Annotated in this window: 53 protein-coding genes and 1 pseudogene; 16 read left to right on the top strand and 38 right to left on the bottom strand. The window is 53.1% G+C overall.

Going from position 1 to position 57671, the window contains the following annotated elements; all coding sequences use genetic code 11:
- The first annotated feature begins 1381 nt into the window (after positions 1–1381).
- On the top strand, positions 1382–1714 hold the full coding sequence (locus tag AB4Z32_RS17085; protein WP_442123053.1) for a hypothetical protein: 333 nt from the start codon (positions 1382–1384) through the stop codon (positions 1712–1714).
- Between the two features lie 306 nt (positions 1715–2020).
- Here AB4Z32_RS17085 and AB4Z32_RS17080 read toward each other — a convergent pair whose 3' ends face one another.
- The 4 genes from AB4Z32_RS17080 to AB4Z32_RS17065 form a co-directional block, all read right to left on the bottom strand.
- Positions 2021–2314, bottom strand: a complete 294-nt coding sequence (locus AB4Z32_RS17080; protein ID WP_442123052.1) for an H-NS histone family protein — start codon at positions 2312–2314, stop codon at positions 2021–2023.
- Positions 2315–2448: 134 nt separating this feature from the next.
- A complete protein-coding gene (locus AB4Z32_RS17075; RefSeq protein ID WP_442123051.1) occupies positions 2449–2919 on the bottom strand; it encodes a hypothetical protein in 471 nt (156 codons plus the stop codon).
- 53 nt (positions 2920–2972) lie between these two features.
- A complete protein-coding gene (locus tag AB4Z32_RS17070; protein ID WP_442123050.1) occupies positions 2973–4106 on the bottom strand; it encodes a GGDEF domain-containing protein in 1134 nt (377 codons plus the stop codon).
- A gap of 139 nt (positions 4107–4245) precedes the next feature.
- Complete coding sequence (locus tag AB4Z32_RS17065) at positions 4246–4461, bottom strand: hypothetical protein (RefSeq protein WP_442123049.1); 216 nt, start codon at positions 4459–4461, stop codon at positions 4246–4248.
- Between the two features lie 243 nt (positions 4462–4704).
- On the opposite strand from AB4Z32_RS17065, the gene AB4Z32_RS17060 reads away from it, so the two are divergent.
- A complete protein-coding gene (locus AB4Z32_RS17060; RefSeq protein WP_442123048.1) occupies positions 4705–6210 on the top strand; it encodes a sensor domain-containing diguanylate cyclase in 1506 nt (501 codons plus the stop codon).
- Between the two features lie 258 nt (positions 6211–6468).
- Positions 6469–6978: a hypothetical protein gene (locus AB4Z32_RS17055; RefSeq protein WP_442123047.1), complete on the top strand. Its 510-nt coding sequence runs from the start codon at positions 6469–6471 to the stop codon at positions 6976–6978.
- A gap of 102 nt (positions 6979–7080) precedes the next feature.
- On the opposite strand, the gene AB4Z32_RS17050 is transcribed toward AB4Z32_RS17055, so the two are convergent.
- From AB4Z32_RS17050 to AB4Z32_RS16930, 25 genes are all read right to left on the bottom strand, one after another.
- On the bottom strand, positions 7081–7497 hold the full coding sequence (locus AB4Z32_RS17050) for a hemerythrin domain-containing protein (RefSeq protein ID WP_442123046.1): 417 nt from the start codon (positions 7495–7497) through the stop codon (positions 7081–7083).
- 48 nt (positions 7498–7545) lie between these two features.
- Positions 7546–8580: a dicarboxylate transporter/tellurite-resistance protein TehA gene (locus AB4Z32_RS17045; RefSeq protein ID WP_442123045.1), complete on the bottom strand. Its 1035-nt coding sequence runs from the start codon at positions 8578–8580 to the stop codon at positions 7546–7548.
- A gap of 195 nt (positions 8581–8775) precedes the next feature.
- On the bottom strand, positions 8776–9051 hold the full coding sequence (locus tag AB4Z32_RS17040) for a DUF1971 domain-containing protein (protein WP_442123044.1): 276 nt from the start codon (positions 9049–9051) through the stop codon (positions 8776–8778).
- Positions 9052–9097: 46 nt separating this feature from the next.
- Positions 9098–9664: a hypothetical protein gene (locus AB4Z32_RS17035; protein ID WP_442123043.1), complete on the bottom strand. Its 567-nt coding sequence runs from the start codon at positions 9662–9664 to the stop codon at positions 9098–9100.
- Complete coding sequence (locus AB4Z32_RS17030; RefSeq protein WP_442123042.1) at positions 9654–10304, bottom strand: SCO family protein; 651 nt, start codon at positions 10302–10304, stop codon at positions 9654–9656. Before AB4Z32_RS17030 ends, AB4Z32_RS17035 begins: the two co-directional genes overlap by 11 nt.
- A complete protein-coding gene (locus AB4Z32_RS17025) occupies positions 10276–10872 on the bottom strand; it encodes a c-type cytochrome (RefSeq protein ID WP_442123041.1) in 597 nt (198 codons plus the stop codon). The genes AB4Z32_RS17030 and AB4Z32_RS17025 overlap by 29 nt, the downstream gene beginning before the upstream one ends.
- Positions 10873–10882: 10 nt before the next feature.
- Positions 10883–11470 (bottom strand): cbb3-type cytochrome c oxidase subunit II, encoded by a 588-nt coding sequence (locus tag AB4Z32_RS17020; RefSeq protein WP_442123040.1) that lies wholly within the window; start codon positions 11468–11470, stop codon positions 10883–10885.
- 2 nt (positions 11471–11472) lie between these two features.
- Positions 11473–13146, bottom strand: a complete 1674-nt coding sequence (locus AB4Z32_RS17015) for a cbb3-type cytochrome c oxidase subunit I (RefSeq protein ID WP_442123039.1) — start codon at positions 13144–13146, stop codon at positions 11473–11475.
- Between the two features lie 131 nt (positions 13147–13277).
- The gene (locus AB4Z32_RS17010; RefSeq protein ID WP_442123038.1) at positions 13278–14228 is read right to left on the bottom strand and encodes a catalase family peroxidase; all 951 of its coding nucleotides are present in this window, start codon (positions 14226–14228) and stop codon (positions 13278–13280) included.
- Entirely contained in the window at positions 14212–15369 is a 1158-nt protein-coding gene (gene hemE / locus AB4Z32_RS17005; protein ID WP_442123037.1) for a uroporphyrinogen decarboxylase, read from the bottom strand. Before hemE ends, AB4Z32_RS17010 begins: the two co-directional genes overlap by 17 nt.
- A gap of 243 nt (positions 15370–15612) precedes the next feature.
- Positions 15613–15993 (bottom strand): group III truncated hemoglobin, encoded by a 381-nt coding sequence (locus AB4Z32_RS17000; RefSeq protein ID WP_442123036.1) that lies wholly within the window; start codon positions 15991–15993, stop codon positions 15613–15615.
- Positions 15990–16406, bottom strand: coding sequence for a hypothetical protein (locus AB4Z32_RS16995; RefSeq protein ID WP_442123035.1), 417 nt, complete (start codon positions 16404–16406; stop codon positions 15990–15992). Before AB4Z32_RS16995 ends, AB4Z32_RS17000 begins: the two co-directional genes overlap by 4 nt.
- A gap of 9 nt (positions 16407–16415) precedes the next feature.
- A complete protein-coding gene (locus AB4Z32_RS16990) occupies positions 16416–17594 on the bottom strand; it encodes an NnrS family protein (protein ID WP_442123034.1) in 1179 nt (392 codons plus the stop codon).
- 188 nt (positions 17595–17782) lie between these two features.
- The gene (locus tag AB4Z32_RS16985) at positions 17783–20068 is read right to left on the bottom strand and encodes a TonB-dependent receptor (RefSeq protein WP_442123033.1); all 2286 of its coding nucleotides are present in this window, start codon (positions 20066–20068) and stop codon (positions 17783–17785) included.
- A gap of 185 nt (positions 20069–20253) precedes the next feature.
- Positions 20254–20517 (bottom strand): hypothetical protein, encoded by a 264-nt coding sequence (locus AB4Z32_RS16980; RefSeq protein ID WP_442123032.1) that lies wholly within the window; start codon positions 20515–20517, stop codon positions 20254–20256.
- The gene (gene ccsB / locus AB4Z32_RS16975; protein WP_442123031.1) at positions 20514–21647 is read right to left on the bottom strand and encodes a c-type cytochrome biogenesis protein CcsB; all 1134 of its coding nucleotides are present in this window, start codon (positions 21645–21647) and stop codon (positions 20514–20516) included. The genes AB4Z32_RS16980 and ccsB overlap by 4 nt, the downstream gene beginning before the upstream one ends.
- A gap of 2 nt (positions 21648–21649) precedes the next feature.
- Complete coding sequence (locus AB4Z32_RS16970; RefSeq protein WP_442123030.1) at positions 21650–23563, bottom strand: cytochrome c biogenesis protein ResB; 1914 nt, start codon at positions 23561–23563, stop codon at positions 21650–21652.
- Entirely contained in the window at positions 23560–26646 is a 3087-nt protein-coding gene (locus tag AB4Z32_RS16965) for an efflux RND transporter permease subunit (RefSeq protein WP_442123029.1), read from the bottom strand. Before AB4Z32_RS16965 ends, AB4Z32_RS16970 begins: the two co-directional genes overlap by 4 nt.
- A complete protein-coding gene (locus AB4Z32_RS16960; protein WP_442123028.1) occupies positions 26643–27767 on the bottom strand; it encodes an efflux RND transporter periplasmic adaptor subunit in 1125 nt (374 codons plus the stop codon). Before AB4Z32_RS16960 ends, AB4Z32_RS16965 begins: the two co-directional genes overlap by 4 nt.
- 205 nt (positions 27768–27972) lie before the next feature.
- Positions 27973–28896, bottom strand: a complete 924-nt coding sequence (locus AB4Z32_RS16955) for a multicopper oxidase domain-containing protein (protein WP_442123027.1) — start codon at positions 28894–28896, stop codon at positions 27973–27975.
- A 20-nt stretch (positions 28897–28916) separates the two neighbouring features.
- A complete protein-coding gene (locus AB4Z32_RS16950) occupies positions 28917–29291 on the bottom strand; it encodes a c-type cytochrome (RefSeq protein WP_442123026.1) in 375 nt (124 codons plus the stop codon).
- A complete protein-coding gene (locus AB4Z32_RS16945) occupies positions 29291–29974 on the bottom strand; it encodes a c-type cytochrome (protein WP_442123025.1) in 684 nt (227 codons plus the stop codon). Before AB4Z32_RS16945 ends, AB4Z32_RS16950 begins: the two co-directional genes overlap by 1 nt.
- 12 nt (positions 29975–29986) lie before the next feature.
- Complete coding sequence (locus AB4Z32_RS16940; RefSeq protein WP_442123024.1) at positions 29987–31030, bottom strand: multicopper oxidase domain-containing protein; 1044 nt, start codon at positions 31028–31030, stop codon at positions 29987–29989.
- A gap of 262 nt (positions 31031–31292) precedes the next feature.
- On the bottom strand, positions 31293–33809 hold the full coding sequence (locus tag AB4Z32_RS16935) for a bifunctional diguanylate cyclase/phosphodiesterase (protein ID WP_442123023.1): 2517 nt from the start codon (positions 33807–33809) through the stop codon (positions 31293–31295).
- Between the two features lie 143 nt (positions 33810–33952).
- Entirely contained in the window at positions 33953–35563 is a 1611-nt protein-coding gene (locus tag AB4Z32_RS16930) for a methyl-accepting chemotaxis protein (RefSeq protein WP_442123022.1), read from the bottom strand.
- A gap of 318 nt (positions 35564–35881) precedes the next feature.
- Between AB4Z32_RS16930 and AB4Z32_RS16925 the strand changes: the two are divergent.
- Together AB4Z32_RS16925 and AB4Z32_RS16920 are read left to right on the top strand one after the other, a co-directional pair.
- Positions 35882–36085: pseudogene (locus AB4Z32_RS16925) on the top strand (TetR/AcrR family transcriptional regulator); the annotation flags it as partial.
- A gap of 24 nt (positions 36086–36109) precedes the next feature.
- Positions 36110–36535: a hypothetical protein gene (locus AB4Z32_RS16920; protein ID WP_442123122.1), complete on the top strand. Its 426-nt coding sequence runs from the start codon at positions 36110–36112 to the stop codon at positions 36533–36535.
- 116 nt (positions 36536–36651) lie between these two features.
- Here the strand turns inward: AB4Z32_RS16920 and AB4Z32_RS16915 are convergent, their stop codons facing one another.
- The gene (locus AB4Z32_RS16915) at positions 36652–37110 is read right to left on the bottom strand and encodes an RrF2 family transcriptional regulator (RefSeq protein ID WP_442123021.1); all 459 of its coding nucleotides are present in this window, start codon (positions 37108–37110) and stop codon (positions 36652–36654) included.
- A 214-nt stretch (positions 37111–37324) separates the two neighbouring features.
- On the opposite strand from AB4Z32_RS16915, the gene pdxR reads away from it, so the two are divergent.
- Complete coding sequence (pdxR, locus tag AB4Z32_RS16910) at positions 37325–38758, top strand: MocR-like pyridoxine biosynthesis transcription factor PdxR (protein WP_442123020.1); 1434 nt, start codon at positions 37325–37327, stop codon at positions 38756–38758.
- Here the strand turns inward: pdxR and AB4Z32_RS16905 are convergent.
- Positions 38755–39162 (bottom strand): cupin domain-containing protein, encoded by a 408-nt coding sequence (locus AB4Z32_RS16905; protein ID WP_442123019.1) that lies wholly within the window; start codon positions 39160–39162, stop codon positions 38755–38757. The genes pdxR and AB4Z32_RS16905 overlap by 4 nt on opposite strands.
- Before the next feature lie 5 nt (positions 39163–39167).
- Positions 39168–39608: a carboxymuconolactone decarboxylase family protein gene (locus AB4Z32_RS16900; protein WP_442123018.1), complete on the bottom strand. Its 441-nt coding sequence runs from the start codon at positions 39606–39608 to the stop codon at positions 39168–39170.
- 1270 nt (positions 39609–40878) lie between these two features.
- Here AB4Z32_RS16900 and AB4Z32_RS16895 point away from each other — a divergent pair.
- Complete coding sequence (locus AB4Z32_RS16895; RefSeq protein ID WP_442123017.1) at positions 40879–41520, top strand: hypothetical protein; 642 nt, start codon at positions 40879–40881, stop codon at positions 41518–41520.
- 129 nt (positions 41521–41649) lie between these two features.
- Here the strand turns inward: AB4Z32_RS16895 and AB4Z32_RS16890 are convergent, their stop codons facing one another.
- Positions 41650–43224 carry a putative bifunctional diguanylate cyclase/phosphodiesterase gene (locus tag AB4Z32_RS16890; RefSeq protein ID WP_442123016.1) on the bottom strand — a complete coding sequence of 525 codons (1575 nt, stop codon included), beginning with the start codon at positions 43222–43224 and terminating at the stop codon, positions 41650–41652.
- A gap of 618 nt (positions 43225–43842) precedes the next feature.
- On the opposite strand from AB4Z32_RS16890, the gene AB4Z32_RS16885 reads away from it, so the two are divergent.
- From AB4Z32_RS16885 to AB4Z32_RS16860, 6 genes are all read left to right on the top strand, one after another.
- Positions 43843–44226, top strand: coding sequence for a thioredoxin family protein (locus AB4Z32_RS16885; RefSeq protein WP_442123015.1), 384 nt, complete (start codon positions 43843–43845; stop codon positions 44224–44226).
- Between the two features lie 257 nt (positions 44227–44483).
- Positions 44484–44936: a MarR family winged helix-turn-helix transcriptional regulator gene (locus tag AB4Z32_RS16880; protein ID WP_442123014.1), complete on the top strand. Its 453-nt coding sequence runs from the start codon at positions 44484–44486 to the stop codon at positions 44934–44936.
- Positions 44937–44981: 45 nt separating this feature from the next.
- Positions 44982–46430 (top strand): efflux transporter outer membrane subunit, encoded by a 1449-nt coding sequence (locus AB4Z32_RS16875; protein ID WP_442123013.1) that lies wholly within the window; start codon positions 44982–44984, stop codon positions 46428–46430.
- Between the two features lie 17 nt (positions 46431–46447).
- Positions 46448–47641, top strand: a complete 1194-nt coding sequence (locus AB4Z32_RS16870) for an HlyD family secretion protein (RefSeq protein WP_442123012.1) — start codon at positions 46448–46450, stop codon at positions 47639–47641.
- A 1-nt stretch (position 47642) separates the two neighbouring features.
- Complete coding sequence (locus tag AB4Z32_RS16865; RefSeq protein ID WP_442123011.1) at positions 47643–49151, top strand: MFS transporter; 1509 nt, start codon at positions 47643–47645, stop codon at positions 49149–49151.
- A gap of 69 nt (positions 49152–49220) precedes the next feature.
- Positions 49221–49799: a TetR/AcrR family transcriptional regulator gene (locus tag AB4Z32_RS16860; RefSeq protein ID WP_442123010.1), complete on the top strand. Its 579-nt coding sequence runs from the start codon at positions 49221–49223 to the stop codon at positions 49797–49799.
- A 102-nt stretch (positions 49800–49901) separates the two neighbouring features.
- Here the strand turns inward: AB4Z32_RS16860 and AB4Z32_RS16855 are convergent, their stop codons facing one another.
- From AB4Z32_RS16855 to AB4Z32_RS16835, 5 genes are all read right to left on the bottom strand, one after another.
- Positions 49902–50711, bottom strand: coding sequence for a c-type cytochrome (locus AB4Z32_RS16855; RefSeq protein ID WP_442123119.1), 810 nt, complete (start codon positions 50709–50711; stop codon positions 49902–49904).
- Positions 50711–52330, bottom strand: coding sequence for a cbb3-type cytochrome c oxidase subunit I (locus tag AB4Z32_RS16850; protein ID WP_442123009.1), 1620 nt, complete (start codon positions 52328–52330; stop codon positions 50711–50713). Before AB4Z32_RS16850 ends, AB4Z32_RS16855 begins: the two co-directional genes overlap by 1 nt.
- Positions 52317–52904, bottom strand: coding sequence for a cytochrome C oxidase subunit II (locus AB4Z32_RS16845; RefSeq protein ID WP_442123008.1), 588 nt, complete (start codon positions 52902–52904; stop codon positions 52317–52319). The genes AB4Z32_RS16850 and AB4Z32_RS16845 overlap by 14 nt, the downstream gene beginning before the upstream one ends.
- Before the next feature lie 173 nt (positions 52905–53077).
- On the bottom strand, positions 53078–54361 hold the full coding sequence (locus AB4Z32_RS16840; RefSeq protein WP_442123007.1) for a c-type cytochrome: 1284 nt from the start codon (positions 54359–54361) through the stop codon (positions 53078–53080).
- 5 nt (positions 54362–54366) lie between these two features.
- Positions 54367–55128 carry a c-type cytochrome gene (locus AB4Z32_RS16835; RefSeq protein ID WP_442123006.1) on the bottom strand — a complete coding sequence of 254 codons (762 nt, stop codon included), beginning with the start codon at positions 55126–55128 and terminating at the stop codon, positions 54367–54369.
- Between the two features lie 375 nt (positions 55129–55503).
- On the opposite strand from AB4Z32_RS16835, the gene AB4Z32_RS16830 reads away from it, so the two are divergent.
- From AB4Z32_RS16830 to AB4Z32_RS16820, 3 genes are all read left to right on the top strand, one after another.
- A complete protein-coding gene (locus AB4Z32_RS16830) occupies positions 55504–56541 on the top strand; it encodes a hypothetical protein (RefSeq protein WP_442123005.1) in 1038 nt (345 codons plus the stop codon).
- Positions 56542–56658: 117 nt separating this feature from the next.
- Positions 56659–57081, top strand: a complete 423-nt coding sequence (locus tag AB4Z32_RS16825; protein ID WP_442123004.1) for a hemerythrin domain-containing protein — start codon at positions 56659–56661, stop codon at positions 57079–57081.
- 189 nt (positions 57082–57270) lie between these two features.
- Positions 57271–57525, top strand: coding sequence for a toxin-antitoxin system YwqK family antitoxin (locus AB4Z32_RS16820; RefSeq protein ID WP_442123118.1), 255 nt, complete (start codon positions 57271–57273; stop codon positions 57523–57525).
- Positions 57526–57671 lie beyond the last annotated feature (146 nt).

Below are 57671 nucleotides of genomic sequence, written 5' to 3'. Positions count from 1 at the left end.
GCCAAGGACACACGTTAGGTTGGTGGCACCGCAGCTCCTCGAGCCAGGCGTCGATACAAACCTAGCTGCTGCGCACTCGAGCGTTTGTATTCGCCCGCCCCTACAGCAAGTCTCGAAATTTCTTTGAAAAACATATAAATCCGTTGCTTACACTGGTTTTCAGCCAACCATGGAGCACAAAATGCGAACTTTAGTAGACCTTCCACTCGTGACCTGCCAACTCAAGTTTTTGGACGGACTCGCAGACGTAGCGTCATTCCGAGCTGGGGCGGCGAATGCCAGGTGGACAAACGACGAAATTACCGTTGCGGTTGCCAAGGCGTTTGGCGAGAGCAGTGGCTTCGACGACGTTGGGAGGAGACTTCAGCAATACTGCACCGGCACGGCTGACGCCTGAACTTAGGAGCAGCAATTGCCCATAGGGCAGGTGGGCGCCAGGTGTATTAGCGTGGCGCCTCTTTCCTCACTGTATAGCCGTCCTGCGCGCTCGTAAAAACTGTAGGAAAGTCCGCGAGTTTTCTTGTCACTTGCGGGCGGCACCTCGAGGTTGCGAGGCTGATTGAAGCCTGAAGCGCTTGTTACATTAATTGTGCAACAGCTTGCTGCACAATTGTGCAGCCAAGTTTCGATGCGTTTTGCGGCTCCTGCACTGAGGCAATGCGCCGCGGTCTCGATTCAATAGTGCCATGGTCGCGAACGCCGGGTCTCTCGTTAGTTGTAAATTTGGCTACTTCGATATATTGTTGCAGGGTGTTTTCCCTGATAACAATACAACGCTGTTCATCTCCCCAACATGAGCGCAAGCTTTCTTATGCGAAGAGTCCAAAACTTCCTTTTGTTTGGCATCGGCCTGTTCTTGCTCCTGCCTGCCTTGGCCTATGGACACGGACCACGAGGCGGTGGGGCTGTTTCCGTCCGCGGGTACGTGAAAAGCGATGGGACGTATGTCCAGCCACATATGCGCTCCGCTCCTGACGGAAACTTCTCCAACAACTGGAGCACTGTCGGAAACGTTAATCCATACACAGGCGCTCCAGGTACGAAGACGCAGCCGTCAAGTGGGTCTGGTTACGTCCCAGCTGATGGCAATACGAGCTCTTCGACTGCAGGGTATACCGGCTCCGTAGAGGGCAACAACGCGGCACGAAGCGACGTTGTCGATGGCTCATCGACCGAAAGAGAGTCCAGCCACGAGCGCAACGTAAAGGTGCCACTTCACGCGAAGCTTAACTATCTGCGGAACGGCTGGGTGTGCGAACGAGGCTATCGACAGGCTGGACAGGAGTGCGTCGCTGTACAAATCCCAGACAATGCAAAGCTGAACTACCTCGGCAATGGCTGGGACTGCCAGCGCGGATACCGCCAGGCAGGGCAGGGATGCGTGGCTGTTCAGATTCCAGAGAATGCGAAGCTGAACTACCTGGGCAATGGCTGGGACTGCCAGCGGGGATACCGCCAGGCCGGGCAAGGATGCATTGCAGTGGCCATGCCAGAGAACGCAAAGCTCAACTACCTTGGTACTGGATGGGACTGCCAACGCGGATACCGGCAAGCTGGGCAGGAATGCATAGCCGTGCAAATTCCGGAGAACGCCAAACTGAACTACCTCGGAAATGGATGGGAATGCCAGCGCGGATATCGACAAGCCGGGCAAGCATGCGCAGCGGTGCAGATTCCTGAGAATGGCAAGCTAAACTACCTCGGTAATGGATGAGAGTGCCAGCGAGGATACCGTCAAGCTGGGCAGGAGTGTTTATCTGTCCAAGTCCCCGAGAATGCTAAGTTGAATTACCTGGGCAACGGGTGGGACTGCCAACGAGGATACCGGCAAACAGGGCAAGAGTGTATTGCTGCGCATTGAACAACCAAGGCGAATGGGCTTCTTAGTCTTGTACCAAGGGCTTATTGACTAGTGAGCGGTCGACGTCGACTGGTCGGCTTCACGTTTCGGAATATCGACTCACTCGAATTTATTAGGATACCGAGTGGAAACGAGGGGCCGGCTGACCCCTCATAGTGTTTACTTGATTAAGAACTCTTCTTTGTTACGCCCGTTCAGCCACTTCGGCGCCCGTCCACGCCCGGTCCAAGTGCCGCCCGAATCCGGGTCGCGATACTTCGCCTCGACCGACTTCGTCTTCTTTGAGCCACCGGTCTTCTTTTTTTCGTTCAACAGGTCGTTGATATCAATATTGTTATCTTGGATTAGCTTACGAATCTGCTTGCGAGCTTCAGTGATTTCATCCTGGCGTGCTTTCTCCGCGAGGGCTTTCAGTTCCTCGATTTGTGCTTGAAGTTCTTGATAGGTCGGCATGGTAGTTTGTGTGGGTAGAAAACCCAAATCTAACATAGTTCCTGGCAGGCACGGTTCGTTTCATGTTGTGCGTGATTAAAGTGGCGGACAAAAGTGCCCACTTGTAGTGCGCTTTTAAGCGCAACCTTTTCAGCTCAACGCGAACCTGATGACGCGATTTGCTGGGCCAACACATCATTTCGTCGCTCTTCTAATGACGCGAGCTCGCTTTCCGCACGAAGGTAGAGTTCACCCTTCGGGCCGCCTGTAGAGATTGGGGAGGCTAGAATGAGCTCTTGTTTCCTTGCCTTGATGTCCTTATCGATTGAGCGAAGTAGGGACGCTAGCTCCTGCTTACGCGACTCCTTGTCTTGCTCCGCTTTGAGAGTGACCGCGACGGCCGTAGCGCTGTCTTTTGCTTTCTCCAAAGACAGCTGGGCTGCCGCTAGTTGTCCTTGGGTATCTGCCAGTTTGAGTTTTGATTCTCGAAGTGCAGTTTCGAGTATGTCGACCTTCTGCGCATGTAAGTTGCCGGCGACAGCCCACACGGCGCTCCCAGAGAGCAGTGCGCCAGCACCGAAAGCCAGCAAGTTGTTCTTGTATTTTTCAGGAATCGTGAAGTCCATTGTTCCCTTAAGGGCGTCAAAAATTGAAAAGCTATCGCGGACTAAGGGCCGTGTTAACCAGCTGCAAGGGATGGTTCCAGGTCGTCTGCCGTGTGGTCTGATGAGCTGGTAGGGGTGGCCAAGCTTCCGTTCTCGGAAAAGGTACAACCCACTGAGGTAACGAACTGATTCTTGCCTTGGCGCTTCGCTTTATACATCAGCTGGTCAGCGGTTTTGTACATGAAGCTCGCCTTGGGTTTTGAACCTGGCTCGAAGTAGCTTACGCCGATACTCGCTCCAAGCGGACTTTCAAAAAGCTTACCGACCTCTGCTGTTCGTTCGAGAAACTTCGTCAGTGCCGCCTCAAGTTGCGCACGGTCTTCGAGGTTTTCGACTACGACTGCAAATTCGTCCCCGCCAAAGCGAGCGGCGGTACCAAAAGGGCTTAGCTCTGTGCCTAACCAGTACCCTACGTGCTTCAGTACGGCGTCGCCGCCATCGTGTCCTTGCTCATCATTCACCTTCTTAAAACCGTCTAGGTCTAAGAGAATGACTGCGCTCTCCAACGTCGCCGTTTCCAGCTTTTCACAGGCTTTATTCAATAGTTCGTCGAAACCTGTTCGGTTCCACAACGTTGTTAGTGAGTCTGTACGCAGTGCTAAAGCGACGGCATCGGTCAGACGGAAGACGTACACGGGAAGGTAGATGCTTGCAATTACCAGTCCCGCGCGAAGGGCCGAGTACTGTTCCCAATACTGCGAGAACAGAAGCACCGCGCAGGTGAGACCCGAGCTCAGTGTTGAGGCAAATATGGCGTAGCCGCGGCTGTATCGTAAGCCAGTGCCAAACGTGAAAAACAACGGGGCAAGCACAAACGGTGCGCCGACTTCATCGGTAAAGTAGAGCAGAGCGGCTATCAGCACCTGGTCAACGATGACACTCAGCACTTGTCTTGGGCGGCAATATTGGGGGCTTAGGAACGTAGCAGTCAGAATTCCGACAGCAAAGACGGAATGTACTATCAACAAAGCGGATGCTGTGACGTACTCCGAGGTACCTTCAAACTTCGAGTGAAATGAGACGAGGTAGACGAACAAAACTGCAGTCCAGACCAGGCGCGCGAATCCCTGTCCTTTCTCAGTAGAAAGGCCAGGTATCACAAAAAACGGCTCTACTTTTAGTCTTGGTGCTGCTTTAACCGTACGCATGAGTATTCACAATAGTTTCCTGTGGGATATTATCTCATGGCGCTACTCGACGCGTTGACAATCGGATTACTTTAGAGTGGCAACCCTAGAAAATTCCCCGAGCAGTTGCTCGGGGTCAGGGTGAATGACTATGCGGTTATTACAAGATGTTGTTCTCTTCGAACTCTCGTCTATTTTTCTCTCGCCTTCTGTGACGAAGCATCGTTTCGTACTCGCGCCTTTGCAGCTCAGCCTCGTCTGGTCCCGAAGGCAAGCCAGCCGGAGACGAATGGCCTAAGAAGGCCGAGATGACGATGAAAGCGGTTGCTAAGCACGTGAACACGATGACTGCATAGAGGATGAAAGTGTCGCTCATGGGGTTCCTAATCAGTGGCCTGAGCTGTATAGCGATGTTTCACATTCTCGCTGACAGCCACTAAGGGTACTGAGCAGATATAGGAGACAAAGGTCTTAAGAGGGAGTCGCGGTCGGCATGGCGGTCGCCCTAGTGTCAGCTGATGTTAAGCAGCTAAGGCTATGCCCCTAAGATGGCAAGGGTTAAAATCGATATCTTCTAGGCACCGACCACTACCGCAGCCATGCACCACGCTAGTCCTAAATGAGAAGTTCACTAAAATTCAAGGCTGCGGCACTTGTCTTCATTATTACGGCCTCGGTTACGTGCGCGGTAGCGCTAGAAGCTATCCTGGACTTCCAGGATGCCGAAGCGCAGAACTACGCGACCGCGAACGACATCACGCGGGTTGTCGAGCGTCAGACACGTGACACGATTACATATGTAGACCACACGCTCGACGCGGTTTCTACGGTAGTAGAAGCGTCTCCGAGCTTAGAGACAATCCGCCAACCCGCGGCTTGGCGAATACTGCGCTCCTATTGCGCGACGCTCATTGGTTGCCACGTGATAGGTGTGATTGACTCTGATGGGCAGCTCATCGCTCAGACAGGTAACTTGAACTTTACTCCCTACGACGTCTCGGACCGGAGATACTTCCAGCATGCGCGCGACAGTAAGCACCGATACATTGATATGGCCGTCGTCTCGCGCCTTCCTGGTAATCCAATTCTGGTAACGGTCGCAAAGCCTGTTTACGATTCCGCGGGAAAGCTACTTGCGGTGGTCGCAGTCGGTTTGGAGACTACACAGCTCACTTCGTTCTACTCACTCTTCGGTTTTTCAGTTGCCCCGACTGTGGCTATCTACAAAGGCGACGGTAGCCTAGTCGCACGCAACCCAGGCATGGCTGAGTACGTTGGCAAGAGCGACGCGCAGAGCAAAATTTTCACAACCTTGCTGCGCCGTGCGCCGGCAGGAATCTATGACTCCTTGTCGCCAATTGATGGGAAGAGACGCTTGGCAGCCTACCGGTCACTTCCGGACTTGGACCTTGTTATCTTCGCAGGTATCGAAAAGAGCTCAGCATTCGCTTCCTGGAAAGTGCGTACGGTTCGGCGGCTCGTCATCGTGGCCAGCATGCTGGTCTTGATTTGGGGCGCGTTGGTTGTCGCTTACCGCGCGGTCGCGGAAAAGTCGATTTTGCGTCGCGCGAACACGCGATTAGACGACCTTGCCTCTAAGGACCCGCTCACCGGCATCGGTAACCGCAGAATTTTCGACAGCATGTTCAAGCACGACTGGAGTGCGCATGCCCGCAGTGGCGCTCCGCTGTCGCTGGTTATGCTCGACGTTGACTGCTTCAAGCTTTACAACGACCACTATGGACATGTCGCTGGCGATACTTGCCTTCAAAAAATCGCTAGGGCAATCGAGGCGAGCTTACAGCGGAAAGGGGACTTGGCAGCTCGTTACGGTGGCGAAGAGTTTGTTGTGTTGCTCGATTGTGGCTACGAAGGCGCGTGCTTGATAGCCGAGCAGATGAGGACACGTGTTGAGCAGCTCCAAATTCCACACGATTTTTCGGAAGCCAGCTCGGTGGTTACCGCAAGCTTTGGTGTTGCTAGTACGGAAAGTATTCATGTTCATAACTCAGATGACCTAATCGGCTTGGCGGACCGCGCGCTTTATGCGGCGAAATCCAGTGGGCGAAACAGAGTTGAGAACGCGGAGACACTTTTTGGATGTAATCCGGTCAGCCAGGCCTAAGCTGACTCCTGCTTAACTTAAAGCTACGATATTCGCTTATATTCAGTCTCGACATAGTTTAGGCGAACCGTCGAGATATTGGAATATGACGAGTTAAAACCTTGAATAAAGGTTGTCTCTTAACGATTGGCTGGCTGAGAATTACTAAAACTTTATTGGTCGCGGTTAAGCGCTGCTCTGCCTCCTGACAATTTTCAGACAACTTTTGCTTTGTAATACGATAGAATTCCTCGATATTGGAGGTTTGGATTGTCGCTTATGAAGCCAATAAATAAACATACATCTGCTACTCCTGTTGCGCATGTGAGAGCTGCCGCTGGTGGTGGTGCCGCTGAGGATTTTACTGCAACTGCAATGCGAAATATTCGCCATCTGCAGAAACAACTCCAAGCAATTGGTGAGCGCTATCAAGACGAGTTGGCCCATCCAAAAACTTCTGGCCCAAAAGAGCAAGAAATTCTACGCGAGATATTGCACCAGATGGACAGCGTTCAGCGTGAAATCGACGCTATTCAGAAGTCGATTATCGAACATGAAGCTGTTGAGCAGCTCAAGAAAAACAAGAGCACTGCATTAAAAATTCCAAATCCGGAGTTGGACTCAACTTCGAGCGAAAATGTCGAGGCGACTAATGGTACTGATGGTGTGCCCAACAAAGTCAAGGCCGCCGGCGAAGCAGCTTCTAGTGATTCCCCAGATACTGCGACAAAATCTGCGAAGGTTGACCGTACAAGCTTAGTTGGCTCGGTAATTGATACGACAGCCTAAGCATCGCTAAGGCAGGTGTTTCGTACCCTATGGCAGTGCTCTCACGCGCTGGGTGCTTAGCGCACCCAGGCGAGCTGGTCTAACGAGTGATGCGCCCAGCCCTCACATCTCGTCGACCAGCATGTATAACTCGACGTTTTCCTTGTGAATCCGTTTGCTTAGCGCGTTGAATATCGCTTTGCTTTCAATAGTAAACTCTGCCGGCTTAGACTTGATTGCCTGAGTCGTCGCCCACTTCCTAATGTAACCTTCAAAGCTTTGGCCAATCGTGCCCATTTCTTGAATGAATTTATTCGCTGTAGCTTTAACGGTAGAATTCGTACTTGAAAGAAGCTGAGGGTAGAGGGCTTTATCTTCCATCGCTAGGTGGACGCTCACAAGGCCAGCGAGTCTTGACATTAATTTCCTAATGGTCTCAGCTTTGCTATCATCGATTGCGTCGCCAAGTATTCCGTTGATTTCACGGGCAGTGGAAAGGATTTCGTCATGCTGCTTGCGAAATTTATTAGTACGGGTCATTGTGTTTTGGGTCAAGGTGAAAATTTAAGGATGTGCGGATGTTGCGCTTTAGTTCATGCCGTTGGGCTTCGGTATTATGGTCTTTGCGAACAAATACAACACAAACGAACTGACTAAAAAAATAAGCGGCAAGCTGATTGTATGCGCCGCTGCGTTACCGAGTAACGCAAGCTTGAGCGTGCAATTTAGTGCGGAAGTGAGTCCGAATGTATAAGCCCAGTGGGCTTTTGACAAAGGCTGCTCGCGGAGCCAAGGCAGCAGCCTCAGCGCATGGAGCATCTGATAAAGGGCGTATCCTAGTAGGATGCTCGGAAAGATTGGTTCGATGCTCGGATTGATATTTAGTAGGGAGGACGCACAAACGACGGCCGGGGCCGCTTGGATTCCCGCAGTGTGACGTCGCGATGTTGGGAGTCCCGCTCCGTAGAAGATGTTCCGTTTGACGATTGGCTCAAGCGAAAGCCACGAAAGCAAACCGGCACCGAAAAAGAGCCAGGCCCAGTCGTGCAGCCCAAGGACCGCAAGAGCCGAGGCACTTGTGAAATTTCCTGCGACGTCAGGCAAATATAGTGCGGGCGTTACATCGTCGCTATCCCTGTCGGCCACCCATAATGTGAACGTATGACGTATCGAAAAATATAGATGGAAAGCGATGCCTAATACCGTCATGCCCACAGCTGTTGCTCGAGAATAAACAGCTAAGCCAGGTACAAGCACCAGTGTGGAAATCCCAATCAATGCCCCGGTGCTGCCAAATACAGGGTCGTCAAATTCCTCTAATGTACTTTTGTAATTGCGAAGTAGCTTTGCTAGATACTTGCGAATCAGCCATAGCCACAGCCCGAAACTTAGGGCTAGCTGTAACTCAGCGATTGCAGACGGAATGGACCAGAGCTTAACCGCCGTTCTCAATGACATACCTAAGCCGACCATTCCAAGGATTAAGCTAAACGATGCACCACCTACGTAATTACTGTTGTTGGGAAATCCAGAGGTAGTGTGAGATTGCTGGCGTTTCTCCAAGCCTTGAGTGCGACTTACAGCGCGTAGCCATCGGTAAATCAGTTTATCTGAGGTAGCCATTGCTTAGTGATGTAACGAGTTGCAGGATATGCATTTACGGGCATCCTGCTCGCACATCGGTGAGGTTATCCACTTGCAGTACCTGGACATCACGGGGGGCAATCCGTACGAGGTTTTTGCCGATACCAGCTTGTTGAAAGCCCTGCCTACCATTATTAACGGTGGGTGGAGCCAGACGCTTCTTCATACACAATGTCAGCGATAGAAATCTACTCGAAATTTTACCGGGCCAGACAGCTTGACGAAGTGTTTCATCTGAGGCTCGATGACTCCTTGAGTTCCAGGCGTAAGATTGTGCTTCTCCACTGATGGTTCGGTAATGCAGTAGTCCAGCTGGCCCTCAATGACGTTGATTGTCGCCCAAACCCCTGCTGCCGTTGTATGGTCGCGTTGCAGCGCCGCAGGGACAGTATTCTCGTTGAATTCTGGCGTGCTCTTATAAAGTGAAACGGAAGTAGGTAAGGTTTGCATGATTTCTCCAGTAATTCATATTTTCATGGTTAAGAAAAATATGTGCCTAGATTTCAGTAGGCGTTGTATCGATAATTGTTCGGTAGTGAAAAACAAACCAGAACAACGGGATAGTGCAAGCGATAATCACGAGGCCGACACCGGCTAACGCTTGGTCGTCAACGGTATAGGCGTTGCACAATTGCTTAAACTGGTCTTGGTACAATAGGCCGAAAATTGCCGCCATCGCGCAAAAATTGCCAAGGAAAAATAGCTGAACAATCTGATTTGCACGTTTAAGTGCTGAGGGCGTAAGTGCTCCCGCAAAGATTATCGTGATGAATTTCGCCGTTTCATACGAGGACGACCTGATGCTCAGCTCCAGTGCGCGCGGTATCATCCAATAGCTGCTGACTGATAGTATAAAAACAAATGACGTCAGTCCATGTGCGTCAATCTTCGCGAAAAATTTGATGAGATTGGTGTGTCCAAACATAAGCCAACCCGCGATAAACAGTGCTGGAAGTTGGACAAGCATGTGTCTGGCCATCGACGCTTCTAGCCAATTATGAGTAATTGCCGCTAGTATCAGCGCGCCGCTGCCAACGATTAGCTGTCTCTTTTCACTTTTCATTCCGGCTGTCCCTCGCAAGACCCGCGGCAAATTCCAGTGCCGCCTCTTGTTCAGCTAAGTCGAAAATTCGACGCAGGCGCCCCTGTGAATCCACGACATGAAACGCTGCATTGTGCTGATAGTCGCTCGGTGGCACCGGTAGAACGACAATGCCAAACGACTCGAGGAGGTTGTCACGGTCTCGTCCGGCCGGAACGCTTGCGAAGCGCCAAATTTCTGGTTTGCTGTGCTGACGCACCGAGTAATTCTTCAACACTGCGGGCGTGTCGCGCGGGTCGAAGCTGATGCTAACCAACCGAACTTTCTTCTCTAATCCCCGGGCAAGTATCTCGCCCTGCAGTTGCTGATTCTGAGTGCCTAGCACGGAGCAAATCGAGATGCACTGGCTGTAAAAGAAGGAAATCACCGCGACGCGCCCATCGCTTTGCAGTTCACTTCTCAGGTTTACAGGCAAGGGCATGAACAACTTCGAGCCTGGTAGCTCAACTGGGCTGTCGAGCAGCTGCAGACGCCGACCGTCTTCCGTCGCCGTTACGCGAAAGCCGAGCGTCACATGGTCGAGCGCTGCTATCGCAATAGCAGCGACAATTGTGCAGGCGACGAAAGTGCCCTTAATGCTTGAGCTTTGATAGGTCATCATCGCCGTTCCAAGGCGTTGTGCGCTCTTTGCTCTGGTCGCGTTCTGATTTAACGATGTCAGCCGTCACTGGGCCAGCGGAATTCCCGAAATTGCTTCTCACGTAAGACAGCGTCGCCGCAATTTCATTGTCATCGAGCTTGCCCTTAAACGTGGGCATAGCGCCGTTGTACTCGCTCTGTTTAACCGTGAGCTTGCCAGTGACCCCGTGCAAAAGAATGTTGGCCAGGACCTTCTCGTCGCCGAGTACCCACTCGGAGCCGGCGAGTGGAGGAAACGCCCCGGGAATGCCCGTTCCGGTCGCTTGATGGCACGCGACACAGTTCGCTGCGTACAGTTCTGCACCGTTCGCGGAAGCTGTGGCACCTTTCGGTTTCCCTTGGAGGGTTGCCAGGGTGCGCCTGTCGCCGAGCGTTGGGTCGTCATCATGTTGAGTGGTCACAATGTAATAGACTGCCCAAGCAAACAGGCTAACGACCACCGCCAACACTGCGATGGGAATAGGGTTGTTCTTCTCGTGTGGGTCCGGATTTTCGCGCTCACGAGAGAGATGCTTTTGCTGTTTGGTCATTGCGCCACCATCACTTGTTGTTGGTGTTGATGACTGGATAGGTATGGTCCAAGCCCTGCAAATATGCGACCAGGTCCAAAACCTCCGATTTCGCAACAACGACTTTTCCGGCGGGGTTAAAACCTTCCGGCATAGTTACGACCCGGTCTCCTGGCTCTGCTGCGTCTTTGACATCAAACAGGTACGGGTATGAGGGCATGATTGACTCGCGCGTGTAGGCACGCGGTTGGAAAAGGTGCCCGAGATGCCAGTCAGCGCTTGGCTGGCGAGCTCCAATATTGAAAAGGTCGGGCCCTGTTCGCATCGTGCCTAACAGGTGCGGAACGTCATACGCGTAGTCGCCGGCGACCGAGGCCCGGCCCCAGCCGCGTTTGTCATCGGGTGCTTGGGCCTTGTCGCGAGGCTGTTGCGAGTGGCAGTAGATGCATCCGTTATTGATGTAGACCTGGCGACCGCGTAGCTGCGCCGCGGTATATGGCTTCAGGGCAGCCGGCGCCTCTACACGTTTGATTTGGAAAAACGGAACAATCACCAGGACCCCGGTCGCCAAGGCCAGCGTCACCATTGCGCCGCCAAACAGTTTGAGTTCGTCTTGCATGGTTAGGCTCCCACAAGCGTTTTGCTATCACCACTGTCCTCGCGAACATGGAGGAGAGCTGCAGATGTCCGCTTGGGGCCGTACCGGAATGCCATTGCAGCGAAGTGACCTGCGAAGATGAGATGGCCTAGAGTCATAATCGAGCCACCCAAGGAGCGACTCTTGAGGTACGGAAGGGTGACAATGACTGATTCGATGAAGGGTTTCTTGGCGTCGAGCATAGCGAGTCCCTGCAGCCATCCGCCAATCGTGAGTCCCACAAAGTAAATCGAGAACCCGACGACGACGAGCCAGAAGTGAGCCGCAATTAGGCTGGGGTAAGGCCACTCCCACGACATGACACGTGGCATTACGAAGTAGATGGCGCCGAACATTACCATCGTGAAAAATCCGTACAGCCCGAGGTGCGCATGAGCCACCGTGAAGTGCGTAAAGTGGGTAACGGTGTTCACGCTACGCAGAGCTTCGAGAGAACCTTGTACAGAGCTTAAGGTGTACATCATTCCGCCAAGGACGATAAAGCGTAACGTTGGTGAATAGACGAGCTTCTTGAAGTGTCCCCGCATGGTCATGTGCTGGTTTATCGAGAACGATATGACGGGCACTAACATCATCACGCTTTGGACAATGGACAGCGTAATCAACCAGCCTGGAACTGGGCCGCCAATCAGGTGGTGGCCACCAACTTGGCCGTAGAAGAACGCTAAGGTCCAAAACCCCAGGAGTGACAGGTTGTAGGACTGAACTGGACGTCCAATAATTTTCGGCAGGAAGTAATAGACGGCCGCTAAAGCCATCGGCGTGTAAAAAAGGCCAAGGACATTGTGGCCAAACCACCAGTTCATAGTCGCCTGCTCGACGCCGATGTGAAAGGCTGGCAGGTTGGCGACTAAGAACAGAATCGGGAACCAGAAGAGGGCGGCGCCCATGTACCAGATAGAGACGTACAGGTGGTCAACCTTACGACTCTGAAGGGTATATACCAACGGAAGGCCGACCAAGGCGCCACCCGCAACTATGAGGATGTCCACTTGCCATGGAATCTCAAGCCATTCCATACCGTCGCTGATGCCGACGGCAATACAACCCAGGCCTGCGATGAGGCCGGCGGTCCACAACATGCACCCTACGATAGCGTAGCGACCTCCTACCAACTTAGTCTTCAGCAGCCGGGGGAGCAGCCAGATTGCAATCCCTAACGCTGCCATTGGAGACCAGCCGTACGCGACTGCATTCAGGTGAATCGTGCGAAGGCGGCCAAAGGTCAGCCACGCTTGTTGCGTGAGCAGGTCAGGCTCGTGAAGTTTTAAAGAGCTGGTAAGGCCTGCGAGCGACGCTACGACCAACCAAACTACGGCGCATGAGAGAAAGATGAACACAACGAAGGCTGATGATTTGTCAGCAAGAGCTCTCTCGCGTAAGTCATTGGATAGAGCCTCCTTCTGAGAAGTCCTCAGCGAAGTCTGACCAACATGTTCGTTATGACGTGTCAGACCATCAGTCTGTGCGCTTGTCGCTGCCGGTTCTTCGCCGATTCCAATTTCGTTGTCGGCAAAAATCACTTTTGCCGCTGCTGGCGAGGCGTCGAACAGCTTCTTTCGCAATGACCAAATGAAGATGAATAGCCCTGTCACGGAGAGCACAAAGGCTGATAGGAGGAGAGATACCGTGTCCATATAATCTTTCTTATTGACTCATTCAGTTACTCAACGCAAGGTCTTACAGCTAGGACGAGTGGCCTATGCCTCCGCCGTTGCAGGCGGAGGCTTTTGTGTCGTGTAACAGGCAAGGTAGCCGCCGCTGAAGGTCAGCAGCAGGGAGCTGGTTGGCGCCTTTCAAACGAAATGCCGTAGGGCTTGTCGCGGGAAGCGAGGATAGGGTCGGCGCTGGGCGTAATCGACGCCGGAAGATTGAACGGCGAGAAGACCAAGTTATCGCAGGTATCAAGAGGCGCTACTTTGTCGACGAGGAGCGTACCCAGAGTAATTTTCTCTTCGCCGCGCCACAGCTGGCTAGGGTCGGTGAGAGAGTCGCCTGGTGCCGGCAACTGCGCATAAATTACGAACCTTACTTCTTCAACTTTAAGCCTGGCCGACAGCTCTGCTTCTAAGAAGTTATCTGGAAAACTCGCCTCTTCTTCTTCGGTCAGGTATTTCGTGCCCTGAACTGGCTCGACAACTAAACGTGCAGTTATCTGCTCGCCGTCTGTGTTGTGGAAGACAAATGCATTGTTCGAGAAATATGGCGTTTGCGCATACGAGCTCGGTGCGCCGTGAGAAGCGAGCAGGGCGGGTTGCAGCTTCCCATCGGGAAACTTCTCGTTATGCGCCGCGACGTTTGCTGGGTTCGGCTTCTTGGTAACTGGGTCAGCAACGCGTGCTTCGAGGAAGCTGACGAAAGATTGAGGGGTCGCTGCGAAGAAGACCGGCTCCGAAACCAACACCAGGTCCCAATGTTCTCCGCCGGCCGTCAGCTTCAATCCCATCCCGCGCACGGTGCGGCTCTTGTCGGAAACGCCTGGGTTACCACCGCCGACGGAAAAGCGCACGACCGCTGCCGCGGTACCGGTTTTGAAGAGCTCACTGTTTGCGAATCGCGCAGCTCCAACGTCCGGGATAAAAGTGCCGGCGGCGCAAAAGCCCTTCGCATGTGATGCTCGCTTACCAGCGTGTTTGCCAAAGGTATTGTTGAGTGCATCGACCATCGCAACGGGACTCGGGCTCGATTCTGATTCCACGGCGTTAGGTAAGTTGTTCATTTTTCGCTCCTTCTTCATCGGTCTTGGATTTCGTCTGTTTGCGCTGCATAGCGCTGTACTCATGCACCGCCGTCACCATAGCCAAGACGTTCTCAGGTGGCGTGAACTGGGAGATTCCGTGCCCCAGGTTAAACACGTGTCCAACTCCGTCCTCCGGCAGGCCGAAGTCATCAAGGACACGACGAGCTTCACGAATGACCTTGTCCGGCGTTGCGAGCAAAACAGCAGGGTCGAGGTTCCCTTGGAGCGCTACCTTGTGTCCCACTTTGCCTCGGGCGTCACCAAGGCTGGCCGTCCAGTCAAGTCCAACAGCATCGCTGCCAAGGTCTGCGATTTGTTCGACCCATTGGCCACCGCCCTTCGTGAAAACAATGCTCGGGATGCGTTGGCCGTTTCGAGTTTTTGTTAGGCCGTTGATGACTCGCTGCATGTAGCTCAAAGAGAAGACTTCGAAGGCTTTACCGCTAAGGATGCCGCCCCAAGAATCGAACAGCATGACCGCTTGGACGCCAGCGTCGATTTGCGCGTTCAAGTAGTCGATAATGGCAAGTGTGTTGACTTGCAAAATGTGATGGATGAGGTCGGGACGGCTGTAAAGCATCTGCTTTACGACGTGATAGTCTTTCGACCCCGCTCCCTGGACCATATAGCAGGCCAACGTCCAAGGACTTCCTGAAAAGCCGATGAGAGGGATGCGGCCTTGGAGAGCGCGGCGCGACTGTCGGACGGCTTCAAATACATAGTCGAGAGAGCCCTCACTAGGCGGGCGTAGAGAGAAAATCTCTGCCTCGTCGCGAAGTGGGCGTTCGAACTTGGGCCCTTCACCCTCTACGAAGTGAAGGCCAAGCCCCATTGCGTCCGGCACCGTAAGGATGTCTGAAAAGACAATAGCTGCATCGACCGGATAGCGTTCAGTAGGCTGAACCGTGACTTCCGCGGCGAGAGCAGGGTTCTTTGCCAGCCCTAAGAATGAGCCAGCGTTTTTTCGTACTGCACGATATTCAGGGAGATAACGGCCTGCTTGCCGCATAAGCCAGACGGGCGTATATGGCGTCGGTTGACGTAAAAGCGCACGTAAGAATGTGTCGTTCTTAAGCTGAGCTACCGTCGATGAGTCCGACAGAGGAGAGGTTGATTGCATATATTGAAAGATGTTAGCGAGTCATCAAAGCCTTCTCGCACCTGAAACCTGACCGTCTAAGTAACTTTGCGAGTACCACGGATGTCTTTACGTGTGATGGTACAGAGAAATTTTCGCCGTGCTATTGGTACCCGCTTTTTTCCGAAAATTGGCACCATGCCTAGTAGCGTCGAGTACCAAACCGTATGTCTGCAGGCAGCCTGTTGTCCACGGTGCCTGTCGAGTCGCATCAACATGTGAATTTCATAATTCGCTCAGCATTCCGTATTGAAGGCTCGTAGCTATGCGATTAGCTACCTGCATAACTTCGAAATAAACATCGTCGGGAAAATGAGCTGCAGCGTTTCTTTCAAACAGCTGCAGCCATCGCACAAAATGTTCCTTCGTTACTCCAGAAATCTCCATATGCTTTCTGTATACGCTACCTTTGTACTCATTAGTGCCAAGAATAATGTTGCACCAAAAATGGACCAAGCGTTCTACGTGGGCTTCCCAATGCCCACCTAGCTTAGAGTTGAATATTGGCGCAAGTAAGTCATCGTTGCGAACGTCGTCGTAAAAGTTTGATACGACTATTTCGATGGCTTCGCGAGTAGGTGAATTCGCCATGGCGTCGTTTTTCAAATGAATATTAGGAGGAAGGCGTAAGAAATTAATAAGCCGACCTTTGCAAACTCAAGGACAGCGTAGATTGCATGGTCGTGGCCTTTATTCAGTGGTGAGTCCGTTAAAACCATATCTACTTGCTTAGATAGTCGTGGCATTAGCAAAGTCACCTGTATGGTTAAGATTGCTGAGCTAGCGATAATGAGGTAAAGGTACTTGCTTGCGCCATGTAGTCCTGCAGAGAATGCGCCAAGTGCGATAACAATCTCTGTCCAGTGCAATGCACGAAATATCCTACGTCCAACCGACAATGCGACCGGCCGGGTTAATCCCGGCGCGCCGAACTTTGCAGGTTGGGCGACGAATGAGATACCTAGTACAATCCCCGCCCATAGGGAGCAGAAGAAGAATGCAAGAGTGTCGAGGTTCATGGCTTTTTCCTAGCCTGGGCGCCCGTCGACACGTGGCCGAAATAGCGATGAGGCGTATTTGATAACGTAAAATAAAAAAGCAGCGCTCCACATCGTCGCTGATGCAGTCAGAAAATGAGGGCGGAAATCAACGGCGACGTAATTCGCAGAAAGTCTAACGATAGCTGCAATCTGTATGACAGAAAACATCAAAATATCGAAAGGACTTGAAAGCATTTTTTGTCCAGTATGGCCCCGCGTAGTTCTAGCAATCATTCCAACGATAAGACTGCCCAGGGCACCGACCGACATTGCGTGGAGCGCACTGCTAGCGCTAGCTAAGCCAAGTGATGCGAGGCCAAGTAGGACCGTACCTATTCCTATCCAAGCGTAGGAGAGATGTAGAATCCAGAGCAGAGGATTTTGTAGAGTCTTAATCGTTTTCCAGTCACGCATTCTAAGAAAATGCAAACCGGCGCCTACGAAGCTAAGCACAGCTGTAACAGCGCCTGGCGTAGAGGAAAGCCATGAAATGAAGCAGCCAGATATAAAGCAAAGCGCCATTATGTCTACTTTGGGATGCGAGGTCGTCTTCGCTAATGTGGCGTTTGCTGTAAACCCAGGAATTACTCGAGCGCCCATCACCGTACATAAAACGATTAACAATAAGAGCGCGGCGTGTAGAGGTGTGGTTACAGGTATATCTATCACCTCGAGTCTAGTCAGGTGATAGGAAAGGTTACATATCGACAGTAATGCGAGTATGCCAACTAAACGCAAGTTCCTTGTCTTTCCACTACGATAGATGAGTCGAAATAGAACGAAAGCTGCAGCCGGAAGGAACGGCAGGTCGAGCAGGGCAGCAATCAAGGGCTTTCCTGCCAACATTGCGAATCGGCCCGCCAACCACAAAACTACAAAGGCTGCCAGTACTCGACCACGTGGTGTCCAGAGACCTGTCCAGTTCCTAACAGCTGTGAAGAGGAATCCAACAACTACTGCTGCAGCGAATCCAAAGACCATCTCGTGCATGTGCCAAACGACACTTATCCCAGCGTATTGCAGCACGTTATAGTAAGACGCTACCCACAAAGGAATTGATAAGATGGCGAACAGCGATGCAAGCAAATAAAATGGCCGGAAGCCGAGGCGGAGAAACGCAATCGGCTCGGCCGGTATATGTTGCGGTTCGCTGATTTGCATCATCATTTTTGAGCCAGGTGGGTAGGCGTAGCAGGAGGCTCAGTAAAATGCCCAGTTGCACATACTGCGACGAGTGCAAATGTTGCTATTTGAATTGCCGACTTGATGCGCTCTAACTGGTTGCTCTCGACGGTAAAATCTGTGGCCGTGCTCGTCAAAATGAAAAGTTCCATGTCCATCATATCGTCCTCGGTTTAACGTAAGTCGTATTGAAGCTCTGCCAAAAGGGTTCTTTGGGTGTAAGGATGATAGGCCCAGTATTTTTTGTTCCCAATGTTGTCAATTCCGAGCGCAGCGGACCATCGTTTGTCAAATTGGTGCCGTACTCTAAGGTCTGCCACGAGAAAGCTGCTAAAGGCCGTGTAGGTGTTGGCATTGATATCGCTGTTGTCGAGAGTGCCGAACTGGCGACCGCTGAATCTAGCTCCTAGGGTCACCGACCAAGAATCTACGGGACGAAATGTTCCAAGAAGATTCGCTCGCCACTTCGGTACTCGAGGCTGCCGCTTGCCTACGCTTCCAGGAAAGTTCGTATTCGCGTCGATAGTAGAACTGGCGTAGGTTGCGCTTGTATTGAGGTCGAAATTCGGCAGCACGTTGGTAAATTGGCCAGCGAACTCTGCGCCCACCGTTCCGATACGTTGCACGTTTTGTATGTTTGTAACGTTTGGCGTAACGTTGACGTTGCGCTGCGAATACAGAGCGTTTTTACTCTCCTCACGAAACACGGTTGCGCGAACCAAGCCTTCCTTCAGTCGATGCTCCAAACTGAGTTCGGTCGTCCAAGACTTTTCGGGCTTGAGATTCGGGTCGTTGTTAATCACCGTATCCTCAACAATTGCTCCTTGATATAGTTCAGCAACTGTTGGATAACGTACAGCCCGCCCAACTGAGGCTTTTGCTTCCCAAGTGTTCGCTAGCTCATATGCCAGAGCGAATTTTGGGGAAAAGCTTGTCTCAGAGCGGTTAGCGAAGTGCTTGACTGTCTTTGCGTTTGCAAGAGTCCCACCAAACGCGTTCCAGCGTTCCAGCCGGCCCCCAATAGTCGTTTTCCAAAGCGGGGCGAAACGCCAAGTGTCTTGTAGGAAGACGCTCTCAAGACGGGTATCACCATCAAACTCAGAAACTCGGCTGCCTACGGCGCCTTCATGCCACTCAGGAGTGCTGGAGACGTTTGTTCGTAAGCTGTATGCGTCGCGTTGAATGCCAAATTCAACGATGTGTTGGGTAGGTCGCCACGTGCCTTTGGCTGCTAAGGTAGTCCATCCAGTGCCGTGGAGGTCAGTGATTGTTCCTGCTTTCGGACCAGTCCCATCGGTAGCGACTGTCGGGGAGCGCGTTACGTCACTTCGATAGTCATAGACACTCGCTGCAATCTCCCAGTTGAATGAACCGCGGCTGTGACTTTTCAGCGTCAAGCCGTGCATGACATGCTCGAGGTCGCTCTCCGCCGGCGCGAAGTCTGCGGCCGACAGGTTATATTGCCGACCTTCGATATTTATCGGACCGAACGTGACTGGCCTGCCGCGGGAATCTCTCAGATAGGTCGAGGAAGTACGGTCCACGTCGTTTTTCCAATAACCGAGGGTGTAGCTCGCCAAGAGGTCAGGAGTGACGTCGTATGCAAGCTTAAGTTTGATGTGGTCCTGTTTCGTGTGAACCTGGTTCGTAGCTCCCAAGACGAGCCAGTCACGATTAGACGGATTGCGGTCATGAACAGCACCTGTGACCGCAGGTCCTGCATTACCCACTACGCCATCGCTCACCGTCTTCGTTGCAAAGCCAATAGGCTGACCGTCGTTCTCTAAGTGGCTAGCTGACACCCACCAAGCCAAGCGGCCTACCTTGTTGCCTACTGAAAGGCTGCCCTGTTTGCCGTTGTACTTATCGTTTGACGAGTATTGTTTGAATTGTTGGCTGAACCCGGTGAGTCGTGCATGTACCTCGAGCTTGGTCGGCATCCTGGTACGATAGTCAACGACGGCCCCAACAGAGTTGCCGGGATAGGCCGCTGAAAACGGGCCATAGAGTACGTCGACTCGGTCGATTTCATCAGGACTGACAAGGCCCCAGCGAGGTGTATAGCTCGCTCCGTTACCTAGCAAGTTAGACAGTAGGATGCCGTCGGCATATACCAACGAACGAGCGCTGTTACCTGTCCCTGAAGCTCTGCTCGCCAGGACGGCGTGGTCGTAGTCCCCAACGAAGCGCTTACGGATGGTCAGGCTTGGAAAGTACTTCAACACATCTTCAGAGTCTACGGCGTTAATGGACTCAGTTATCTGAGCCTCTCGTATGCTCTCGATTGTCGTTGCGATTTGCATTGGGAGGGAACTAGGACGCCCTCCGCTGACCATCACCATCGCTACGGGTTGCATTGCGGGCGCTTCATCGTCAGCCGCATATGCGTTGTGAACGTGCAAGGCGACAGTACACAGTAGAAGTGGCAGCGATAACCTGCGGGGAAGAAGTCTGTTCATTGCTGGTTCCTGTTCAAATCGTTAGGGCGCACGAAGCCAGTACCGTTGAAATACGGTACTTAAATAGCGTTTTAGGGGCGTCCAAACAGTTATTGATGCAGAAGCAGCGTTTTTTACGTTCCTTCTGCTGACGATTAAAAGTATATGCCGCTAAGCAAGTTTAAACAAGCATTTTAAATACATCTTTATCGGCGGTAGAAGTAGCGCCACACTATTGCCGGGAATGCAAGTACGCCGAAGAAGGCGAAACTTGTCGCTACAAGCTCCCAAGGTGCGGTTACCGTCGGGGAGACATCGATAGCGATGTGGTGGAAAGCCAGCATCCAGACTGCGTAGCCGAACAGCCACGCAAGGACGTTGCGCGCCGGTGTGTTTGTTAGCGCCACCGCTAAATTTGCTAGTGCGGTGCCGCTTATAAGCATGAGGTAAGCCCACTGGTGTGCGGTCATAATGCACCGTAGGAGTGTAAGCCAGACAAAAACATGTTGACTCCGACAAACGCGAAAAGCGTGATGCAAAAGCCTAGGAGAGACCACCACGCCAACAGAGCGCCGCGGATGTTCTTCACCAATCTGGCATGGAGCCACGCTGCGTAGTTGAGCCAGACGACTAGTGCCCACGTTTCCTTCGGGTCCCAGGACCAATACCCACCCCATGCTTCTGCAGCCCAGAGCGCACCAAGAATCGTTGCAATGGTGAAGAAGACAAAGCCCAAAGCTACAGACTTGTACGACAGTTCATCGAGCCATTGACGAGAAGGCAGCCTGGTCGCAAAGAACGGGTTACCAGCAAGCAGCCAGGCCCCGCCGAACATGGCGGCTAACGAGAATGCGCCGTATCCGATGAAGTTCGCAGGGACGTGAACCTTCATCCAGTAGGACTTCAAAGCCGGTATCAATGGCTGAATTTCGTGTGCTCCCTGACCGTACTTAAAAAGGAACACTACAGCAGCGCTTACCACAAGCATTGCAAAGCCACCAAGTTTTCGGTCCTTGGTTTGCCATTCAATGTGGAGGTAGAGCAGCGTAGTGAGGAAGCTGAAAAGCACGAACACTTCGTACAGGTTCGACACTGGGATATGGCCCACTTCTGCGCCGAGCAGATAGGACTCATACCAGCGCACTAGTAAGCCTGTAAGGCCAGCTGTCGTTCCTACCCATGCAACTCGACTGCCGTATAGTAGGCCCGAGGAGGACTGGCGTAGCCAGCCGAACAGATAGAGGACCGTAGCGCTCCAGTACAGCAGTCCCATCCACATGATGGAAGACTGACTAGAAAGAAAATACTTCAGGACAAACGCGTGGTCACCGCGCTCGAGAGAACCGCTATAGATGGAGATAGCTATCAGACTTAAAACGGCTGACGCAACGGTTAGTGGCTGCAATGACGGCCACATTAGCGCCATGGCCGACATGCCAAGGAGGCTAATGACTAGAATCGCAATGTCATAAACGTCGATGTTGCTCCAAAAACGCATCAAGACATAGAGACAGCCTAACACTAGAGCTACTATGTAAGTTGCGCTAAGAACTTTTCTCGGGTCATATGAACGCGTTGAAATGGTCGGGTACATATTCATGGTTATTCTCTCGAAAGAAGAGCAATTGACTTAATTTCATCCTGAATGGTTTCGAATTCCCCGCTCAACCCGGGGCCTGGGCGGTTTGCCGTGAACGCAATGAGTAGCTGTCCGTCAAACACCCTGAGCCAAAGGCGGCGCTCCGGTACGAAATACATCGCAATCACACCCAGTGCCAACAGGGCCGCGCCGAGGTAGACAATGTTGGCTCCAGGTGCATGCGTCACCTGAATACCCGAAGCGTTGAGAACGTGAAAATTCGTCAGATGGAAAACGTCAGGAAGCTTTGCTTCAAGCGTTTCGCTGTAAGAGGTGAGCACATTGTGAACAAAGCTTGGCGGCAAGGTGGGGTCAACGCTTTCTGCAGCCGTCTGTAGCAGCTGCGCATAAAGCTGAGCGGTGCGTAGCCTCTCCTCTTGTGGAATCGTTGCTGGGACGAGTTTGGCAACGCCGCCATACCCACTCGTCGCGAAGGTATCGAGGAGGCGCTTAACAGCTGCTTCCAGTGCACTCGCTACATTTGGGTCAGCTGTTCTGCGTGCGACAGCTTGCGCCGCCAGGACCCGAGACTCGTTGCTGAGAAGTTTATCCACCAAGCCGCGGTAACTAGCCAAGCTCGCGTTCGCGTCGGCAGGAAGCCGCCAGTATTTCATCGCGCTCTCTTGGGATAAGCGCCGGCCAACGAGAAACCAGTTCGCGCCATCGATAGCTGCAGGTTTTTGATACAGAAGCCATTCGTCGGCTTGACCAAGCTGGTCGCGGACACGGAACGCTAACGACGGGCCAACGTCATGAACCCGTTCACCAGGTTTAGCGTGGGAATGCCACCCAGAAGCTGGGCCACCGTCGTCCTTCGCGAAGACGTTAATCAGTCGTAGGTCCGTGAACTCAATGGTGTTGGGCTTACCTGCCAAGAGAATGGGGGTACTGTTTCCTACATTGCCTACGATTCTCTGGGGTGCTTGTCCTGGAGACGTCCATTCCAATTCAACTCCGCTTCCCCCGTCGGCGAAGCCTGATTGATACAGGGTGACGCCTTGAAAGGTGTACGGCTTGTTGACTTGCAAGGTGGCTGGATGTCGACCTTTTTCGTCAACAATCTCGATATCGCTGGCGAAGTCTTTGGGCTGTCCGCTAGCGTAGTGTTCGACTCTGAACCTCTTCAACTCAATAGAGAATGGAAGTTCTTGCAGAAGGTATCCATCGCCCATAGGAACCAAGGCTGTGTTACTTGCCTTGCCTTCGGCGACGTTCATGGTCGCTCGAAACGAGCCTGCGTCGGCGTGCAAACGGCTGACTGCGGGCACGTCGCTCGGTGCTAGCTCATGTGTCTCGATTTTTGCAGCGCCCGTCCAGAGGCGTAGACGTAGGAGCACGTTGCCATCGATAAGGCCACCGATACATATTAGAACCATCGCGCTATGGACAAGCAGATAGCCAGCGCGGCGTGCTGCGCCACGTCGTGCCGCTAACGTAACAGCACCATCAGGTGTTGAACTGAGGCGATACGCATACCCGCTAGTCTTTAGGTACCTACGCAGTCTTGTCTTCAGGTGTTCGCTAGCACTGACGTCCTGCAACTGAACACTGTACTCAAGCTTTTTAAGGCTGGCGACGCTCTTATTTTCCCGGTAGCTCCGCATGTCCCGTAACATCCCAGGCGTATTTTGCAGTACGCAAAGGCCGGTCGATAGGGTCATGAAGCCAAGTAGCGCAAAGAACCACCAAGCGTGGTAGATGTCGTCGAGTCCACAGAGCGAGTAAAAAGTTGACCAAACTTCTCCGTACTTACTCACATACAGAGAGCTCGGCTGGTTTTGTTCAAGTATCGAACCGATGCTTGAAGCCACCGCTACAACTGCCAAAATGCCGATGGCAAAACGCATGGAACGAAGTAAGTTAAGGACTCGCTTCACAGCTTCCTCCGGCTCAGGTAGAGGTAGACCACGGGGATGATAAGAAGCGAAAACATAGGAGCTGTGACCATCCCGCCAATTAATGGCGCAGCGATTCGCTTCATCACATCGGCGCCGGCGTCGTCCGAGAACATTACTGGCAGCAGACCGCCAAGGATTACTGCTACCGTCATCGACTTCGGCCGTAACCTGAGCAAGGCGCCTGCGACGATAGCGTCACGAGGATGCTCAGGATTCTCTTCAAGCGCTTGGTCGAGATAGAGCAGCATGACAATGCCGAACTCTGTGGCAACGCCTGCGAGCGCAATCAAACCGATGACAACGGCGACGGAGAGTTGATAGTCGAGCAGCCAGGTCAGCCAAATGCCGCCACTGACCGAAAATGGCAGGCACAGCAGGACCAGTGCGACCTTGGAGAGGTGCTTGAAGTGCAGGTAGAGGAGGGAGGCAACGGCAACCAGGGTCATGACGATAGCTGCTATCAGTGACGCTTGGCCCTCCAAGAACGCGAGGTATTGGCCTTGCCACGTCAGCGTGGTGCCAGGCTCCAGCTGCAGCTTGGCGTTGAGGAGCTCCTTTGCTTCTTTCAGGTACTTCCCGACGTCTCCAGTCGAAAGGTCGACATACACGTAAGCTACAGGTCGAGCATTTTCGCTCTTTATCTCTACAGGGCCATCTTTGATAGCTACCGTAGCGACCTCCTGTAATGCCACTTGGACGCCGGCCGCGTTCGTCAACCGCAGCTGCTCGAGCGCAGCAGCACCGTCCCTGTCAGCGCTTGGAAAGCGCAGTGTTATTGGATAGCGCTCACGACCGTTGACGACGGTGCCGACGACCTGACCACCAACTACGTTCTGCAGGCTGCCTTGAATCATTGCGACCGAAAGACCGTAGCGCGCTGCCGCTTCGCGGTTGATGTCAACGTCTATGTAGCGCCCACCTCCAACGCGGTCTGAGAAGACGGACCGAGTCTCTGGCAGTGTTCTCAGAAGCGCGGCTACCTCGTCTGCCTGCTTTTCGAGTGCGGAAAAGTCCGAACCACTGATTTTTATTCCAAGGGCGCTGCGAATCCCAGTCGACAGCATGTCAATGCGAGTCTTGATTGGAAAGCCCCATGAATTGGTGAGTCCAGGGAGACTTATCGCGTTGTCTAGCTTTGCAATGAGCTCTTCATTCGTGCGAGCCGAACCCTTCGGCCAGTCTTTGCGTGGCTTCAGTCGAATAGTGGTCTCGAACATCGACAGCGGAGCTGGGTCAGTTGCAGTTTCAGCGCGGCCGGCTTTACCGAAGACACGTGCGACCTCGGGCATCGACGCAATTATCTGGTCGGTTCTTCGCAAAAGGTCAGACGCCTCGGCTGCGGAGATGCTGGGCATCGTCGTTGGCATGTAGAGTAAGTCACCCTCATCCAAAGGCGGCATAAACTCACTGCCGAGTCGTTGTAACGGAAGGGCAGTACTTGCGAGGACCAGCAAAGCCAGAGCGATGGACAAGCGCGGCCAGGCAAGTGCGGCTTTCAGCACAGGCCTGTAGAGCCGTTTCAAGAGGGTATTGACCGGGTTAGCCGATTCGCTCGCGAGCTTGCCATTTATCAGGTAGCCCATCAGAACCGGAGTCAGGGTAATAGCGAGCATCGCCGCTGCGGCCATCGCGTAGGTCTTGGTGTATGCGAGCGGCGCGAAGAGACGATGCTCTTGTCCGCTCAGGGTCAAGACAGGGAGGAACGAGACCGTGATGATGATGAGCGAAAAGAAAAGGGCAGGGCCAACCTCTACCGCCGCTTTTTCGACTACCGGCCAAATGTCTGCTTTCTCTACTTTGTGAGGCGACAGTTCCAGCTGGCGATGCATGTTTTCAATCATCACAATCGCCGCGTCCACCATAGCTCCCACTGCAATGGCGATTCCGCCGAGCGACATCACATTAGCGGATACGCCTTGAACCCGCATAATCCAGAGCGCAACCAGTATTCCTAAGGGCAGTGTCACTATCGCGACGAGCGCAGAGCGAACCCGGAAAAGGAAAATCCCGCATATGACAGCGACTGCGATGGACTCTTCCAGAAGCTTGTCTCTCAGCGTACTCACGGCCCGCTCAATCAGTCCGCCGCGGTCGTAAGTCGTTACGATTTCCACACCAGGAGGCAGGGACTTCTTCATCTGCTCGAGACGCGACTTCACGGCTGTAACGGTAGCCAGGGCGTTCTCCCCATGCCTCATAACTACGATGCCGCCGACGACGTCACCTTTACCATCCAAGTCAGCTACGCCGCGACGAGCCTGCGCGCCGATACTGATGTTGGCCAGCTGCTGTAGGCGCACAATCGCGCCGTCGCCGGCCACTGGGATATTGCGGAAATCATCAATGGTTTTGAGGTTGCCGTTCGAACGAACCAAGTACTCAGCTCGAGCCATTTCTATTGGCGAGCCACCAGATGACTGATTCGCATCCCGCAATGCCTCAGCCACTTTGCTTACTTCAATTTTGTGGGCTGCAAGCGCTGCAGGGTCAGCGTCCACTTGGAACTGTCGTGACATACCTCCCAGGCTTGCTACTTCTGCGACGCCAGGTACGCTTTGCAGCTCAAGCTTGAGAAAGAAGTCCTGTATTGCCCGCAGTTTCTCGGGCGACGTTTTGCCGGTCTTGTCGGTAAGTGCATATTCGAAGACCCAGCCAACGCCTGAGGCATCGGGACCCAAGGTCGGCGCGACACCTGCGGGCAGCCGGCTGCTCATTTGTGCAAGATTTTCAAGAATTCTAGAGCGGGCCCAGTAAAGGTCAGTCCCATCTTTGAAAATGACATAGACAAATGACTCTCCGAACATCGAGAAGCCACGTACGGCTTTTGTGCCAGGGACTGCGAGGAGGGCGCCAGCTAACGGATACGTCACCTGGTCTTCGACCAACTGAGGAGCTTGGCCTGGGTAGTCAGTTTTAACGATGACCTGGACGTCTGAGAGGTCGGGCAAAGCATCTAGCGACAGACGCTGCAACGACCATAGTCCACCGACGAACAGTGCGATGGCGCCCACCAACACCATCAGCCGGTTGCGTATGGACCAGACAATTATTCGGGAAATCACAGGCGGCTTTCCAAACGCGCCTGCAGGGCCTGCATTGAGGCTGCGCCGTCAAGTAAGAACTGCCCGTTTGCGACTACCTTGCTACCTTCTGCGAGCCCCGCAAGGATTGACACGTTATCAGCGCTTTCAATGCCCCTCGTTACCTTTACCCTGCGGAAGTGGTTGTCTGGTTCTGCAACCACGACGAAGTCACCTTGCCCAGTGCGGATGAGCGCGTCGCGCGGTATCTGTAGAGCCTTGCGCTTGGCGGCTTCGATGCTGACTTCGGCATACGCGCCAGGGCGGAAGTTGCCACGGTCGTTCCTGAGAGCGAACCGGAGCTTCGCCGTCCTTGAAACAGGGTCGAACTGGAGCGTGTCCATCGATACACGTGCGTACTCGAGGTGGCCGTTATCTACGCTCGAGCGTACGGTTACACGGTCACCGTTTCTTATGAGGTTCGCTTGGTCAGGCAGTAGCGAGACCTCCGCCCAAACGGTATCGGTTCCGACGTAAGAACAAATTTGCTGCATGGGGTTGACGTAGTTCCCCTCATGGACGCTGAGGGCTGTAATAGTCCCGCTATGTACTGCTCTTACCGGGACGACGTCTATTACACGACGCGACTGCTCAAGGAGAGTGATTAAGTCCTCGCTCATGTCAGCGGCCAGTAACCTTGCACGCGCCCGGAACTTCTCTTTCGCCAGACTTCCAATCATGGCCGCGTTCGAGCTAACGACAGTCATGCTGTCGCCAAGCAGGCCATCCTTACGGGTTAGTAGGTCGATATATTCCCTCTGGCGCTGCTGCAGTTCAGGAGAGTAGATTTCATAGAGAACCTGCCCCTGGCGGACTGGCTGTCCGATGCCTTGAATCGCAACTTTGCGTAGCCACCCCTCTACCTTGGGATTGACGGAGACGACTTTGCTTTCATCGGCCGTTACGGTCGCAAAAGAGCGGATAGACTGGGCAATGGTGGCCGTCGTTGCTGTGGCGAGCTTCACGCCAATCTTTTGTTGAGCGAGGGAGTCAACGTGCACAGCTTCGCTGTGTAGCTTGGTCTTCCCTTTCGCCACTTTCACTAGCGTCATGTTACAGATTGGGCAGTTGCCGGGATGGTCTTGCAAAATCTGTGGATGCATAGGGCAGGTGTACATCACCTGGTCATTCGTAGTCGGGAGCTTTTTCTTCTCAGAAGCTCGTGCACTCGTAGTCGCACCGTAGGTCCCTAACGCTAATGCGCTAACACCCAAGCTGATTGTGAGACCCCGAAGAAACTGTCGTCTTTGAATACCCATATCGTTCTCGTCTTTTGAAGCTGGCGGGCGCCGCCCGCCAGCGCAGTGCTTATCGCACCAGGATGTTGTCGCCGCGGCCCATCTTCGGGTCAGCGTCCTTCGTGTATTGCAGGATGGCGATACCACCAGTCAGGGCTTGTCGCATCGAGTGCGTTACCAAGGCGTTTGCGCCTTCGACCGGTGAGATGATGTCGAACGAGGAGGCGTCGCCAGGGCCCACGACGTAGCTTTGCAGACCATGCAGAACGTTCTTCGGATTACCACTTGGGTAGACGCGGTCCCAGATACCTGCAATTGCATGGAACGAAGCAAATTCGTTTGCGCCAGCGTTGATGAAGTGAATACGGACGCGTTCGCCCGGCTTCGCCTGCAGCATGCGAGTCGCTGCCGGGTCGTGAACTGGGTCGTACTTGAAGACGCCACCGTTGAACATGACGTTCGTCCACTTGTTCGCCATCATGTCAGCCTGGCTGTCAGGGTTCGCGTACAGTTCCGATTGAATCAGGACGTACTCACGGTCTGCCTTAGGCATCGCGTTTTTGTCTTTCGGGTCGACGATGATTGCACCGTACATGCCACGCGCGATGTGCTGAATCATCGGGTCCGCGCCGCAGTGGTAGTAGAAAACGCCTGGGTAATCTGCCTTGAAGGTGTAGCTGCCTTTTTCGCCTGGCTTCACTTGCTCAAAGTCTTTCACCACGTCGACGCGTGCTGCGTGGAAGTCCATCGAGTGGGAGTTTTTACTGGTTTTGTCGTTGTAGAGAGTGAACTCGACGACGTCACCTTCTTCCACGTGCACAACCGGGCCGGGAACCATGCCTTCGTACGTCCAAGAGCGATACATCGTGCCCTTGTTGTCGATTGGCAGTTCGACTTCCTTCGCGGTCATCGTGATTTTGACGGTCTTAGCTTGTACAGCGGTCGCACCGAGGAGAGCCAGGGCGACGGCTACACTCATACTAATTTTTTTCATATTTTCCCTATGTTTTGAATTTACTTCGATGTGGTTTTGCTCACCACGCGCAGGTATGCCACTAGTTCTTTAATGTCGTCGTCCGTTAATACTCCTTCCCATTTGGGCATTAAAACTGATTTGCTCACTGCTAAGCCACCGCCCTTGATGGCCTTGAATAACGTTTCATCTGGGGTATCTCCCATCGACTTAGTGTCAGTGTGGTCGCGTGGCTTGACAGCCATTGCGGCACTGTTAATACCGTTGCCATCGCGGTTAATCCCATGACACTGCACGCAGTAGGTGTTGTAGAGCTTCACCGCGTGCGCTTCGTCGGCACGGACCGCATCCGCCGCACACAGGCCATACCCAGTTGCGATTGCGAGGAGCACCCAGTTCTTGTTGAAGAGCCTCATTATTTTTTCTCCGACGTCTTGAGCGTTGCGATGTGACCCGTAATCTTCTGCAAATCGCTGTCCGTGAGACCTAAGGTCGGCATCCACGTGTGGGCATCGAACTTCTGTGGGTCTTTCGTGAACGCGTAGACGAAGTCAGGTTGCAGACGGTCTCCAGCGCTGTAGAGCTCCGGGCCCGAAGTTGCGCTGCCACCTTGCTTAGCGGTGTGGCATGAGGTGCATCCACGAAGCTTTGAGAACAGCATCGGCGCCATTGAGTTCGGCGGCTCATTTTTGAAGGCGCCTGGCGTGACCAATCCGTCGACTTTTAGAGCCATGAGCAGGTCTGCGGCTACTGCTGCATCCGCCGCAGACAGCTTCGGATGGGCAGGAACCTTCGACGCGTCAATAGTGTCGACCGTACGGTCGGCGCCAGCTTTAACGGTCTTTGCATACATCACACCGCCTGGACGCAACACAGTGGGGTTCTGCAGCCAAGCCTGCAGCCATGCTTTATTAAACTTGTTGCCGGCGTAGTAGAGGTCTGGTCCACCGCGGCCTAACATGCGTTCAAGCGAGGTATCGGCCGGCTTCGAAATCGCGTGACACGAGACACACTGCTGTGAAAGCAAGTCGGCAGCTTGAGCATTTAAAGCGGAGGCGATGAGGACCGTGAGCGCTGAGAGGAGGCGAGTAGCTTTCATAAGTTCACCTCTTTACTGAACAGCCTGGCCTTTGAAGCCATCATTCGTGTAGACGCCCGGACCCTTTTTCAGCGACTCTTCGTAATAGAAGTTCGGTTCAAATTTCTTGGCCTTCCAGTCATAAAAGTCGTCCGGCTTGATTTCGTTGTACTCAAGGACGCTCATAATCCCGCCCATAGGACGGTCACCGTTCATGGTGTGCGAATCGACGTGGTCATGAATCATCCAGCGGCCAGGATTGTCTGCCGTGAAAATCACGTCGTAACGTTCGCCTGGACCGACAAGGATGGTGTCTGCGCTGATGGGGTTAGCCAGAGGGAAGCCGTCCTTGAACGCGACTTTCATAATGTGGCCGTGGAGGTGGATGCTGTGGACCAGGTCGCCGGCGCCGATGAATCGCAGACGAACCACATCGCCTTTGTTGACGCGCAGAGGCTGGTTGTCCGGGAATGACTTTCCGTTGATGGTGAAGAAGTCGTAGACGTCACCTGGCACTCCACCAAACCCGGGCTTACTCGACCACTTCGAGTCCCAGTCCGAGAGCATCATGATGAATTCTTTGGTGACAGTCTTTTCAAGCGCAGTCGGCTTCTTAGGACGCACGACGAACGGTCCCCACATACCACGCAGTGCGACGTGCTCGTTCACGTTGACGTGGCAGTGATACCACATGGTGCCGGAGGGCTCGGCGGTGAATTTGTAGGTGAAACTTTCACCAGGTTTGATTGCTTCTTGCGTAGTGCCGGGGACACCATCCATCTTCCACGTCCCCTTTTGCAGCATTCCGTGCCAGTGCACCGAGTGGGGGAGTGCGGTGACGTTATTCACGTTCACCTCAATCTGGTCTCCCTCGTCTACATAGAACAGAGGACCAGGGACCTGTCCGGCGAAGGCAAAGGTGTGATATTGCTGCTTTTCTACTAAAGTAATACGTGTGTCTTCGATGTTCATCTCAAACTTGCGTACCGCGGCGAAAGCATCTGCCGAATGCGCGACGTTAAGTACAAACACTGCTGCTAGCGCTACGCAGCGCCAAACGTTGGAAAACGTTCGCATAGTTACTCCTACAGATAAATGTATTTGAAATACTTCTTTTGCGATAAAAAAAATCGCGTTTCCGGTTTAAACATGTATATCGTATACATGTTTAAAATTTCCTGCAAGGATTTTTTTGCTCCTTTCAATGGGTTGTGGAATCCCTTTGCATGCGTTCAGTCACGCTGAGTCAACGAGGCTGCCGCCTTAACGTGGACACCTAAACTGTTGAACCGTGCCTACGCTACGTTGTGATAGGGCTACCCATCCGCAGCCTGCGTTGTCAGGGTTTGTGAGTGAGGACAAAAAGCTCGTACTGTGCCGGTTCCAAGGCCTTACTGATTAGGTAACCCTGGAAAGCTTGACACCCAACGTTCTCTAGGAAGCCACGCTGCTCCATGGATTCGACGCCCTCAGCAACCACATCAAGGTTAAGGTTTTTTCCTAGTGAGACTATGGTCGATGCAATGGCCGCGTCTTTTTCGTTTGTTAAAATATCGATAACAAACGCGCGGTCAATCTTTAGTTGGTCGAACGGCAATAACTTCAAGTACGACAACGACGAATAACCAATTCCGAAATCATCGAGAGAGAAGTGTATTCCCACGGCCTTTAGGGCATTCATTGTCGAGATGGTATCTTCGATGTTGTCGACTAATACACTCTCCGTGATTTCTAAGAGTATTTTTTCGGGGATGGCACCTGATTCTTCCAGTCTCTCCATCACCCTTTGGACGAAGTCTTTTTGTCGAAACTGTCGGGCGCTCACGTTGACCGAAATACATGTCTCAGAGAGGGCCGGAACATGAGACCAAATAACCAGCTGGTTACAAGCGATATCTAACAAGAGGTGGCCGAGGTCGACTATCAACCCCGCATCTTCGGCAAGAGGGATGAAATCCGCAGGCATCAGGAGGCCAGCTGTTGGGTGCCTCCAACGTGCAAGTGCCTCTGCACCAAAGATTGTGCCGTCCATGGAAAGTTGTGGCTGATAATGAAGTTCAAACTCACGGTTCTTGATTCCACGTTTAATCTCGTCTATTCTGGTCGCCCGGTCCTTGAGAGACCTTCGCATCTCTAGGTCGAAGAAACGTATCCCGTTCCGGCCCATTGCTTTGGCGTGATACATAGCTAAATCGGCTCGCTTGATGAGCTCTTCAACGGTTTCATCACGCTCGCCAAATAGGGTAAAGCCAATACTTGGCGTACAGCTGTGTTCATGCCCTAGCAGCTCATATGGCTCGTTAAGCTCGGCAAGTATTTTAGAACTCACGCCTTCGGCCAGACGAGCTGCATCTAATGCGTTATCTGCCAAGTTCTCTAGTACGACGACAAACTCGTCGCCAGCAAGTCTGGCAACGGTATCCGCATCTCGTAAGCCTCCGGTCAAACGCTTTGCAACTTGAATAAGGAGCATGTCGCCTACGTCATGCCCTGCTTGGTCATTCAACTGTTTGAAGTTGTCCAAGTCAATGAAAAGTAGCGCTCCAAGTAGGCCTGTACGACGACTAATGATTGAGGAGTGACTCAAACGTTCTTGGAGCAAACGCCGGTTTGGAAGTCCAGTGAGAGCGTCGTAATACGCTAGCCTGGTGATATGTTTTTCTGCTTCTTTTTCCGCCGTAATATCAACTTCCGTCCCAACGTAACTTGAAATTGCGCCATCTGCACGATTGACAACCGTAAGAGATACCCTAGCTTGATAAACAGACCCGTCTTTACGACGGTTGAGCATCTCGCCGCTCCAGAATCCTTTCTGCCGCGCCTGCTTCCAAACTTCGGAGAAGTAAGTGTCGTCGTATAATCCAGACCTGAATATTGGAGGGAGTCTGCCGATAGTCTCATGTGGTTCGTACCCAGTTTGCTGGGAGAAAGCGGAGTTGACCTTGATGACTCGACGCACGGCGTCTGTGATGAACATGCATTGTTTGGCTTCAAACGCTGCGGCCGCCATCCGTAGCTCGTTTTCGTCTCGTTTGCGGCCACTTACATCGTGAGCGGTATTGCTGACGTATATTGTTCCGCCGAACGCTGCAGTGGACGAGAAGACCTCAACGGGGAAAAGAAGGCCATTTTTTCGCCGAAACACAGCTTCATAGACTGTTGAGTTTCCCTCTTTCCCATGCAGCTTTGCCCATTTTCCGTCGTGGTCCCACTTCTCATTCCAGTGTGATACGTGCATGCCTTGAAGTTCGGCGGACGTATATCCAAGTAGACGTGCGAAATTGTCGCTCGCTTCGACTACGTAGCCGTCGCTATCGAGAATATGTAACCCGTCCGTCGCGGTACGCATGAGTAGCCGATTCCGCTCAGTTAGCGAGCGGGACTTCTCCTCAAGTAGTTTTCTCTCGGTGATATCGACGACAAAGCCGGTCCATGTTTTAGTGTCACCTTTATCGGGAGAATTAGGGAGCGCACTGCCAGACAGCCAGATTACCTGGCCGCCTGGTCGTACAACTCGGTATTCATGAAGCCAGGGGGCGCCGGCGTTAGCCGATATCATGAACGAGGCTTGGAAGCGGTCGCGGTCATCTGGATGAATGACTGACAGCACCTCTCGCAACGTAATTCCGTGTGCTCGAGAGAACCCATGGACAGCGCAAAACTCCCGGCTGACATACGAGAGTTGCAAGCTGCCATCAGGAAGGGCGTTGAGGCCGAAGAACATTTGTGCCAGTGCTGTGAGTCCTTCTTCAGGGACGCCCGGCTTAGAGATTAGATTTGCGTCAGCATTGGTAGGCAGCGTAAAAACCTTGGCCGACCCAGCCGAATTGACGTCCCGCTGTAGGTGGTTATGCATGGAGGTTGCCTTTCGGCTGGTTCGCGAAGTCGCTTCTTCGTCTTACTCGCTCAGTAGCGAGGCAGGCAAAAGCCGCTATTAATGGAATTGGCAGCGCACAACTACAGCGCGCGCTGGCTATGAGTTGAGTCGGGTCCTCTTACCTAGGCAAGCGCTGCATATAGAGGTACGCGCTTAGCGGCTTTGCTCGAATTGGATTGAGCACTGTTGTCCAGTTTGAAGACGCTGACAGTCTTGCTGAGGTCGCTTGCGAGCATTTCTAGCGCTTGAGATGCTGCTGCTGCCTCTTCTACCAAAGCAGCGTTTTGCTGCGTGACATTGTCCATTTGAACGACCGCAGCGTTGATTTGGCTAATGCCCGAAGCTTGTTCAGCGCTAGCGGTAGTAATTTCTCCAAGCGTCTGGGTAACCCGTCCAACACTCGAAATAATCTCCTCCATCGTAGTGCCGGTCTCAGCTACAAAGGTCGCTCCTTCGTTTGTACGCTGGACAGCGGTCTCGATAAGGGACTTAATTTCTTTGGCGGCAGCATGAGAGCGTTGCGCAAGAGTTCGAACCTCTCCGGCGACGACTGCAAATCCGCGACCTTCTTCGCCAGCCCTGGCTGCCTCGACCGCAGCGTTAAGCGCAAGGATATTCGTTTGGAACGCAATGCCGTCGACAACTGAAATAATTTCGGAAATGTTCCTTGCGGCCTCGTTAATCGATGCCATGGTTTCAACGACGCGCTCAACCGCGATGCCGCCTTTCTTTGCTACCATCGACGCTGACACAGCTAGCTCGTTAGCCACAACGGCATTTTGAGCGTTCGTCGCGACGGTCGCAGTAAGTTGCTCAAGCGACGCCGCGGTTTCCTCTAACGCGCTTGCCTGCTGCTCAGTCCTGCTTGCCAGCTCTTGATTCCCGGCTGCTGACTCCAAGGACCCGTTTTTGATTTTTTCAGACGATACTCGTACCTGGCCAACAAGATTCGAAAGCTGTACCCGCATGCTTTCTATCGCAAACATCATGCTCGATTTGTCATGAGGCTTAACGACTGCCTTAACGGCTAGGTCACCGTTCGCGATGGCGTTCGCGATTGCAGCAGCAACAGAGGGCTCCCCGCCAAGCTGAGTCAGGAGGCCGCGTCGAATCAGAAAGCCGATTCCAATTGCAAGCATGATTGCAGCTGCGCCTAGGCCGAGTAGGGTGTTCCGGGAGTGAAAATAGCTGGATACAGCTTCTTTGCCAACGTCGTTAATCTGCTGTTCTTGTGCGGAAATCTGCGCTTTCAGCGCTTCTTTGTACTTGAGAAGCACTGGGCGCAACTGCGTTGACAGATACGTTTTCGCCTCGTCTTCAGTTCCTTTAGCAATGATTTCACGCAGTTGAGTTTGGCCACGTTGATACGCTTCGCCGCGTTCAATTACCGTTTTTAAAATCTGGCGGTCCTGTTCAGCTAGCGTTATACGACTCAATTCGCCGCTGAGGCGCTCGATGTTTGTACGAGCGTTTTCGATAACAGCAGTCTGCTGCGCCCGGTCCTTAGCATCGGCATTCAACATCATGTTTCTGAGTGAGATGGCAATACTGTCGACCTCGGACCGAAGCGCGTTCGAAGCAGCTATCCGAGGTACGTTTTCGTTGACGATTCGCTGAGTGCCAGCGCCTAAATCAGAGAGGCAGATTATGGCCGTCGCAATCGCTACAAAGAGGAGCAGGCAAATGCAGCTAAAGCCGATGGTGAGCCTGGTGCCTACGTTAAATTTGTTCATCGTTCGCCTTTCGTGTCCTAACGTCGATGTGACTAGATACTGTTTTGAGACCGCCAAGCAGTCCGCTTATCAAGTTCAATCGCTGGAGGACTGATTCGCTACCCTAGGAGGGTGCACTAACAAGAGCCAACAAGTGTAGTTGCCGGCATACCCTTGACGGGTATCTTCATAACAGCGATAATTAATTATACGCGTTCAATTATGCGTGTCTACGTTTTTGTATTGACCGTTGTAATCAAGTCCTTGCCTTAGTTTTGTTGCATGACGGCTCGTACGGTTACACTATTTGGCCAGCAGGCGTAACGCACAGGAACCACGATGACTTTTAGAACAGACAGTGCCAGTAAGGGGCGCGCTAGGGCCGACGAAGACAAGGCTAAGGTGCGTCAAGCGTTTGTGTGCGCGGGACGAAAGCTCCTGTCAGAGGGAGACCCTTCGAAAGTCTCACTGAGGCGTATCGCTGCCGAGGCGGGATACAGTCCAGGAACCATTTACAGCTACTTTTCTGACTGGCGGGCTTTGTATAGGGCTGTTCGTGAGCGAGATATGGAAGATGCGGTCGCGGTCTTCGAGATGCTGGTATCGCAGCACTCCGACCCTCTCTTGCGCTTGCGTAACCTGTTTATCGGTACCGTCGACTACTGGCTAAAAAATCCGGAACATTTTGATGTTCTTTTCGCAATGCCGGTGAAAGAGTCTGTCTCTGACGAAGCTGAGCTCTTCGGGCAAGCTCCTGTTGTAGTACGCGCGCTGAATGTCTACTACGATGCCATTCAAGTGTTTTTTGATAGCCTTCCTCAGTATCCGATGTCTCCTCGTTTAGCTGCCGACGCGCTGTTAGCCGCAGTCTATGGACTGATTGCTTTTCCTCGTATGACACAGACAATGAAGTGGTCAAGCACAGCAGCGATGGCGGATATTGTTGTCGATGCAATCTTGAAAGAGTGGGAGAGGCTTGGAAAAGCCGGGTAAGAGCTCTGTTTTAGAAGGCCTGTCCCTCTCATAAGTGTAGCCAACAACACATATAGATACACATAATATACATCTTTAAGAGTATTGACAATAGGAACATGTTCGCAGTGAAGAAATTAGCTTTCTGTCTCTACTGCACGGGGATGAAATTTGATGGGGGATGCAGCTGGTGCAGGCTCTGGGAGTAGGTCAGCCAAAGTTTTGCTATCGAGTACCTTCAGGTACGCAGCTGTCGCGTCAGACAGGACCGTCTTCAGGCCGCAGGAACCGACGAGTCCACAAGGCTGGCCGTTTGGATTGAAGCACTCTGCCATGTAGAAGTCGTTCTCAGTAGAGCGCACGACTGCACCAAGATTGATGTCCTTCGGCTCAAGCGCGAGCCTCAGGCCCCCATTCCTGCCTCGGATTGTCTCTAAGACACCAATGATGCCGAGCTGATGTACCACCTTCATCAGGTGATTTTTTGATATCGAATGAAGCTCTGCAATCTCATGGATAGTGACTAGACGGTCGCGGTTGCTTCCGATGTGTAGCAGAGTACGGAGAGAATAGTCCGTGTACGTTGTGAGCCGCATTTGCTAAAGATAGATTTCAACTGAATGTTCAAGCATACTCCAAATATCTATGCAGAGTGCAAGCGTACAGCTATGCTGACCAGAGGACGACTGTCCTAGACAACAATACGGCCGTGTACATGTCCTAAGAAGCGCTAATAGCGCTCAAAGATTGAAAAACAAGCCAGATTTTCATCATTACTATCCAAGCAGGTTGACAATTTAGGGAGGTCCGATGGAACTACACTTACATATTTCCGGCGACACGGACCTTTCGGGACAGGTCTATCGGGGTATCGCTGCTGCTATCGCTGAAGGGCGATTAAAGCATGGCCAACAACTACCCCCTTCACGATTGCTCGCAGAACAGCTGGGAATATCAAGGAAGCCCGTGTCAGATGCGTACTCTCGCCTGACGTACGACAGGCTAGTCATCGGTCGCATAGGGAAGGGTAGTTTTGTCAACTCGGCGCGTGAGCCGACGCAGGTTGCCAAGACCGAATCTGCAATCGAGAGCAATTCGACGCTGAATTTTTGGAGAACGCTAGAGACCCCGCTTCGGCATCCAATGCCCGAGGGTAGTTCGAAGTACGAGTTCATTGGTGGTATGCCGGCGCCCGCGCATTTTCCGCACGATGAGTGGCGCCGTTGCACCTTGTACGGACTTCGAAAGAACAATGGTTTTTTAGGTAAGTACGGGCCAACTGAAGGTGTGCCTGCCCTGCGTGAAGCTATAGCTCGGCATTGTGGCTTCTCGCGAGGAGTCCGTTGCACAAGCGCCGAGATTGTTGTCACCAATGGTGCGCAGCAGGCTTTCGACCTTTTGACGCGAGTGATGGTTTCGCCAGGCGACGTAGTCGCCATGGAAGACCCCGGCTACCCTATGGCAAGGCTCCTCTTTACTGGACAAGGGGCGAAGGTTGTAAGCGTGGGAGTCGATAAGGAAGGAATCATTGTTGATGAGATTCCTCCAGAAACAAAGTTGATTTACACGACGCCCGCACACCAGTTCCCCCTTGGAATGCCAATGAGCCAGGCGCGTCGTGAAAAGCTACTTGCTAAAGCCCATGAAATCGGTGCGCTAATCATTGAAGACGACTACGACAGCGAGTTCCGGTACGAAGGACGTCCTACGGACTCACTACAGAGCATGGACCAACACGGGGTGGTTGCCTTCGTTGGCACGTTTTCGAAAGTCATGCTCCCCGAGCTTCGCCTAGGATACGTCGTTACACCTCCCGCACTTGTAAAGGCACTCCTCGCGGCGAAGCATGTCTTTGACTGGCATAGCCCAGCTGCCGCTCAGTACGCGCTTGCACACTTTATTGAAGACGGGTCGTTGCTGAAGCACATCAGGAGAGGGCATGGGATTTACGCGACTCGAAGAGATGAGCTGATAAAGCATTTTCAAGGAGCGCTCGAGCCTTGGTTCCGCTTAATCCCAAATACTGCAGGGTTTCACGTCGCAGCAGTGGCAACGCGGGATATTGATATTCGTTTACTGCAAAAATTGGCTAGGAGGGCAGACGTGGGACTGTATGCTCTTCAGGATTTCTATACAGAACGTACGCCTCAGAAGGGATTATTCTTGGGTTACGGCGCAATTGAAACGTTAGATATCGGACCCGCACTAATGCGGGTCCGGGATATCTTGCAGGAGATGAGTTAGCGAGGTTTCAGAATCTCTTCGCCATCGTTCATCAGCAGAAACACCACTAAGGTAGCTGGCTTAGTCTTACTGGCATTTTTCGATACCAGATGGCCAGCATGTGGAGTCTCATACCAAGACTCTCCCGCTTTGTAGGTAACTGGAGGTTGACCCTCCATTTGCGAGGTAACTTCGCCTTCAAGGACGTACGCGAATACAGACCCAGGGTGCTCGTGAGGAATCGATGCTTGACCCGGTGCGTAGTGAACCGTAGCCATAATGCCGACCTTACCAGGGGCGTCCGGAAGAGCACGATGCTGCAGGAGTGCTCGCGTTTCCTTGCCGGTTTCGTGGCCGTCGTGCGCCGATGCGTTCAGCGCGCAGCAAGCCACGAAAGCTGCTAACAAGTAGCTGAAGCGTTTCATGATAATCACGCAGCCGGTTGCTTACGGAAACCAACGCCCAGGCGGTTCCATGAGTTGATAGTACAAATCGCGAGCGAGATGTCCACCATTTCTTTCGGCGAGAACAAGGCGGCCAGCGCTTCGTAGTCTGCGTCTGGTGCATGCGACGTCGACACTTGAGTCAGTGCTTCGGTCCAAGCCAGGACCGCGCGCTCGCGCTCAGTGAAGAACGGCGTTTCACGCCATACGCAGACGGTGTTGATACGGCGCTCAGTCTCACCTGCCTTGCGCATGTCGGTGGTGTGCATGTCGACACAGAAGCCGCAGCCGTTGATTTGCGATGCGCGCAGCTTGATGAGTTCCAGGAGCGATTTTTCCAGGCCGAGTTTGCTCACCGCGACCTCGAGGGCGATGAGGGCTTTCATTGCGTCCGGGGAGGCGGTGTAGAAGTCGGTACGTTGCGTCATGATGTTTCTCCTTTGGTGGTTGTGTGGTTGCGATGTGGTGATTGTAGGTACCAAGACGCCTTCTGCGGGTAGCCAATGTGTAGGAAAAACGAGGAGCCAAAGAAAAGGCTTATTCGCAGCTAAATGTTTAGGACCAAATAGCGAAGAGAGCTCAAGTGCTAATCTAGCCAAGTTGGCCACTCCTTAGTACGTTGCGTTGGAAGAATGCGATTGCGCAAGGGGTTAAACTTGAGCGGACCTGTCGAGATGGGATTACACTTCTTTGCGGTACTAGGGTTATCAGAACCGCTACAACCGCGAGTTAAAAGGGTTATGTCATGCAAGCGTTCGAATTCATAAGAAGTCCGCCAGCGCTTAATGGGAAGGTATGTGAAGGCTTCGTCTGTGAATCGCACCGAGTCAATGGAACAACGATAGCTACCGCAGCAGTCACGTACCTGAAAACGTGTGGCATCTGGCATTTACTCTGCTTTGACCCTGGCATTGTGCATTGGCGAGCGTTGGCAGAGCGACCTGAACCACAGTCATTCGAGAACACAAGCTTAGAGTTTGTACATGCAGACATCGGTTCTCTTGCTGAAGTAATTGGCAGACGACTGGTGTCGTGCAAATTCTCTACCGTCGAGGCAGGCATGTGTGCCACTTTCGTATTCGAAAACGGCCGACAAATTGTTATCACACATGCTCATAACATAACCTCGTACAGCTACGGCCCAATCTAGGTAGACCGCGGCAGACTTCTTCTCCCTAGTAACTTCAACATTGAATGTTGCAATTCTTTCATGTATTATTCTCATGTTTCTCATAGGAATTAAACTGCATTGAACTGGGGGAAGAGGATGAAGACCGCTAAGGCTTTGTTGCAATTAATTGGGGTTGGCCTGGTAACAGTACTAGTCAGCACATCGGCTCACGCTGGGCCAGGAGGTGGGCATGGAGGAGGGCATGGCACGCACTCTGGACACACCAGTTATGGCAAAGCGTCTGGGAAAACTGGGCGGGCAAGTCACTACGGCGGAGGTAAGCGTAGTGGTTCCCACATCAACAGCGGCTTCAAGGCAACCCACCTGTCACGGTATGCTAAGAGCCGTTCTTCCAGGCCAACTTCAACCAGTGAGCACCTTGTAAGCGGCTATTACCGTAGAGACGGTCAGTTCGTACAGCCTTACTTCGCAACGAATCCTGACAGCACCCGCAATAACAACTTCAGCACGAGGGGCAATATCAATCCTCATACGGGAGTCGCCGGTACTAAACCGCGGGACGGAGAATGAAAAACCTTGCTTTAATCGCTACAGTTACGTTATTGCTCGGCGCCTGTGCTACACCAACGCCGTATTCGGTGTATAGGGCACCGGTAACGCCATCTATGCCAGTTGCCGAACCTGACAGTGACAGCGGTTTCTCGACAGAAGAAGAGGATAGAAAAGCCGATGCCGCGTTAGCTAGCGCTCAGCAGGCTTACACTTATGTTCAGACAGCGGCAGCGAATTTCACTGTCGGGAGCGCTAAATGTGACGACCGTACGATGGCAGGAACGTTGTCAACGCTCCAATCCGTCGACGACGTCGCTCGGCAGTACATGCAGATGTCGGTTTCTGCCCAAGACGCTGCGGACCGCGAAGCGGCAATGGATGTCTTGGATGAGCTGAACAAGGTAACGCTGGACGGGCTGCTAGAGGTAGCGAAAGCTTACAGGTCTCGCAAGTGCTACCCTTATGCCAAACACATCATCACTGAGGCGAAGCGCATCTACGCCGGCCCGGCGTATGAAGGCTGGATTGGTGCGATGGATACAGAGTTGGCGGCCATTGTGGCACAAGAGCCCGTGACCCAAGCAATAACGAAACCGGCCACTCCAACAAAGAGCATAAAAAAGCGGAAGCTCAGCAAAGCGGCGCAGTCCTCCTAAATGCCTAAGGGCCTTGTCGTCAAGCGCATGACCTGATGAGGGAAGCAGGCTAATGCGCCGAATGAATATATGAGCGAACCGAGTCACCAGTCATACGACTAGTGACTCGATTCGCTCATAGCCTGTTGGCTACCGAGCGTGATTAGCTACCTGCTGCCTGGATGAGGCGTACTGATACGACTTGCTGACGCTCTGTAACCAGGTTGAGAAGTCTTCAATCGGCATCGGTCTCGCGATGTAGTAGCCTTGCGCTTCGTCGCAATCCAGTGCCTCCAGAGCGTTCCATATATCGACGTCCGCGGTTCCCTCAGCCACTACCGTCATGCCTAAGTCATGAGCCATGTGGATAGTAGAACGTACAATGGTCGCGGAACGCTTGTCGTGAACCATCTTCATGGTGAAGCTATGGTCAATTTTGATGACGTCGACAGGTAGCTGTGTCAGATAATTCAATGATGAGTAGCCAGTTCCAAAGTCATCAATCGAGAGTCGAAATCCCATTTCTCGGAGGCGGTTCAACTCTTCGATGCTGCCGGTAGGATTCCGCATCAGACTTCGCTCAGTCACTTCGAGCTCGAGGAGACGAGGGTCGATTTTCGTTGTTTTCAATAAGTCTGCGAGGTACTGGGCGAGGGCAGGGGTAGCTACGTCCTGGGTCGACAAATTAACAGCTAAAGGCACAGTAATTCCGAGCGGCTCCCAGCGCAACGCGCACTGCGCGGCGCCGGCGAGCATGTAATTGGTCAGCACATGTATAAGCTCGGTACCTTCAATCAGCTCGACGAACTCATCAGGTGCGATAAGACCTTTCGTCGGGTGAACCCATCTAGCTAGCACCTCCGCCCCAATGACGGTCCGAGTTCGCATTTCGATTTTAGGCTGACAGTAGAGTCGGATTTCACCGTTTTTTGCAGCGTGGCGGAAGTCTCCTATCAGGCCCAATCGATAAGGCGTATGTCTGTCAATTTTGGCATCGTACGTCGCCACTGACTGACCTCTATGGGCGGCCTGCTCGACAGCTATATCAGCCTTGCGAAGTAGTCCGGGGTAGGTTGTATCGTCGCTAGGGCAGTGAGAGATGCCAATGTGAGCGCCAATTTCGTATGTGATGCCTCCGAGCTGGAACGGTACTTCAAGTGCAGCGCAAATTGCGTGCGCACACTGAGCGGCCCTTGCAACATTTGCATCTTGAAGAAGTACGGGAAAGCGTGTGCCCACCCTGGCAACCTCGTCGCGGTCGTGCAGGACCGCGCGAATTCGCTGTCCCACCATTCGGAGAAGCTCGTCACCTACAACGTGGGTCAACGCGAAGTTCACCTCTCTAAAGCGTGTAAGGTCGACAATTAGGAATGCTAACTCAGCGCCCGTTGCCTTACGCTCGTCTAGCCGTCCAGCGAAGATATCGTCGAACCGCTTTCGATTAGGGAGAGAGGTAACGCTGTCGTAGTAGCTCAGCTGCTCTAACTGTTGGGTTAGCGAGTGAATTTCCGATGTGCTTTGAACTAACCCAATGACCTCGTCAGGCGTTTCTTCTGCCTCACTACGCAGTTCAAACGCAATCCGTAGATGTCGTACGTCGGACTCCTCCAGCGGCAAGGCAAAGTCCAGTACCTCACTACTGGACTCACGGGCAACTAGCCGGCGATATGCCAGGAAAAGCTCTCGACGTTCCTTTCGGCTTACAGCTCTAAGCAGCTCAGTCACGCAGAAGGGATTTGCTTTCGACTCCCCAAGGATGCTCAGAGCCCTAGGTGTCACCGATACCATCCCAGTCGCCGGCGAAAATGTCCAGCTACCGAACTCAGTAAGGAGATTGGCTTGTCGAAGCGTTATCTCAGGGCTGATTTGAAGAAGCGAATCGCCTGGCCAAGAAGCACTAACTTCAGGCTTAGGTGTCGGAAGGGACTCTCTGCATTTCATCGTCAACCTCACATGGAGCGCCGGTATATTCGCAAAGTGAACATCTGCTCGACTAGCGACACGCTCGCTTACTAATGGTATGAGCAAGGCAGTCGGTAGTTCGTCACTTGTATTGACGATATTACTACCTCTTACAGGGCCGGAGTAGTCTTATTTGTAGTAGGAGAAATGGTTTAGTTAGAAGCGAATCTGTGGGTGCCAGCAAGTGCGGTAAACCATCAGTCAACAAATGCCCGGCGGCAAGCATGATGTTAAAGATGTATATATAATACATCAATGCGTGCGTTGGTTTTGAACTGTAGAAATTGAGCTCGCACGCATCATTGGACTCTAGGCCAGGGCGGTCATCGAAGCTTTACCACTTTCGGGCTAGTGATTTGGAACTCAACAATTGAAGGCTTTATGAAATTTCGCACCATTGCTTCAGGAATCGTTCTCGCAGTGCTCACTACTATGGCGCATGCAGGCCAAACTGTCCCATACACCCAGCAGGCGTTTGATAAGTTGGCCAAAGCGGGGAAGCCAGTTGTTGTGAACATTTTTGCAACTTGGTGCTTGACCTCGACCATGCAGAAACCGATACAAGAGAGTCTTCTCAAGTCGCCGAAGTACAAAGATGTGACGCTACTCACCGTCAACTTCGATACGCAAAAGCCGGTAGTGGCTAAGTTAAAGGCGACTATGCAGGGTACGTTGATTGCCTTTAAAGGCGGGAGGGAGGTTGCCAGGAGCGAGAGCGATGCAACTCCTGAGGGAGTCGAAGCAATCTTCAAGAAATCCCTCTAGAGAACGGACATTGCTATTAGAGCATACCTAAGAGCGTCGTCATTCAGTCGGTAGCTCAGTATTGTGCCCGCGGTCTAGTACCGCGGTTTCCTGCAGCGCTCTGTACCTGGCTGAACAGTTGCCGCACGCATTGACAGGCCATCTAGGTTACGGCGGAGCCAATTTGAGCAATTTCGAGGGGCCAGTCCTCAACACGATGATAGTCCTTGACTTTCTTTGCCTAGGCAATAGAATGGCCTTACTGACTGAGGAAAATTATGAATACCAAACAGGTTTTTGAGTGGAGCAGCATGGCCGGGGGGCTGTTGGGCTTCTTGCTCAACGAAACGCGGAATGCGAATTTTTCTGAGATTGAGAAGGAACTGGCACCGTTAGACATCACTTCTGCGCAGTTCAAGATTGTTATTGGAATCGCTCACGAGCGTGCCAGTACCTTGACTGAGTTTGCTAGGTTCTTCGACTACGACCCTGGTGCTATGAAGCGTCTAATCGACCGTGTTGAGCAGAAGGGCCTAATTCGTCGCGTACCCTCACAAGTCGACCGTCGAATCATCAACCTTGAGCTGACTGAGCAAGGGACTGAGTTGTATCCGCAAATCATGGCGGTCGTAAGCAAGGTCAACCGCAAAATGCTCGATGGCTTTTCTGACGTTGAGACGGCGCAGCTGCAGTTTTTCCTTCAGCGCGTTATTTCAAACGCACGCAAATAGATTTTTTTTATAGAAATGCTTGCCTAGGCAAGTAAGGAGAACATTGTGAAGCATTCGATTTCAGCGATGACGGCCATTGTTTCGTTAGCATTCTTGACTGGTTGCGCCAGCGATGGCGGCCTGAAACCTCAGGCATCGCTTAGCAACGGTGCAAGCCTCACTGCAAGCAAAGCAACGTCGGGTGCAGTAGTGACTGCAGCGGCTTGGCCTGCACGTGACTGGTACACCCGCTACGGCGACGCTCAGCTGAACTCGTTAATCGAAGAAGCGATGGCATCGAACCCGGGCCTTCGTGTTGCGAACGCACGTGTCCGCCAAGCAGCTGCTGCTGGCGCCATCGCAGAGTCGAACCTTTCTCCTCAGGTTTCGGGCGGCGCTCGCACCAATCGTCAACTCTTTAGCGCGAACAGTAATGTTCCTAAGCCCTTAGCCGGCAACTGGTTCTGGAGTAACGATGCAACCGTCAACTTGTCTTACGAGCTCGATTTCTGGGGCAAAAACGAGTCTGGATTAGCTGCAGCGATTGGTCGCCAGCACGCCGCGGAAGTAGAGGCCGAAGCAGCACGCTTGATGTTGGCCGTCGCCATCACCCAAGCTTACCTGCGCCTTTCCCAGTCCTACGCACAGCTTGACCTGGCTGAGGCTGTCGTTGCGCAACGAGAGCATTTGCTGCGCCTGACCACTGAGCGTGTTCAAGCTCACCTGGATTCTGTTGTAGACATGAAGCAAGCAGAACTTGCAGTTCCGTTGGCTCGTGAGCAGGTTGCCGCGACGAAAGAAGCGATTGCGCTGGCGCGCTATCAGCTTGCTGCCTTACTTGGCGCCGGACCTGACCGCGGCGATGCTGTCACGCGGCCGACCATGCATAAGTCCGCAGTGCCGGCAATTCCTTCTGAGCTGCCGAGCGAACTGATTGCTCGTCGCCCTGACGTGGTGGCTCAGCGTTGGAGAGTCGAGGCGGCATCGAACGACATCAAAGTCGCCAAAGCACAGTTCCTGCCCTCGTTCAACCTGGGGGCGCTGGTTGGTCTGCAAAGCCTTGGCTTCGACCGTCTTTTGACCGCCGGGAGTCGTGTTACTAGCGCTAGCGGAGCTCTGAGTCTCCCAATTTTTGATGGTGGTCGTCTTCGCGGCAACCTGGCAGCTCGTGATGCCGAGTACGACGCGGCCGTTGAGCAGTACAACTCTACGCTGGTCGATGCAGTACGAGACGTCGTCAGCCAGCTCACGTCGATTAAGGCATTGAACGAGCGCGCAGCATTGCAGGCGCAAGCTCTGCAGTCCGCTCAACAAGCTCACGAGCTATCGGTCCAGAGATACCGCGCGGGACTTGGGAACTATCTCCAGGTCTTGAGTACTGAAATCCAAGTCCTGACTATCTCCCGCGCATCTATCGAATTTGATGCTCGTGCCTTTGACCTTGATATCAACCTGGTGCGTGCCCTCGGCGGTGGATACCAAGTCCCCGTTGCTCCGAATCCTACCAACTCGTAATCCGTAAGGTACCCAACATGACCACGTCAGCTAACACCCCGGCCGAAGCATCTAAATCTCACGGCAAGAAGATTATTGTGGCCGCCATTCTCGTCGCGCTTGCAGCAGCTGCTACCGCTGCAACCCTGCACTATGTCGACACTAATGGCGAGTCTACTCAAGACGCGTACGTCGACGGCAATATCGTCCAAGTTACTCCCCAGCTCAGCGGCAGTGTCGTCGCTATCAATGCGGACAACACTGACTACGTTCAGGCTGGCCAAGTACTTGTCCAGTTTAACGATGTCGATACCAAACTGGCCTTGGGTCGTGCACAGGCTCAGCTGGCTCACGTCGTGCGACAAGTCCGTGCTCAGTTCTCGAATGCGACGCAAGCAGGTGCCAATGTGACGCTCCGCGAAAGCGACCTGGCAAAGGTCGAAGCTGACCTGGCGCGCCGTCGTCAGTTGATTTCTAGCGGCGCGGTTTCCGGCGAAGACGTGACCCACGCCGAGGACGCGGTGAAAGCGGCTCGCGCTGCACTTGTCGTCGCTCGCGAGCAGCAGAACAGCGCACGCTCACTTGTGGACAAAACAGACGTCGCCAATCACCCGGACGTTCAAGCCGCTATCTCTCAACTGCGCGACGCTTACCTTGCGAATGCCCGGACTGTCGTTCGAGCACCTGTTAGCGGCGTAGTCAGCAAACGCAACGTCCAGCTTGGCCAACGCGTGAGCCCCGCAAGCCCGCTGATGTCTATCGTTCCGTCGGACCAGATGTGGGTTAATGCAAACTTCAAAGAATCCCAGCTGCGCCACGTGCGTGTGGGACAGCCAGTCGTCCTGACTGCTGACGTGTACGGGAAAGACGTTAGCTACCATGGCACCGTCGTTGGCCAAGATGCGGGAACAGGCAGTGCTTTCTCCCTGTTGCCCGCTCAGAACGCGAGCGGCAATTGGATTAAGGTCGTGCAACGTGTCCCGGTACGCGTGGCTATCGCACCCGCCGAACTGGCCGCACATCCCCTGAAGCTCGGCCTTTCCATGCAAGTGAGCGTTGATACGACTCGCCGCAATGCAGAGGTGCCAGTAACGAGCCAGCAAAATCGGACGCACTACAGCACGGATGTCTTTAGCACCGAGCTCGCCCAAGTTGACGAACTCGTGCAGAGGGTCATCGCTGAAAACACAATTACTGGTCAACGTACGGTTCAACTGGCCAAGGGGAACTGACATGCAAAGCCTGCGCCATCCGCATCAACGTACGCTGCTCGGTATCGTCTTTTTGCTCAATGCGACTGAGTTCCTCCAGTCGGGCATGATTGCTTTCGGTGCGAGCGCAATCATGGGGCAAATTAGCGCGTCGCCTGACGACTTCGTGCTGGCGACCGTGCTGTATGCTGCAGTGGCAATTACCGCCATCGCCGCACAGCACTGGTTAGTTGAGCGTCTCGGATGGCGCCTGTATGTTCAGTTGTCAGCAGCTTTGTTCGTAACGGGCGGCTTAATCTGCGCGACGAGTACGTCGTTCACACAGTTCCTTTTGGGACGCTTTGTAATGGCGCTTGGCGGCGCAGGTTTCATGACGGCCGCACGACTGCTCATCAACCTCATCCCCCCGAGCCCAGAGCGTATGAAGGGTATTGGCGCATTTGGTAGCGCACTTGCGTTGGGCAACGCATTCGCGCCCTGGCTGGCTTCGGTTAGCGTGGACGCTGACAAGTGGTCTCTAATTTTTGTAGTGCCGGCGATGTTGGCCGTCGGTGCAGCTTTGTTGTCTCAACGTGCACTTCCCAATGACTTGGTGAGCGATGACGCTCGCACGCAGAACAGTGCCTGGCTTACGGTGTCGATTCTGTGCGCCAGCCTCTTTGGTCTCTATGGTCTGCAGCGGGCAGCCTTCGATTTCTACGAAAACGCGACTCCGCTCTTCCTGTGTCTCCTCGTCAGCGTGGTCGGTCTGGCGGTCGTGATTTGGCACCAGTCCCGCCATGGGCGTCCGCTGCTGGCAATCCGCAGCCTGCTTCACACACGTTACCTCGCTGGCCTGGGCCTGTTCGCCTTCTGCTACGTTATCCTGGGCGCAAACAACACAATGCTCCCGGTTCTTCTGCAGCGTGCTCTCGGTGCCCCATGGGTTGCAGTCGGCGAAATTCAGACTTTGGGCCTGCTGTCTTCGTTGATTGCGTTCGTAGCGATGGTCCTCATCCTTAAGAAGTCGCCGAGCCCACGCAAGTTCTACGTCGTCGGTTTCGCGTCGTTATTTTACTTTGCTTGGCAGCTTTCGCGGCTTAACCTGAACGCTGACCTGATTACAGACGTGCTTCCGGCCATTGCAGCCTTTGGTGTGTTCCTGATTCTTGTACTCGCCACGACCGCTATCCATACCTTCACTGAGCTGCAGAAGCACGCCGTGGGCTTCAATCATGGGCAGATGATTAAAAACATGATGTCTCAGTTCGGCATCGCGCTTGGAATTGCAGGCTCCACAGTTGGCATGCAGTGGCGTGTAAGTGAGCACTACAACGTGCTGACAGAACGCTTCAGCAACGGCGATGCCATCTTCTCGGCACTTCGTGACCAGCTGAGCGCGAACTTCGGACCGCAACAAGCGATGGCACAATTGGGACAACAGCTGTCTCAGCAAGCGACCTTGCTGGCTGGGTTGGACTACTTCTCGCTGCTCATGATTCTGGCTGCGATATCTGCAGTCGTGATGATGGCTCAGCGAACCTTCAGGTAAGAAGAAATGGAAATTAGGCGAGGGCGAGGGCGGCGCCGCAATTCTGAAGTCGCGGAGCGCGACGAAGAGATGCTCGCGACCGCTTTTCGATTGTTCTGCGCCTCAGGATTTCATGAGGTCAGCCTAGCCGCCATCGCGACGGAGGCAAAAGCGGCCGTAAGAACAATTTACTCAAGCTTTGGTGGAAAAATTGGTGTCGTCAGAGCCCTAGTAGCACTCGAGGCGACTCGTCATGCCAAGCAGATTTCAGCGTTAGCTCTACCTCAAGACTGTGAGAGCAGATTACATGTACTTGCTGGGCACTTAGTGAGCCGCGCCCAAGACGAGGCGTTTCTTAAGCTACAGGTCATCGTCATCTCTACCGGCCACCATTTGCTTTCGCAAGAGTGCTACGCAGCAGGGCCCGGACAGTTCATCGACTTGCTTCGAGTTGAACTACGACATGCGCAACAAGTGGGTGTTCTGAGCGCGGATGTTTCGGTCGACGACCTTACCGACCTGTTTGTGGCAGTGGTAGCTGGACCGCAGCTGAAGCGTTACATGATGTGTGGCGAGAGCGTCTCATGCGGGACCACACAGCTAAGCACCGAACGCCCAGCTAGTAAATTCTTGGCATTGGCCAGCAGGGGCGACAACAGGCAGAACTGATACGCTTGCGTCCTGGTGTAGCGCCCGCACCGCGAGGACATTGATGTATCCCTACGGCAGAACTTGTAGGCTTACGTGTGAACACGTATGGCGAAGGTCCCGTTACTCTCGGCGAGGCAAGCCCTTGCGAGCATAGAAGGTCGCAACGGATTCAATTTCTTCTGCAGTCATCAGGCGAGCAACGTTACGCATTTGAAGTTCGCCATCGTTTCTACGTTCGCCCTGCTTAAAAAGGGTGAGCTGCTGAGTCAGATATTGCTTGGGCATACCTTCAAGCCACGGCGCACCAATTTTTTGGTCTACACCGCCATGACACGAGATGCACGGGGCAATGTTCCTCATGGGGTCACCAACTCTCACTAGCGCAGGTAGTGTCTCGTCGTACGTGGTTGGTGCCGTCCGCGCCTTTGGTAGGCTGGCGTAGTACGCGGCAAGGTCTCTCATGTTTTGGTCTGAAAGGTTCTGAGACAGCGCCATCATGATTGAGCTAGCGCGTTTGCCGTTCTTGTAGTCTGTCAGCTGCTTGACGATGACCTCGGGATATTGACCTGCAAGGTTCGGCGCATCTGACCTACTCATGCCTTGTGCCCCATGACACATCGTGCAATTCAGCGCCAGCGTCGCGCCGCGCCCTATAGAGTCAGATGGCGCGCGTTTAGCCATCGCTGGTAGAAGCACTACGTTCGTAGCTACTACCGGGCTAGAACGCTCATCGTTTTGACCACCCCACGTGCTGGGAACACCGGCAGCTCGACATATGCTGTCCCAGACCCCGGCCGCCCGAAAGTCTGCGTGGACGGAGGGTAGCCAAAGAAATGCTACGAGCAAAGAGATAACCGTCAGTGCTATCAGCGCTACGATGCTTATCCGTGCGAAGCGGCCGCTGTGCTCATCGGCATTTGGTTTAGCCATCATCGTGCTCCAATCGGGATGACGGGCACATACGCGTTCGGAGTGGCGGCCAGTTGGGCGATTGGGTAGCCGTAGTTGACGACCGTAAGTGCAATCATCATTGCCGCCCACAAGCCCAGGCTGTTCAGAGCGGCAGGAACCCTAGCGCCTGGGTGCACAGCTTTACTAAAGAAGTAGGGCGCTGCTGGCTCGGATTGCTTCTTCGCGGAAGCTAGAACGTATAGAAACAGCGCTGCCGATATTACGAGTAACAGGCCACCGATTGTCGAGATAGTCACCGTGATGGCTTGCGAGTGAAGGGCTGGATTTGTGTAGTCGTAGTATGCCATTCGTCGCGGCGCTCCGAGGAGGCCCACGAGGTGCCAGGGCATCGTTAAAACCATCATGCCGACGAACCAAAGTGTGAGCTGCGTCCGAATGAGGTTTGCAGACAAGGGGGCGCAGTTACGAAGCTGGGGCCAGAGCTCATAAGCCGCCATAAAGTACATGATGACGATGGCGCCGGCAAAAATCAGGTGGAAGTGTCCGGTGACCCACTGTGTGTTGTGGACTGTCTCGTTCAGTTGGTAGCTCATGTTTATCAGGCCACCAGCTCCACCGAAGCCAAGCATCACAAACGCATAGGTCACAGCAAGCATCATTGGATTGGACCAGGGCAGGGACTTCACCCAACCAAATGGACCGCGGCCACCGCGGAGACGGCCGACGACCTCTGCTGAGGCGACAATAGTGAAGACGGTCAGCAGTGTCGGTACCGAGACCATCGCGGTCATCGCGGCATGTACGAACTTGAAACCAGAGCCAACTTGAGGGTCCGCGAAGAGGTGGTGAATGCCGATGGGCATGGAGAAGACCAAAAACAGCGCGAAGGCGACACGACCCATTGTGTCGCTGTAGAGCCGTCCACCGATAGCGCGTGGGAACATCGTATAGAAGACGATGTACGCAGGCATGAGCCAGAAGTAGACGATGGCGTGTAGCGTCCAGGAGAACAACACCCGTGCTAGACCCGCGTTGATGGTGTCCGTTAGCCCGAACGACGCTGGCAGGATGAGCACGATGATTTCGCTTGCGGCGCCTACGGAAGTCCAAGCCCAGAGGTACGCTCCAGCGACATTGCCATACATCGCAAGCGGTACCGTACTACCGGGATTAGCCTTCTTCCATGCGCGAAGGTTCAGCGACATCAATGCGACCCAAATCCAGGAACCGACAACGACTAGGACAATGCCGAGGTAGTAAAACGGGCTAGCAATCATCGGCGGGTAAAACGTGTACAGCACCGACGATTTACCAGTTGCGGTTGTCGCCGCGGCGACAACCGTTCCGACAATCACGAGCCAAAACCCCGCCCACGCCCACCTCAGCCCAAGCAATGGTCGTTTGAGAGTTATCTCTGTGATTGCGTAACCAAATCCCATGGCAACCAGGGTAGGGAGCACATAGCCCATAACTGTTCCATGCGCAGTCACGGACCGGTAGTAGTGTTCGGGGTTGTTGACCCAGGCATGTAGTGGGCTGCGAATGTACATCTGCCATTCGCCCAGCAGGATTGCAGCAAAAAATGCCACAAACGCGACCCAGAAGTGGGCGAGAACGAGTTTTCTAGCGTGGAACACAGTTCAGCCTCCCGGACATTTTCGTCTTCGCTGCAAACTCTTCTTGGGAAATAACCTGAACCCGAGCCCACATAGCTTCGTGTCCAATACCGCAGTATTCGTGACAGGGCATTAGCTGCTCACCCACCTTGGGGAACGTAGTGGTGAACGTTGAGACAAAGCCGGGAATGAGCATAGTGTTAGCGTTGGTTCGGCCAACTACGAACCCATGTATCGCGTCTGTACTGGTTCCACGAAACGTGATTGGTGTTCCAGCAGGGACGACCAGGCACTGAGGGGAGAACGAGTACTGCTGGGCGATTAGCCTGACGACTACACGCCCATCTTTTTCAACTGCGGTGCCTAGATTGCTCTCGACGAACTCTCCTTTAAGATGAACGCTTCTGACATCGATGCTCTCCACGCGCGAAGGCGGCATAGCAGCCCAATGCAGAGCAGTGAAAACCATCATCGCGAGAAGCGAAAGAATGATGAGGCCGACAATAACTGCCCAGCGACGCTCTGCCGCAATTGCGACGTTTTCCGATTCGTGGTGGGTGGCCGCGGGTTGCCTTGTCGGACGTGGTGAAGTCATTGCACTGCACCCCTCGGCAGGTAGACGAAGGCATAGAACAAGTAAAATATTGCGACGACGATGAATGTCGCGACTCCAGCTACTGCAAAGGCTCCAGTAGGTCCACTTGCGACAATCTCATCGATTCGTTTTTCGAGTTCCGGTGCTTCATCGTCGTCTGATGTTTGCATAGCTTATTCCGGTAAGAGCTTGCGCAAATCGTTCACCTGGGTAGCGTTGACTGGTGTGCCGCTGTTACCCCATGCCACCCGAATGTAAGTCACTGCGGCCGCAACTTCTTGGTCATTTAGGATGTGTGAAAAGGGCGGCATACCGTGCGGTCGTGGGTTCTTACGGGTGCCTGGGGAATAGCCCCCGTTGAGAACCATGCGAATCGAGTTGACAGGCGATTCCATAGTTATCGACTGGTTACCCGCCAGTGGCGGATATGAAGGAGCTTGCCCTTGTCCTTCTGCACCGTGACATACCTCGCATTGAGCTGCGTAAGTCTTCCGGCCGGCTTCCATCACTTCAGGGCTGACGAGACGCGCTTTACTGGTGGGCGGCTGGGCGCTGTCCTTCTGTGGTAAGGCCTTTAAGTACACTGCCATAGCTTTTGCGTCGTCGTCCGTAAGGTATTGCAAGCTGTTGTAGACGACCTCTGCCATAGGTCCATAGACCGTACCGCGGTGCGACACGCCGACTTGAAGAAGGTCAGAGATATCTTGGAGCTTCCAATCTCCCAAACCAGCTTCCCTGTTGGACGTCAGGGAAGGGGCATACCAGTTCTGATTTGGAATCATCCCACCCTCGAACGCTTTTGACTCACTCGAGCCACCCAACGCATTTACTGCGGTATGGCACATTGCGCAATGGCCTAGTCCCTTAACGAGATAGGCTCCACGATTCCACTCGGCTGTCTTCCTGTTATCAGGTTTGTACTCTCCGGCTTTGAAGTAAAGCGTTCTCCAACCTAGGAGGAGCTCCCGATTGTTGTATGGGAATCTCAACTCGTGCTCTCGATTCTTTTGCTTAACCGGAGCATTCGACATCAGGTAGGCAAAGATGGCGTCAGAGTCGGCGCGCGTGACTTGCGTGTACGAAGCAAACGGCATTGCTGGGTATAGCAGAGTACCGTCACGTGAGATGCCCGTGTGCATCATGCGGTAAAAGTCATCCGCATTCCATTTGCCGATGCCGGTGTCATCGTCAGGCGTAATGTTTGGTACATACAAGTTACCAAATGGTGTGGCCATCGCCCGTCCGCCTGCGAAAACTGGGCCATTTGGGACGGTATGGCATGCAATGCAGTCCCCCGCTCGAGCGAGGTATTCACCTCGACTGATGATGTCATTCGATGCCACCTGCGCCGCTGTCTTCGAGCGAGGGAGAAAGCCTGGGTGCAAAAAGTATAGACCGGCTACCGCCAGTAGACCTAGGGCGATAATTGCAAGAGCGATTCGGGCACTTGTACGCATAACGGTTATCGTTGGCTGCCGCATGCAAGAGGCATTCGGACTACATTCGAGGGTTCAGGCGAAGCATTGGCTGGAGGGGTCTGTTGAGCCAGCCAGTTAGCGACCGAAGTGATATCCGAGTCTGATAGGCGTGAAGCGATTCGCTTCATGCAGTCAGGCTCAGCGGCGCGTCGCTCACCAACCCTCCACCGTGTGAGCTGCCCAACCACATATGCTGGGCGCAGGCCTGCCAATCCTGGGATTCCAGGCTGCATTCCAGTCAGGTTCTTGCCATGACATGCGATACAGGCAGGTACACCTTTCGATGCGTCGCCGGCAGTAGCTAGAACCCGACCGCGCTCAGCTAGGGAAGGGTCTGTGGCTGTAGGGGGCTGCGGATTGAAGGCGGGGCGCTGTTCAGAGAAGTGGACAGCAATCTCCTTCAGGTAAGCGTCGGGAAGATACGCAACCAGATAATTCATGGGCGGGTAGCTTCGCGTGCCGTCTCGAAAGGCAACAAGCTGATTGTAGAGATAACCAGCAGGCTTACCCGCTATCCGCGGAAAGTAACCGTCTCCAGTCCCTTGGCCCTGCTGACCATGGCAGGTAACGCAGCCTTGCACTCGCGCTTCAATGGAGTAGAGTTTTTTGAATGCCGGAATGGCATCGGCACGTCCTTGCGTGGACTGAGCGGAAGCCGCAGCGCCATGTAAGCACAGCACAAGGCACGCTAGCGCAGTCCCAAACCGCCTCAGCAATGAAACAGACTCAACCGGACAAGAAGCCATGAATCGCGCCTTCCGTCATATCGCCAACAGTGGTCCAGCACACCAGAGCTGCAAGTTTCTGCTGGGGAACTATTCGTTATGTAAGTACGCCGTTTAGTGCGTTAAATATTAGCACTACGGCATCCCTAGATGTCGACAAAATTTTCGCCACGTTCAAATCCCTGTTGTCCTAACCACCCAGCCCAACTCGAGTGTCCTGACTCAACCAAGTTAGTCGCGGTGCCACCTAACCTTGCATCCAGTTGTTTTTTGTTTAATTACTGGAGGGCCTCAAGCAATGGCCACCTTCATTTCCTTCTGATTGGTACCTCCAGGCTAGCGGTCACCAGCTAACATGTTATCCCAGAGAATGTAGCGTTTGTCTGGGAATGAAAAATGAAGAACTTTAGGGTTTTACAAAAAGAGCAAAGTCACTGGGCTTACGCAACTCCTGCTATTGCAGCTATCTTTTACCCGTTTTTGTTAAAGGCCTATCACGCCGCATTGAGTTTCAGCGTGACCGTGGCAGTAACTTCGTTTCTGCTATCGCTAGTCATACCTGTCCATGGTTTCCTTGTGGCGTGGGATTTAGGTAAGAAGTCTGCGCCAACAAGTGCAGACGTGTTCTTAAAACAAATTTCTTGGCTGACGGTGGCTAGTCCAGCAATTTTCGTTGCCGATGGTGTGGTGACGTACATGCTCGGGAGCTCGCTGTCTGACACTACGTTGTGGCTGATATTCTGGATTTTAGCTGCAGCAGCCGGCTGGTTAGCCCATATGAAGTCGTCTCGCCCGGTGTTGTTGAGCCGAGTCGCAAACATGCCGACCTATTCGCCACTTCTGCGAGTCGCACACGGTATTAGCGCATTGCTCATCATCGTGTTATTCCTGGGTATGCACTTAACGAATCACCTCGCAGGGATTTTCAGCGAGCAGCAGCACCGACATCTAATGGATTTGTTTCGCGTTATTTACAGAGGCCATATCGTTGAGCCGGCGATTATCGTGCTCTTCTTATTTCAAACCGTGTCTGGCATTGCACTCGTTCAAAAGCTCAGCGCGCGACCGGCCGATTTCTTTAGAAGTCTGCAAATTGCGTCCGGCGCTTACTTAATATTTTTTGTCTTGGGTCATATGAACTCGGTGTTCATATATGCGCGTAAATTCGCGGGAATCAAAACCGACTGGGATTTCGCGACCGGCGCTCCTACTGGACTTATACACGACGCCTGGAACATTCGTTTAGTTCCACATTACTACCTTGGCGTATTTCTAGTCTTAAGCCACTTAACCCTTGCTGCTAGATTAATCGCTATTAGCCACGGCGCTCGTCCGGAGCGCGCGAATGTACTAGCTGTAATCGGTATCGTTTCTAGCGCCGTTGTGGCCCTGGTGATTATGTTAGGTATGTGCGGCGTGCACGTTTCGACTTAGTGAGCGCACTCTGAATTTGCTTCATCTGCTACTGCACGGAGCGTTGTCTTAATTTACTCTGCTATAACACTATATTGACTTATATCGTTAAGCAGCTTCTCTTGAAATGGATTTAACATGAACATCGATAAGTTTAAGCGCCAGCATGTGGCTATTTTGGATGGTATCGCGCGACTTCGTGAAACGACGCGAGATGGTATCACCGAGAACGCAGAAAAAATCGCTTCGATGATTATCAAAATTAGTAGCGTTATCAAACTCCACCTGGTGGTGGAGGACTCAGTGCTGTATCCAGAAGTAGCCAATAGTTCCGACGCAAAGTTGTCGCGTTTGGGTGAGCGCTATCAATACGAAATGAAAGGTATCTCGGAAGAATTCTTCAACTTTGCTACTCATTGGAACCTTGCCGCTAAGGTGGCCGCTGAACCTGAGCGCTTTCGCGCCGAGGCCAACCAGGTTTTGCGTGTGCTTTTTGACCGCATGCAGCGCGAGGATAGCGAGTTCTATCCTGCAATTGAGGCAAGCGCAAACGCTAAATAATCGAAGCTTTTTAGCGAGAATGTTGCGGCCGCACGCGCGTATAGGTACTAGCAACACAAATTCAGTCGAGCCCATTTATCGTTGCATGGGCGAATTATTTTGCGTTTGCTAGCCAATTAGCGCGCGTCGTGTTTTTAGGATGCGGTTACTCGTATGCTTAGTAGGAAAGTATGGAGAAGTACTTTGCAGATGAACCTCGCTGAGTCTTTCTACGAAGATGGCGGTCATAAGTTTACTTATGAACGTTATCTCACAAACGACGGTGCTCGCTGGGTGCTCCATGGCCGCTTTTATACATATCATCGGAATGGTCAGTTGGCGTCGGAAGGTAACTACGCAAATGGCCTGGAAGACGGACTCTGGCGATACTATCATGAGAGCGGAGAGCTTGCGGCAGAGGGTCGCTATAAAGATGGAATCGACACTGGCGAGTGGCTATATTGACCTGATCGGAATCTTGTAGCCAATCAGAAAGTTAGTCTTCATGTTATTTTTATACATGGAGGCTAGATGAAGAAACGTTTTACCGAAGAGCAGATCATTGGGATCCTGCGCCAGGCCGCGGCCGATGGTGTAGTCATCCGAGATCT

Origin of the sequence: Massilia sp. 2TAF26, assembly GCF_052115005.1 — a bacterium.
GTDB lineage: Bacteria > Pseudomonadota > Gammaproteobacteria > Burkholderiales > Burkholderiaceae_D > Telluria.
Note: the sequence above shows the minus strand (reverse complement) of the source record. Positions and strands in the feature narration are given on the sequence as shown.

Excerpts from the sequence above, each read along its gene's own strand:
- AB4Z32_RS16870 (WP_442123012.1), top strand. The coding sequence starts at position 46,448 with ATGACCACGTCAGCTAACACCCCGGCCGAAGCATCTAAATCTCACGGC.
- AB4Z32_RS16920 (WP_442123122.1), top strand. The coding sequence starts at position 36,110 with ATGGAAGATGCGGTCGCGGTCTTCGAGATGCTGGTATCGCAGCACTCC.
- AB4Z32_RS16825 (WP_442123004.1), top strand. The coding sequence starts at position 56,659 with ATGAACATCGATAAGTTTAAGCGCCAGCATGTGGCTATTTTGGATGGT.
- AB4Z32_RS16840 (WP_442123007.1), bottom strand. The coding sequence starts at position 54,361 with ATGCGTACAAGTGCCCGAATCGCTCTTGCAATTATCGCCCTAGGTCTA.
- AB4Z32_RS17060 (WP_442123048.1), top strand. The coding sequence starts at position 4,705 with ATGAGAAGTTCACTAAAATTCAAGGCTGCGGCACTTGTCTTCATTATT.
- AB4Z32_RS17045 (WP_442123045.1), bottom strand. The coding sequence starts at position 8,580 with ATGGCTACCTCAGATAAACTGATTTACCGATGGCTACGCGCTGTAAGT.
- AB4Z32_RS16855 (WP_442123119.1), bottom strand. The coding sequence starts at position 50,711 with ATGGCTAAACCAAATGCCGATGAGCACAGCGGCCGCTTCGCACGGATA.
- AB4Z32_RS16820 (WP_442123118.1), top strand. The coding sequence starts at position 57,271 with ATGAACCTCGCTGAGTCTTTCTACGAAGATGGCGGTCATAAGTTTACT.
- AB4Z32_RS17025 (WP_442123041.1), bottom strand. The coding sequence starts at position 10,872 with ATGACCAAACAGCAAAAGCATCTCTCTCGTGAGCGCGAAAATCCGGAC.
- AB4Z32_RS16845 (WP_442123008.1), bottom strand. The coding sequence starts at position 52,904 with ATGACTTCACCACGTCCGACAAGGCAACCCGCGGCCACCCACCACGAA.
- AB4Z32_RS16985 (WP_442123033.1), bottom strand. The coding sequence starts at position 20,068 with ATGAACAGACTTCTTCCCCGCAGGTTATCGCTGCCACTTCTACTGTGT.
- AB4Z32_RS16885 (WP_442123015.1), top strand. The coding sequence starts at position 43,843 with ATGAAATTTCGCACCATTGCTTCAGGAATCGTTCTCGCAGTGCTCACT.
- ccsB (WP_442123031.1), bottom strand. The coding sequence starts at position 21,647 with ATGAATATGTACCCGACCATTTCAACGCGTTCATATGACCCGAGAAAA.
- AB4Z32_RS16980 (WP_442123032.1), bottom strand. The coding sequence starts at position 20,517 with ATGACCGCACACCAGTGGGCTTACCTCATGCTTATAAGCGGCACCGCA.
- AB4Z32_RS17030 (WP_442123042.1), bottom strand. The coding sequence starts at position 10,304 with ATGATGACCTATCAAAGCTCAAGCATTAAGGGCACTTTCGTCGCCTGC.
- AB4Z32_RS16880 (WP_442123014.1), top strand. The coding sequence starts at position 44,484 with ATGAATACCAAACAGGTTTTTGAGTGGAGCAGCATGGCCGGGGGGCTG.
- AB4Z32_RS16940 (WP_442123024.1), bottom strand. The coding sequence starts at position 31,030 with ATGCGAACGTTTTCCAACGTTTGGCGCTGCGTAGCGCTAGCAGCAGTG.
- AB4Z32_RS16930 (WP_442123022.1), bottom strand. The coding sequence starts at position 35,563 with ATGAACAAATTTAACGTAGGCACCAGGCTCACCATCGGCTTTAGCTGC.
- AB4Z32_RS17075 (WP_442123051.1), bottom strand. The coding sequence starts at position 2,919 with ATGGACTTCACGATTCCTGAAAAATACAAGAACAACTTGCTGGCTTTC.
- AB4Z32_RS16955 (WP_442123027.1), bottom strand. The coding sequence starts at position 28,896 with ATGAAAAAAATTAGTATGAGTGTAGCCGTCGCCCTGGCTCTCCTCGGT.
- hemE (WP_442123037.1), bottom strand. The coding sequence starts at position 15,369 with ATGCAATCAACCTCTCCTCTGTCGGACTCATCGACGGTAGCTCAGCTT.
- AB4Z32_RS16865 (WP_442123011.1), top strand. The coding sequence starts at position 47,643 with ATGCAAAGCCTGCGCCATCCGCATCAACGTACGCTGCTCGGTATCGTC.
- AB4Z32_RS17020 (WP_442123040.1), bottom strand. The coding sequence starts at position 11,470 with ATGCAAGACGAACTCAAACTGTTTGGCGGCGCAATGGTGACGCTGGCC.
- AB4Z32_RS17010 (WP_442123038.1), bottom strand. The coding sequence starts at position 14,228 with ATGAACAACTTACCTAACGCCGTGGAATCAGAATCGAGCCCGAGTCCC.
- AB4Z32_RS16830 (WP_442123005.1), top strand. The coding sequence starts at position 55,504 with ATGAAGAACTTTAGGGTTTTACAAAAAGAGCAAAGTCACTGGGCTTAC.
- AB4Z32_RS16995 (WP_442123035.1), bottom strand. The coding sequence starts at position 16,406 with ATGAACCTCGACACTCTTGCATTCTTCTTCTGCTCCCTATGGGCGGGG.
- AB4Z32_RS16835 (WP_442123006.1), bottom strand. The coding sequence starts at position 55,128 with ATGGCTTCTTGTCCGGTTGAGTCTGTTTCATTGCTGAGGCGGTTTGGG.
- AB4Z32_RS16945 (WP_442123025.1), bottom strand. The coding sequence starts at position 29,974 with ATGAAAGCTACTCGCCTCCTCTCAGCGCTCACGGTCCTCATCGCCTCC.
- AB4Z32_RS17040 (WP_442123044.1), bottom strand. The coding sequence starts at position 9,051 with ATGCAAACCTTACCTACTTCCGTTTCACTTTATAAGAGCACGCCAGAA.
- AB4Z32_RS17070 (WP_442123050.1), bottom strand. The coding sequence starts at position 4,106 with ATGCGTACGGTTAAAGCAGCACCAAGACTAAAAGTAGAGCCGTTTTTT.
- AB4Z32_RS17050 (WP_442123046.1), bottom strand. The coding sequence starts at position 7,497 with ATGACCCGTACTAATAAATTTCGCAAGCAGCATGACGAAATCCTTTCC.
- AB4Z32_RS16860 (WP_442123010.1), top strand. The coding sequence starts at position 49,221 with ATGCTCGCGACCGCTTTTCGATTGTTCTGCGCCTCAGGATTTCATGAG.
- AB4Z32_RS16990 (WP_442123034.1), bottom strand. The coding sequence starts at position 17,594 with ATGATGATGCAAATCAGCGAACCGCAACATATACCGGCCGAGCCGATT.
- AB4Z32_RS16915 (WP_442123021.1), bottom strand. The coding sequence starts at position 37,110 with ATGCGGCTCACAACGTACACGGACTATTCTCTCCGTACTCTGCTACAC.
- AB4Z32_RS16905 (WP_442123019.1), bottom strand. The coding sequence starts at position 39,162 with ATGAAACGCTTCAGCTACTTGTTAGCAGCTTTCGTGGCTTGCTGCGCG.
- AB4Z32_RS16900 (WP_442123018.1), bottom strand. The coding sequence starts at position 39,608 with ATGACGCAACGTACCGACTTCTACACCGCCTCCCCGGACGCAATGAAA.
- AB4Z32_RS17065 (WP_442123049.1), bottom strand. The coding sequence starts at position 4,461 with ATGAGCGACACTTTCATCCTCTATGCAGTCATCGTGTTCACGTGCTTA.
- AB4Z32_RS16950 (WP_442123026.1), bottom strand. The coding sequence starts at position 29,291 with ATGAGGCTCTTCAACAAGAACTGGGTGCTCCTCGCAATCGCAACTGGG.
- pdxR (WP_442123020.1), top strand. The coding sequence starts at position 37,325 with ATGGAACTACACTTACATATTTCCGGCGACACGGACCTTTCGGGACAG.
- AB4Z32_RS16895 (WP_442123017.1), top strand. The coding sequence starts at position 40,879 with ATGAAAAACCTTGCTTTAATCGCTACAGTTACGTTATTGCTCGGCGCC.
- AB4Z32_RS17035 (WP_442123043.1), bottom strand. The coding sequence starts at position 9,664 with ATGAAAAGTGAAAAGAGACAGCTAATCGTTGGCAGCGGCGCGCTGATA.
- AB4Z32_RS16960 (WP_442123028.1), bottom strand. The coding sequence starts at position 27,767 with ATGCATCCACAGATTTTGCAAGACCATCCCGGCAACTGCCCAATCTGT.
- AB4Z32_RS17055 (WP_442123047.1), top strand. The coding sequence starts at position 6,469 with ATGAAGCCAATAAATAAACATACATCTGCTACTCCTGTTGCGCATGTG.
- AB4Z32_RS17015 (WP_442123039.1), bottom strand. The coding sequence starts at position 13,146 with ATGGACACGGTATCTCTCCTCCTATCAGCCTTTGTGCTCTCCGTGACA.
- AB4Z32_RS17080 (WP_442123052.1), bottom strand. The coding sequence starts at position 2,314 with ATGCCGACCTATCAAGAACTTCAAGCACAAATCGAGGAACTGAAAGCC.
- AB4Z32_RS16935 (WP_442123023.1), bottom strand. The coding sequence starts at position 33,809 with ATGCATAACCACCTACAGCGGGACGTCAATTCGGCTGGGTCGGCCAAG.